Source organism: Clostridium sp., assembly GCF_021372645.1.
Classification (GTDB): domain Bacteria; phylum Bacillota; class Clostridia; order Clostridiales; family Clostridiaceae; genus Clostridium.
This window is the reverse complement of sequence record NZ_JAJFUC010000044.1, coordinates 1-57671: the sequence shown is the minus strand read 5'-3', so window position 1 is coordinate 57671 and position 57671 is coordinate 1. Positions and strand designations below refer to the sequence as shown.

Here is a 57671-nt window from a genome sequence, read left to right as displayed (position 1 = left end):
CTGTAATTATATTTACACTATTGGAATTGACTTCCTTGAGTATTGCATACAAAGTAGTAGATTTACCACTCCCTGTAGGTCCTGTAACTAAAATTATTCCATGAGGATTTGCAACTATCCTATCTAGTTTTTTTATATTATCTTCACTCATTCCAAGCTGATTTTTACTTAATATAGAACCACCAGTATTTAAAATTCTTATTACTATTTTTTCTCCATTAACTATTGGAAGTACTGAAACTCTAAGGTCTATTTCTTTGCCACCAACCTTAACCATTATTCTTCCATCTTGAGGGATTCTTTTTTCTGCTATATTAAGCCCTGCGAGAATTTTTATTCTAGTAACTAAAGGTCCTAAGCTTTCTATTCCAAGTGTATTAACAATTTGAAGTTTTCCGTCTATCCTATATCTTATTCTTATTTCCTTTTCAAAAGGTTCTATATGAATATCAGATGCTTTCATTTCTACTGAATTCTTAAATAGGTAATCAACCATTTTAACAACGGGTGCACTATTTACCTCATTTATATCTTCATCTATTGTCTTATGTTTAATTGCTTTTGTGCTTTCTTTTGCAAGTTGCATTGCTGCATTACTAACTTGTTGGCTACTATAATATATCCCTATGAATTTACTTATATCTTTCTTTCTAGATATAAAAGACTCTATTTCAAATCCTGTAGATATTGCCACATCGTCTATTGCAAAAATATTTAATGGATCTGCAAGTGCAACTTTAATTTTATTCTTATCAAATCCGAATGGAATTAATATATATTTATTACATAAATTTTGAGGTATTAAGGCTATTGCTTTTCTATCAAAACTTATTGTATTTAAATCTACTTTTTTTATTCCTGTTTGCTGCTCTATAGACTCTATTATTTCATCTTCTGTTATGATCTTATTATCAACTAGTATTTCTCCAAGTTTTTTTCCAAGTGTCTTTTGAGACTTTAATGCTTCTTGCAGTTGATATCCCGTAATTTTACCCGCATTTACGAGAATGTTCCCTAATCTTTTTTTTTCAGTTGCCATTCTTTGTCTCACCTCTCTTGTCAATTCTTGACAACTATTATAAAATATATATTTATTTCTATATTAATAGTTTAAATTCCTCTTTTAATTTAATCAAGTATATATGTTTTACTACAATTTATATTAGTAAATTCCAATAAAACTTTAATATCTCAACTCCCCATAACATAGAAATTAAACTTCCAATTGCTATACATGGTCCAAATGCTATTTTTTCTTTTGTTTCTTTTAATTTTAAAGCTAAAATAATTATTCCTATTATCCCACCTATTATTATTGCTAAAAATAAACCTAATAAAATCCCTTTAACGCCTAAGAATAATCCACAAACAGTAGCGATTTCAATATCGCCCTCTCCCATTCCTCTGGTTAAAAATACAATTAATCCTATAATTCCAAAGCCTATTACTGCACCTAATATTAAATCAAGAACTTCATTCTTATACATTGCAGCTTGTACTATTATGAAAACTACACCTACAATACCTCCAAATATCGTTGTAGAAGTATAAACAAATTGAGTATCATAATCTATCAGTCCAATGACAATTAAAATTGATACTAAAATACAGTATTTTAAAGCAATTAGAGTTAATCCAAATTTTAAGTATATAATCAAATATAATATTCCATTAAGACTTTCTATGAATGGATATCTTATAGAAATTTTTTCATTGCAATATTTACATCTTCCTCTAAGAAAAATATAACTAAATACAGGAACTAAATCCACTGAACTTAAATTATGTTGACATTTTGCACAATGTGATGGTGGAAATGCAATTGATTCTTCTTTAGGAATTCTGTAAATACATACATTTAAAAAACTTCCTATAACCAATCCCCAAATCCCTATTAAAGCATAATCCAATTTATCACCTTCTTAAATATATCTTTTAATACTTTTGCCATTTTTCTTCGGTTAATTTGAAATATATTGTAAAGTAAATGTTTACTTAATTTTGCACTTTATGTAACATACTTTCAAGCATCTTCTTAATATATATTTCATAATATTTAAAGCTAACTGAACAAAGTGAGTTTTATTCATTTTTGCATATAAAAAAACGACCTTTATAAACTCTAAAGGTCGGTTGCACTATTAACTTACCATATATAAAGTGCCCAATTAAAATATATGGATCACAGTTTCCTTATAATAAAATACAATATTCTTTTCTATATTATAATAATATCATTAATATGGTACATTTGTCCATATATATAGTTCTTCCGTAAATTAATCCTACATTTCACCATTTATACACAAAAAACTTTATGCTTCTATTTTCAACTTTTTATAATCTTATATAAGAAAAAACATATTCAATAATTATATAAATATTGAATATGTTTTTAACTAAACTTATCTTCTAAATATTTTACAACTTTTATTTTCTTTAAATCTACTATTCATCCCATCCTTCAGGGAATTCAGCATTATGATAAACCTCTTGAACGTCATCATCATCTTCAAGTAAATCTAACATCTTTTGGAACTTCTTAGCCGACTTACCTAGCTTCGCACTACTATTGAGCGATTTTTATTCATAATTATTTTTATGACATACATCATCATCCAACACATGGCAAAAACCATCATCAAAGCTTTGTATATCATAATCACACTGTATACCTTCCCTAATTGTATGTCAATGGAAATACTATCCAATTTTATTTGCAATCTTGTCTACTTTTTCTTCTATAGTATCTACCTTAGAATTGATACTAGATATTAAAGATTGATTAGTCAAAACTAGTTGATTGTTAGTCTCTGTAATTTTATCTAATGTTGAGTTCATTCTTCCCCACATGATATAAATGAAATAAGCCATAGCTATACAACAAGCTACTGGGAATCCAAAGTTTTGTATTACAGTTATCATTTGTTCCATAATGAACACCTCCTTTCTTATAATATTTGGGCATTAAATTTATACTACATTTATAGTTATTGTTTCTATAAGAGTATCACTTTGTAACTTAACAACTGATGTTCCAGCTTTTAATGCCGTAATTTTTACATCATTAGTTGAATAAGTTAATTTACTTCTATCAAATGTTACAACGTCAGAACCACTTACAAACCAATTGTTGATTAAATTTCCCCAATCATTACAATAAACTTTAATAGATTTAACTTGTCCAACGGTCATATTTATAGTAGGATTATGAACCTCTACATTATCAATAAATTCTCTCAAATTAGGAGATGGAGTAGAATATTTATTGAAGAATGATTGTGTAACAGTATAGCCTGTTGAATCCGTAGTAGTTAATTGATATTGATAATCTCCACTACTTGCACAATTAATATTTGTAACATACACTTCATAATGATCTGCATAACCATAATTAATAGATGGTACTGACCAATTATTTGTACCATTTGCACTTGTTAATGTACAAGTTAATGATTTATCGGTATTAGGATATAAGCCACCAGTATCTTTATAAACTTTAAATACTACTTGTTGCCCTTTTGAAAATGATGAAATTGCAGAAGTAGCTTCTAAATGGAAAGGCACTTGTACTACTGGAGCGTTACTAGCTACAACTGTGTTTATAGTTTTAGTAACACCTCTATAAGTAGCCTTAATACTAGTAGAGCCAAGACTAACACCAGTAATTAAACCACTTGCAGATACCGTTGCCACATTTGTATTGGTTGATGAATAAGTCACTAATGGATTAGTCATAACAACACCATTTCTCTTACAAGTAGCCACTATTTGATGTGTAAATGTTTCATCTAAATTTAATGATAATTGAGAACTATCAACATCTAATGTATAAGTTGAAGTGCCATTATCAACATTTATATTCTTACTAGCTATTACGTTTCCTAAGTTATCTTTAGCTTGTAAAGTGAACGTATTTGCAGATAATGTTGAATGACCATAAATTGTACAAGTACCATTACCATCATCAGAAATAATGTTGGCTATATTTTGCGAATCAAAGTCACTTATATAGAAAGTACAAGTTCTTAACGGACTAATAGTAAATACTTCATCATCTAATTGGTGGAATGAATCTACTCCATTAATTGTATAAACCACTTGCAATTCAGATATAGTAACATTTATTGTGTAGTTAGCTTTACCCTCATAATCAATGTTAATAGAAGTTGAACCAACTCCAGTTCCAGTTACAAGTCCATTGTTACAAGTTGCAATCGAAGTATCACCAACGCTATAACTTAATGTTGGATTTTCTATTACCGTACCATTTAATTTAACTGTTGGATTTAATTGAATAGTCTTAGTTCTTTCTATTATTATAGAAGTCACATTAGATTCAATTGTATATATATCTCCTAGCTTAACGTTTAATGCATAAGTTGCACTTACACCCATATAAGTACAAGTTATGACACATGAACCATTCTTAATAGCCGATACTAAACCAGTAGTTGATACTGTTGCAATAGTTTCATCACTTGATAAATAAGTTACTAATGGATTTTCAACTATAACATTGTTTTTCTTACAAACAGGACTTAATTGATAAGTTGTTCCTTCTTGTAAATCTCCACTTGCACTATTCAATGATATTTCATAGCTATCAGTTTTAACTTCTAAAGAATATTCAGTAGATATACCTTCATAAGTACAAGTTACTTTGATATTACCATTTGCAATACAAGTAATTAAACCACTAGCTGATACCGTTGCAACGCTTTCATCACTAGATGAATACATTATCACAGGATTATCAATTACAATATTATTCTTTTTACAAGTTGCAACTAATTGAATTGTATCTCCAATATGATTTTGAGAACTAATAGTTGATAACACTATAGTATAATGGTCTTCACTATAACCATAAGCTGTTTTCTTAGCCGTAACTATTCTTATTCCTTCTTTTGTATTATCTGAACTAGTTACCAAATATGCATAGTTTTTATACAATAAATTAGTAAAACTAGGTGAATATTGATTTAATGGAATAGTTGCATTAATATAAGAGTTTTCTTCAAGGAAATAATCAGTAGCCACTATTGTTGATGTATCTTTGTCAACAAATCCATTAAGGTTATATCTATTAAGATATTGTTCATCAGTAGAAGCCATAAACTTATCACATTTTCTTATAGTTCCTTTGTGATAAACGGTTTGAGCGAATTGTTCCTCAATATCTACAACTAAATAGATATCAGTACCAATAGTTATAAGAGAACCTTGTTTAAATGGTGTCTTAGATATAATTGTCTTCAAGTCATAATGGTTTTCAGAGCCATTACTACAAGGTTTTAATACGAACTTAGTAGATACTCCATCTATTTGACCAGAAACTCCATTCATCTGAATCTCTAAATTCATTGCATATTCTATTGTATTTATCATTTTTCCACCTCCTTATCGTGTAAAAAATATAGGTCTTATATTTGATGATATATATTCATCCTTTTTTTGTTTTAATGTCATAATTCTTTTATTCAAATCATATATTCTATCGGCTATTGATGATTTAGCTTCATCAGTTGATAATAAGTCTTTAGAATCTATCTTTCTCATTAAATCCACATCATTTGATAACGCTTCTAATACAGATATTACTGTTTCTAATAGTTTGATTTCATTATCACTCTTCACATAAGGAGATGTTGCAACCAAACCATTTTCATCTAATAATAAAGTGTAATCCTCGTCTGTGAAATATTCTTTGTTGTTTAATTCAAGTTTTAATCTTTGTAAATTATTAGTCATTTGTGCATCTTCCTTTCTATTTCATTTGTTTTAAAGATTCAAGTTCTTCTTCAAGTTCTTTAATTCTTTTTTTGAGTTCATCGTTTTCTTTGTATATATCTCTTCCTGAACCATATATTATTTCTTGGGCTCTTTGTTTCGCTTCATATTCTTTTCTATAAAGTTCTGTGTAATCTTTCATTTAAACCATTCCTTTCTATTTTTGAGTATCAAAAAAGGACTACCTCAAAATAAGATAATCCCTTTTTAATCTGTTAATTAATTTTTTCTAATAATACTCTTTTCTTTTCATTAAACTCTTCTTCCGTCAAAATACCTTTATCTTTCAAATTCGCTAATTGTTCGATATCTTTATAAACATTGTTACTATTATTATGTGGCTCAATTGGATTCCCATTACCTACAGCTACATTAATATCATTAGTAATAGCTTGTTCATCATAAATGGTTAAGTGTCCATCTAATCTAAGAGTCCCATAATAATCTCTTCCTGCCAATAGTGCCTTTTCTCTTAAATAAGCATTATTAGGGGTTTCCCTTAATTCGCTTAATAAATCATCATAAATTTCTTTCTTTGGCATTGCCTTATCTACTTTACTACTTTGCCATATAACCCATATAGATATGCATATTACTAATATTATTACTCCTGTATAGAGTGCCATCATTGAACTATTGTTCATACCATTTCCCCCTTAAACTTCGTTGTAACTGGATTGTACCATAATATTCCTGTATTCTCAAATTTTTTCGGTGGGTGGTTTTTTACTCTGTAAGCCGACTATTTCTGAAAATGGGGTAATTGCATTATTACACACATCTAACGTATATAATTCACTTTATACCATAAAATACCACAATAATTTCGTTAAATAAAAATTTCCCGAACTGTTTTGCGTAATATTATGATGAATACATCCTTATAAAACGAATACCAATCCTCTTCAATCCTAGTATTAGTGCCACTTCTAACATCAACACCCTTATCTTCTCACATAGTTAGTCTTTTTGCATACTTATACATCAATAAATAGCGTTCATTATAGCCTTAACGGTGCATAATGCAGTATTATGCATCACTAAGAACCTTAAAACCTAAATTTTAATGCCAATTATGACCATTAAATCACCTAAATGTACTCCAAATCACACCAAATATGACACATTATTATGGAAATATAGCCTTTTTCATACAGATACTTATAATCTTGTTGTGTACCAAACTTGGATTATCCATACTTGGTAGTATCTCCACCCCTCAAAATCATTGATAGACTTCAAGAACATGATGAAAAGATGAAGATAATCGCTTTGTTTTTAAAAGGGTCATATTTCAATTATACTTTGTTATAAAAAAATGTGTAGATAACAAGACTATACTATCCACATATCTCCTTCAACAATTACCCTTCTCAATATGCCATTATCTTCTTGTCCTCACTAACCATTCTGTCCTTGTCTTTTCTAACTATTACCTTCCTCCATCATACTCTCTCATACTCCTATTTACTCACTCCCCCACCATCACAAAGAAAATACGACATCGCTGTCGCATCTAACTCACTATTCGTCACCTTTTAAGCTGCATCAGGTTCATCAACCTTCTCGCTCTTCTTTAACCTCTCTAACTCCATACCTACATCGTCTGATACAGGTGACTTCTCAATGATAGATTGTAAGCTAATAGCGTTCATATCAAATTGTTTCTTTAAGTTATCAAGTAACTCACTTGCATTTTGAGGTCTACTATAATTAAATGTAACATTAACATACTCGCTCTTAGTCTCTTGACCTATAAGCTTTCTAATAACATTAAACCTTTCATTGAATCCTCTTCTCATTACTTTCTCATTAATCATTGCATTAACATCTGCAAGAGAATATAACATCTTTAATGATACTTCACTAACATTAGCTATATTACCACTTCCACCTAATATACTAGGCATATAAGAGATAATATTCAATTCATTCTGTAATGTATCAAGATAATATTTAATAGTAGAGTAATCCATAGTAGCCGTTACATACTTCATGTCAGCTCCATTCTCCAGAGCCACATTAAAGCCAACACTATCATTACTAATACTTCCTTCAATTGCCTGTCCTTGAGTTAATAATAATGGATTTAAAGATAATGTATAAATACTATCTCCCATTTTTGAAAGTATATCTTCTATTTCATCAAGAACTGGTATTATATTTTCAAGTAATCCTTCGCCATATCTACTATCCCAATCATTCAAACCTTTATAATGTAATGGTAAGCCACTAACATTCTTATATTCTCCTGTCATAGTAATAGTATCACCATTATCATTCCATTCTTGAACTTTATCCTCATAATAGACATTCCAATAATTCTTGTTTTCTGCGTTAGTCCAATGTTCAATGAATGCAATATATTCAAGCGAATCATTATAAACAGGATAACTGCAACTATTATCTATGACCTTAGATGTAATTCTATCTCCATCTTTATAAATATATTCATATGAATCTCCGTATTTAGTTAGCTTATCCATTAGTTCAAAATCAATATCATTAAATCCACCATAGTTATATATTTCTTGTAGTTCTTTAACTAAAGCTTCTGAACCTGTTAAACTCACACTATTCCCTAATAAATAAGTTGAATGAAAATTTAATATAGTCTTTGCATTATTAAGTATTAACTTCTTAACCTTAAATTCCTTATCCTTATACTTAGTATCTTGTCTACCTAATACTTTATGTGTTCCATGTAGATAATTCTTTAAAGTCCTCACCTTTGCAATTCTAGTTGTGTTATGAGGTTTTTCCACCTCTTTTGTAAACCAAAATATATCGTTTGTATATTCATTTTTAATGTATTCTTCTATTTTTTTCATTAGTAAATCATTCCTTTCTTTTTATCCTTTTGAGTTTTCAAGTCCGACATTGTCGGATTTGATTTTCTATAACCATTTATAATTCTGACCACTCTTCAAACCAGCTAAAGCTAATGCAGTTGCAATAACTAAATCATCATGGAATCCTCCCATTGCACCCATAGAGCCGTTATCTTTAACCTCAAACACCTTCATTTCTTCCAATGTTTCAGCCGAATGTAATAATATTTGATTTGTTTCAAACATTTCTCTAAGGTCGTTGATTATAATACCTTTGGTTTTTGAATTAGTATCAAATCCAACTGTGTATCTGACCTTCATAAATTCATCATAAGATTTGTATTTACTCATGTTCATGTATTTGAATGTGTATCTCAATCTCTCAATAACGCTATGCCCTCCACTAGCTTTTTCCACAACTAAAAGAGCCTTGTTATAATAATGACCTAACTCATTTACAAACTCTGCGAACACATAAGGTTTAATCTTGTTATCCTTGAACATTGCAACCTCTTCACCATCTTTGTTAAGAACAACACACGTACTTGAGTCTTTACCAACACCCTCCGAACTATCCACACCAATGTAATATTTTTCCCCAACTTTAGGTTTTTGGTACATAAAAAAAGACCTACCATAGTATTGTTTTAAAATACTTGGTAAATCCTCAATATCTGTTTTCTTTATAAACTTTTCTTTTTGCAATTGTAATACACTTAATACATTGGTTATCCTTTCATTATCAAACACGCTATTACCACTTGTGATAAATGCCATTGCATCTGTTAATGGAAACTCTTGATTAAATTGGTCAATTGAACTATTTTGAATCTTGAGCCTTCTCCAACATATAATATCTAAAGTCATTCCTTCAATTTTTAATAATTCTCTTTCTTCTTCCGTTAAATCCTTTTCGCCAAATTCATGACCATTAATATTATTAAATATCTTCTTGAACTTCTCATATTCATCTAAGAACATACATGATGTATCAATATAATTGTAAAAGAATCCTTTATATGAGTTTTCATTATTCTTAGATTTGTTATACAAGATATTATAATGGTTTAATCCATTAGCCGTTGATTCTATGATTAAGTGACCATTAGCTTGAATAGCTTGTTCAATAGCCAATAATTGTTTTGTAGCTACATCTGATTGAACAAATGCAAATTCAGATATATGACATAATTTTAAGGTGTTACCTCTTGATTTATCTGTATGCCCCATAGTTGAACATGATATTATAGAACCATTTTGCAATTGCAGTTCGGCTCTGTTATTTTTTACTAATTTAGGTTTAATACCACTTGGCAAACTATTATAAATAGCTTTAAGCTTATTGAATATTGCCCTTGTAGATTCATCATTATGAGATAACATCATGCAAGTTGAATTAGGAATAGTTACTGCATAGTAAATAGCTAGTCCACATATAGCCACGCTCATTCCACCCTGACGAGCCTTTAATATTATATTGTAACTATCTAAATTCTTAATGAAATCTTTTTGCATTGGATTTAAAATAAATGGCACTAGCTTACCATTCTTATCAGTAATCTTTAAAAAGTTTTGTATAAATAATACAGGATTATTCCACACCCTCATAAATTTCTCGTCTCTATTCATCATCTAAGTTCAATCCTCCAATCAAATCATCTAATGCAGATGATTTAGCTTCGAAGAAATCACTTCCACTAAACTTCATAATCCAATCAGCTGCACTCTTATCACCTTCTAATGCAAGCTTTAACATTGCATTATATATCTGAACCAAATTAAAATCCTTGTTTAACTTAGTAATCTCAATCATGGCTCTTTGAACATCTTCTCTTTCAAAATATGTTTTAACAGCCCAATCACTAGTTTGAGATATTCCAATTGAAGTTTGAACACTTTTCCATTCCTCTAGCTTTTGACCATTTATATACCATTTGATAAAATACCAAAGCTTTTTATTTTCTAAAATATCCTGTACATTATCTTGTAAATTAACTACTTTTCTTGACATTCTATCACCTCCATTATTTCTTCATAAGTTCTTTGTCTTTGTTCACTTGATATCTTCATTCTTTCACCCAACTTAGCTGATTCAACCATTATCCTCTCTTGTATTTCCATAAATTCATTGTTGCGTTTTCTATTTTCCTCACTTTGGATAAGCTTATCCTTATAATTAGCTATCCTCATTTCTTCAAGTAAAATTCCACATATTAAAACCATTATTCCTATATTTAACATTCAAATCACTCCTTCTTAATTTCTAATTTATTGCATAAAAAAAGCGAAGGTGCAATTACCAACGCTTCTTTCAACTCCAACGCTTCAACAAGCTTTGCGTGAACTTGTTCATGCAATCAAAGATTATTTTACTTTTACTAAAATAGGTTCTTCTATTAACTGTACCCCCTGAGACCCCTTCAGTTGAGGGGACTAAATTCTCATATCCAACTTTTAGACCCCCTCGGTAAAGGGGACTATCGGAATTAGTCTATTACTCACTTTAAATGTGTATGATACTACAACCCCTTTTTTCTAGTATATGGCTATATTGTTTTACACAAAGTTTGATTTCTTCATTAATATCGTCTACACTCGCTTGTAAATTATTAATAACATATATATTGGAGAAGTCTTTCCATAAGTCCTTATCTTTTTCTTTGAACTTATATTTACTTTTATAAACCGTTATCATATCCAATTCAACTAACATATCTACATATTTACTAGCTTGTTCATCTTTGATGCCTGTCCATTTGTGAATAAAATCAAATGATTGCCAAGTAGCTTCTGCCTTTGCATCAGCTCTTCTATCTAAATAAGTATCTTCACTTGTTAGTTTTCTCTTATATACCCTAGCCTTTAGATATAAGTAGAATTTTAACATTCCCATCTTAGTTCTTAAATCACATTCTAATTCCATTATCTTGTCAATCTCACATTGAGCCAACTCAACGAAATTATCCTTTGTTTCTTCCTTCAATTTACTTACATCAATTTTTAGTAATGTTGTTGATTTGATTGAAGTTTCAGTTCCTTCAAAATTGATATATCCAATTTCTCTTAGTTTTAATAATATATCCTTTACGGCTCTTCTATTATCTTTATCTAACTTATAACCAATATCCTCAAGTAAGCTATCTATAGTTCTATAACATTTGAATCTAAAGTCGCTACCTAAATATAATTCATGCAATATTAGTATTACTTTATTATCTCCTACTACTTCCATTATAGTTCCTTCCTTTATATATTCTATTTCTTCTTCTCTTTCTTCTTCATCGTTTTTCATGTAAAATAATTTGTTTGGTATTCTACTGTAATTATCATTATATTGTTTCCTCATTCGTTTTCACCATTTATCCTATTCTTTAGTTTTAAAGCTATTACTGATTTCTTGTAAAGCCTTGTTTAATTCTCTAGTATTTTTGAACCAAAATATTAATTTGGTACTATCTTGTATATTGGTTTCTATCCCTAAACATATAAACCCCAACTTCATTAATTTGTCTGCATCTATATATGACCTAACTATTCTATTTTCATAAGTAATTTCTTTATTCATTCTAATTTCCCTCGTCTTTCTTCTTTAGTATTTTGTGGAGGGTACATTTCGGAACTTTGTTCTCTTCTATACCCTCCACAATTATTCTTCTTCGTGTGGTGGGTATGAATGTCCATACGCTTGTACAAATGTACCCACCACAAGTTGTATTATTTTTTGTGGTGGGTATGATTATGGACAAATCACCTTTTCGTACCCTCCACACTATTTACACATTTTCTCCAATTCTTCTATCATTATAATCACTTTGTCGATTCTTTCACATAACTCACTCTTTTTCATAAGTCTTTCAAGTCCTTCTTCCATTTCTTCAATCTTAGCTTTTTCTTCTTTGATAGAAGCTTGTTCTTTATCAATAGCCATACGTTTATCGGCAATATCTTGTTCTAGTTGTTTTTGTTCTATTATTCTTCTATATTCTTCCATTATAGCTTCATGTCTTATATCGTCTTCTTCTTTATTTCTACACCCTCTACGGAAATATTTTAGATTAGACATTACGACTTTAGAATTGAATAATTCATCTTTGTAGAACTCTTCCTTATTAGTCCATAACTTGCCTTCTATTCCAGCTTCATATATTTTGTAATTATCCTCTGTGATGAACCCTTCATCGGATAACCAATTTAATCTCTCTTGGATTTTATTTTGTTCTTTCACTTTTCGTCTTTCTACGGCTTTATACAACTCTTCCTTTAGTTCTTCTGGAAACTCAAAATGGAATAGTGTTCCATCTCGTCTTGTATAAATAAGGCAATCTTCTGCATGAAACTGTTTTTGGTCAATACTCTTCAAATATATATCTTTCTTCTTTACCTTCCCATCAACTCTAAATGATTTTCTTTCATAAATATAATACTTCCCATCTCCTCGATGTTTCTTGTTCTCTCTAAACTTAATTATTATCATTCTAATTTCCTCGTCTTTCTTCTTTTGATTTTTTTCTTTTAATCCATGTTATAACTGACAATTCCTTTTGATTTATAAGTCAAAGCGAAATTAATCATTCTATCTTTTACATTTAAAATATCTTTATTGTATTTACTATTCTTACCCTCAAAATTTACATACTTACTTTTGTAGCTTTTTAATTCTCTAAATCGCAGATCTGACAAATTAAATGAAGTTTTAAAGATATCACTAAATATTAATTCTAGTCCTAATAAATCTATATTAGTTTCTAAATATCCTTCTTCATTTACCCATATCTTGCCGTATTTCAAATTCAATTGATTTTCTACATAAATAATGTAACTTAAATTCTCTTCTATGAAATCAGCTAAAAATTCATATTCTAAGATAGCTAAGTTCTTTCTTCCCTTTTCCTTAAAGCTTGGATTAATAAATGGGTGATATACCCCATCAATCGCACATAAAACAGCTAGTTGGTCTTTGTCCCATGTGGTAATATCATAATCATAATAACTCAACATAGTTATAAAACTACTCACTATAAATTTATCTGTGTAATTACTAGATGATATATTAGTAATAGCGTTCAAGTTTGCACTATTAGGATTTACTTTATCTGACTTATCTTTTTTTACAACATGATTATCCCAACATTTTATTTCTCCCTCAAGAGCCATATCCAAACCTATAATATTGTTCCAATCCAAATTATCATTAGTTCCATATAACATTTGTTTACCATAGCTATTCCAATTAGCTTTTTCATAATTTACATCTAAAAAATAGTTTATTTCTCTATTAAATAATTCCTTTTCAATTATTGAACACATAAACGAATCAATATCATCACTTAGTAATAGAGAATACTTTGTATTATTGTCTTCGCACCATTTAGGCATTAGTTCTTTTAATTCATGCATCATAATTAGATAATTAATCTAATATCTTTTTTGTTAATAATAATGTTTTGTTCTTTCTTCACAATAATGTATAAGAAAGATAGCTAAATTAATTAATTCACCTACCTCTCTATTCTTGTTCTTCTTTTCTATTTTTAATTAGGTCTTCTAATACGTCTTCCATTCTTCCTTGTTTATTGGCTTCCCCAATTTTAACAGTAATTTTGTAAATCTCTTCTAATTTTTCATCACTAACTAAGTTTCTATTCTTCTCTATTTGTGTGATGTATTGTTTACTTGTCCCTAACGCTTTAGCTACATCAAGTTGAGTTAAGTTATAAATGGCTCTGGTGTATCTTATTCTTTCCCTCATTGTCATAATTCTCATTCCTTTCCTATTTTATTTCTATTACTTTAGGTAACTTAAAAAAGAGACAGAGCTATTCACCCTGTCCTTTAAAACTAAGCTATTGTTTTTCTTACAATAACAACTCCGTCTTTTTGGATTAGACCTACTGCAAAAATCATATCTGCGTATACGTCTGTTGACTTTGTACTTGCATCTCTATCAAGTTCAATTAATACATTTCTCTTAGGCATAATACCAAGAGAACCAGTCTTGATGATGTAAGTCTTAGTTTCATTTAATGTTGAATCATAAGTATTAGAATCGGCAACTATAACTGGAATACTTCCTCTGAAATAACCAATTACTCCGTTCTCAATCTTACCATTGCCATCTTTAGCGTAAGTCTTTGTAGCGTTTACAAACCCTTCCATTTTATAGAAGCTTGGTACTAGTAAAGAATTTACAACTATTCCTGCGAACTCGTTGTTATCTTGTTCATCACCAAAGTTTTGAAAAGCTAAGTTTAATTCATCTTCTGTAATAGCTTTTGCGTTTGCAACACTTGATTTTAATATTGCATTTGCATCAATATCTTTAACCATTTCATTATCAAGAGCCTTAGCGAATATACGAGATTGTTGAAGACTAGCGTTTTCTACGAAGTTTCCTAATGCAGTTAAATCATCAACATCATAGATTTTCACGCCTTTTCCGTATTGCATAATTTTCTTTCCTGTACTTGTTTGAGAAAGTTCTTCTAAAGTAATCTTATCACCTTTTGCCATTAATTCTGCATCACTTAAAGCCTTAAACATTGGGAAAGTAACAGTATCTCCAACATTGCCTGTTAATTCTCCTAATACTGTTGCCATATTTGCGATTTTTACTTTACCTTTAACTTTTTCAGTTACTAGAGCTGAATAAACGTCAGGTACTATAATTGTATTTGCCATATTAAATTCCTTCTTTCTTCTTTTGTTTTTTTGCATATAAAAAAAGCCTAGGAAAATAATTTCCTAAGCTATATATGAATCGTTTACTATTTACTTAATGCGTTATAAAGTTCAATATCAGCGTTATATAAACTTACCCTTTCGGCATAACTCATTTGATTGAATTGTTCTTTTGTAACTACACCATTAGAGTTTTGATGATTACTTGGTTTATAAGTGTTATTACCATCACCAACTATCATTTTAAATATCTCGTCTAAATTAGTGTCTTCACTAATATTTAGATACTTTGCAAGTTCACCATTAATTCCTTTATCGGATAATTGTTTACTCAAACTATTTAATTGTTCTTGTTTTGCAATAGCTTTTTCCTTATCTTCGAGAACTTTCAATCTTTCCTCTAAAGCTATTTCAGCTTCTGTCTTTTCAACAGGTAATTTTTCTTTTAATTCTTTGATTTCTTTGTTGTATTTAGTTCTCACTTTATCCGTTTCACTTTGAAGTATAGCTTGTACCCCACTTAACTGTTCAGTTGATAAATTTAATTCGCTTAATTCCATATTGTATTCTTCCTTTCATGTTAGTTTATAGTTCTTGTCTGCCCTCGTATGAGTTCATTAAACTATACCCTAGTATATTTTATTCTTGAGAAGTTGCCCCTCTTAGAGAGAAGCAGAGAGTTTAAATTATGAATAATGAATTTCATGTAATAGCTTAACCATTACTATGTAAGTGAGCGTTTATTGTCTACTCAAGACTTAATTGCCACAATGAGGTAAATACTACCTTTGCAATAGTTAGTTTTCATTAATTTTCGAGGACGGTGGATTTTGAACCACATCAACTAACAAATTACCATTAAAATGAGTTTCATTGAAATTAAACAATGAATACCAGTATATATAAAAAGCCTTACGATAATCGTAAAGCTAGTTATCAAAATTATTTAAGTATTGGTCTAGTTTCTTAGCTATCGGCAATGGTAAGTCCCTCTTATCATTTATAAATAGTGATAATGTACATCTATGGATTCCAATATTTCTACCTATAAATGCAAGACTTGTGCCATATTTCTTTTTATGACCTCTCAATCTTTCTCTTAATTCTTCCATAATATTACTTCCTTTTTCATTTGTTTTTATGTTTATTATGTATTTTGTAACGATTTGGTTATAAATTGTAAGAGTCTTCTCTCCTGAAGTACCATTAGAGCGATTTTCTATAACCATTCATATTACTAATAATAAACGGTGTTAAAAAAATATTTTTATCCTAATTTTGACCTATTTTGAGTTTTTCGATTCCTCTCCTGAAGCACAGATAACTTAAACCCTCGAATCCATTGATATCACTACGTTTAGGAGGTATTAGAATTTAAGTTTTAACGATAAAAGGGACGAAAAATGATTTTTTTGAACATCTCTCCTGAAGCACTAATAGCGACAGACTCCAACCCCATTCATATTACTAGATTTAGATGGTGTAAAAAAATTAAAGTCGTAGCCTTTTTGACCTATTTTTTATATTTGGGTTTCTCTCCTGAAGTAGGAATAGTGGTAACTTCTACAATGCCTTATTTTACGCATAATAAAAGGTGTCAAAATAAAATTTGCCGAACTATTTTGCGTATTTTTTGATTTTTTGAATTTCTCTCCTGAAGTATCGAGATTTTAAAACTCGCAAACTCTTACCTCTACTATGTTTTAAGCCATACGATTTTAACTTTTTATCCGATTTTTGTCCTATTTTTGATTTTTTGAACATCTCTCCTGAAGTAGGAAACTAACAAACCCTCAAACCCATTGGTATTACTAGGTTTGAGGGTGGTAATAAAAATTTTTTTATCCGATTTTCGTTATTTTTCGATTTTTTTGAATTTCTCTCCTAAAGTACCATTAGTGCAAACTTCTACAATGCCTTATTTGCCTAGTAATTAATGGTGTAAAAAAATTAAATGCCGAACCATTTTGGACTATTTTGAGAACTCTCACGTATCCTCAAATTCGCCAAAATTTTCACCCCTACGGTACGCTCATTTCATTCCCTCCCCTATCGCAACTCAAAAAGTGGCTTAAATCAACCCTTAAAACCGTACTAACTCCCTAGTCTCTATAGTAATACTATAGTATATACTACCGTCCGTATAAGTGACCCACGCTTAAACGCAAAAAAGGACTAAGTAATTAAACTTAATCCTAATCTTATTCAATATTTTGTCATATATAATTCAAACCTTAGTCACATATTACTCACTATTTTTTAAAGACCTTTTCACGATGATATCTCATGTATTTCTTTTGTTCTTCATTTAAGTCCACTTTTATATCATTACTTATTCCTAATGTTTTCACATCTTCTTCATCTAATTCTTTAGATATCTTAATATCACCTTCATCAGTAAATGTTATTAGTCCTTTGTCAATTAATTTATCATGTCTATTGCATAATAACAATACATTATTAATATCAAAAATCTCCTCTTTTTTTCCTTCTTTTTTACTAATACTTTGTGGTTTTAAATGACTTTGTATTAACAAATCTTCTTTAGTTATTCCACAAAGCTGACAACACTTATATTTTTCTATCAAAAACTTTCTTAACGTACCTAAACTTTTAATCGGTACTACATAATTTTCATATTTTATAGGCTCTCTTTTATACTTGTTTAAATCAATAGTATTATAATCTACATCAATACCATAACTCCATTTTAGATAATCAAGAATCACTAAAATATTATCTGCAATTCCTTCTAGCTTATAACGTTCTTTCAACAATTTTTCAATAACTTTATTTATGTTATTAACATAAATTTGATTCTCTTGCAAATAATTAAATAACCTCTTATCATTCTTTTCTAATGAAAATATTTCCTCTTCCACGTATTGTTTGAAAAGAAAATGATAGAGAAAATACTTGTTTTCAAATAAAGGTCTTAATTGTGTATCCATTGCAAAACTAAAATATTTGTCTTGTGCATTTGAACTTGACATAATATCACCTCATACAGTTATTTTTTTACCAACTTTCCAATTTTACTCAATTATATTATCCATTAGATTTTCATTTTATTCAAGTTCATTAACGGACTTGTTTTAACGCTCATTTCTATAATATTTTCATCTTCCAATCCTTGCAAATACCGTTTAGTTATGGCAATATCCTCATGTCCTAATAACCTAGATAAACTATAAATATCTAATCCATTCCTAAGTTGAGCCTGTGCAAAATAATGACGGCAAGTATGTGGACTACATCTTATTTCTTTTCTTATATTAGCCATTTTGCCACATAATCGCACTACTCTTTCAACGGCTTCTACCGTTAAAGGTTTAAATCTATAAGACAAGAAAAATGGTGTATTTTCGTCCATTATCCTATTTTTAAAGTAACTCTCTTTACATCTAATATATCTAATAATTATTTTTCTTAAATATGGACTTAAAGCCACTCTTCTATCTTTTCTTCCTTTTCCTTGTTTAATGGTCAAACTATTCTCATTTACATCAATATTTCTTATGTTACATAATTCTAAATTTCTAACACCTGTATCTAATAAAAATGCCATTATAGTTTTATTTCTTATATCAATATAATCTCTACCTTTGAAAACATTAATCAATTTTGAAACTTCTTCATCATTGAAAGTATTTATAATAACTTTTCCTTCTCTAATCCAACTAACTCTTGCCATAGGATTTAATGAAACAATTTCTTCATCAACAACATATTTAAAAAAGGCTCTAAAACATTTTATGATTCCATTTATGTAAGTTGTTTTTCTTCCTTGTCTTTCTAAAAACTTGATATAACTTTTTATATGAGGTGTTTTCACCTCTTCAATTTCTATAATTTCATATTCTTTTTCTAAATAAGTGAACATTAACAAATTATTATTTCTATAACTTTTTAACGTTCTTTTGGAATAATTCCTTATCTCCAATTCGAGAATAAATTCCTTTAATAATTCTTTTAATAACAAAAAAAGACACCTCCTATTAATTTCACTCAATAGTAGTTGTCTTTTTCAATATACATCATAGTCGAAGACTAAAAATAGACGTACATCGTAGTCAAATATACTTTTACATATTTTAACTACTCCAAAAAACCTAGTCGTAGTGTAGGTTCGCGAAGCTAAAAACTCCATCCTTCAGGGAATTCAGCATTATGATAAACCTCTTGAACGTCATCATCATCTTCAAGTAAATCTAACATCTTTTGGAACTTCTTAGCATCTGCTTCGTTTATTTCTGTATATGTATCTGGAATCCTTTTAACAGATGCTTCTAAGAATTCAATTCCTGCAGCTTCCAATGCTTCTCTAACTGCTCCAAAGTCTTCTGGAGTTGTAGTTACTACAAATACTTCTTCTTCATCTGCGGAGAAATCTTCTGCACCAGCATCTAAGGCTATCATCATTATTTCATCTTCATCTTTATTATCCTTTTCAATGATGATTTCTCCTTTTTCTTGGAACATGAATCCTACACAGCCAGCTGCTCCCATGTTTCCTCCACCTTTAGTAAATGCACTTCTTACATTTCCTGCAGATCTATTTTTATTATCAGTAAGAGTTTCAACTATTACAGCCACTCCACTAGGACCATAACCTTCATAAACTATATTTTCGTAGTTAACTGTTGACAATTCACCAGATGCCTTTTTAATTGCTTTTATTACAGTATCATTAGGCATATTTTCAGCTTTTGCTTTAGCAATTGCATCTCGAAGTCTTGCATTTGTATCGGGACTAGGTCCACCATTTTTAACAGCTACAACGATTTCTTTACCTATTTTAGTAAATATCTTACCTCTTTTTGCATCTGTCTTACCTTTTTTTCCTTGAATGTTATGCCACTTTGAGTGTCCTGACATGTGTTTTCCTCCTTACTTTAATTTAAAATACGTAGTTTTTAATAATAAATCTACATGCTTATTAATTAAATAATATGTATTTATATTACAGCTTATCTTATAATTAATTTAGTTTATTTTGGAATACAAAATTCAACAAATATTATACCACATTTTGCATAGACTCGCAATGTAATTGTTTTATCTTTAAACTACATTTCAATATTCAATTTAATTTTTTTAAGCGCCATGATGTACTCTAAAAAGTATTAATTGTACGCTGTCAATTGTCCATAAAGTCTATTTCCTTCTTTAAAATAAATATCTTCTTCACTTTTGCGAACTATTACTTTTCCATTTGTAGCTTCTACAATTTCATTTTCTATATCATCTGAAATTATCTTTTCCGATAATATATGGACAATTACCTTATCACTATATTCTGTATCTTCTATATACCAAGAATTCTGCCCACATATATATTGAATTTTTCCGAATAAATCATATTCTATTTCAAAACTTAATTTTAGCCCCTCAACTTTTTCTACAATACCTGCAGCTTTTATGGCAATACTCGCCCCTTTTGTATATGCTCTAGTTAGTCCACCTGTACCAAGAAGTATCCCTCCAAAATATCTGGTAACAACGACTGCACAATCTGTTATTCTACTTTTTTTCATTACTTCAAGAATGGGTATTCCTGCTGTTCCTTGTGGCTCTCCATCATCAGAATATCTTTGAATATTCATATTACTTCCAATAATATAAGCAAAGCAATTATGCCTAGCTTGTTTATGCATATTTTTTATTTCATTCACAAAAGCTTTAGCCTCATCTTCATTTTCCACTCTTTTTGCATATCCAATAAACTCTGATTTTTTTTCTTCAAATCTATCTTCCCCAAAATCTCTTATTGTAATGTAGGACATTCATATCTAACCCCTTTCCAAGTAACAATCCACAATGACAGTACAATTCCATTGGGATTAAATTATTATGTCTAGAAATGCCCTAACATTTCTACTAATTGTTATCAAATCCCCTTTAGCATTTGTCTCTTTATTGTGAATTGTGCATAAAAAATATAATTTCCTCTATATTAAATAATATTGAATTAACCACCTGTTTATTCATTAATTATCTAATTTAGGCATATTGACTTGTTATTTTTTTGATTATGCCTTATGTTGATTCTGAACCTTTGCAGAAATCAGTTCTTCTCTAAGTATTCTCATACCTTTTTCAATTTTATCTTTATCTGTTTGATAAAAAGATATTCTAAAAGAATCTTGTCCATCATTTTGTGATGTAAAAAACATAACGCCTGGAGTAATATATACATTTTTCTGCCTAAGTCGCATAAAAAGATCTTTTGTATTCATTATAACTCCTTCTTTTAAAGTTAAATAGAAATTTAAGCCACCCTTTGGATCTTTATATGTTAATATATCCTTAAAATCTTTGTCTAATATTTCTTTCATAAATTGATATCTCTTTATATATTCATCATTCAATTTTTTTATATTCTTCCTCCATTTATTACCTGAAATATATAATTCTAGTGACCTTTGCATTAAACTAGAGGTTGATATATCTGTATTATGTTTTGAATTTTGAAGTGTTTCCCTAAATATTGTTGGCGCTATTAAATATCCTAGCCTTATTCCTGGAAGAAATATTTTCGAAAAACTTTTTATATAAATAACTCTATCATTTTTATCAAGCCATTTAAATGGTACGTATTCTAAGGAATTTTCGTATATTAACTCAGATAAATAATCATCTTCAATTATGTAAAAATCATAAATTTCTGCAAACTCTAAAATTCTTTTTTTCTTTTCAATGCTATAGCTTATTCCTGTTGGATTTTGAAAATAACTCATTGTATAAAAGCATCTTATTTCATTTTTTTGAAGTATTTTTTCAAATTTCTCTAAGTTTATCCCATCATCTTCAATTGGTACTTCAAATAAATTAACTTTTCTCCATTTAAAAACTGATAACGCTCCTACATAAGTTGGCTTTTCAACTATTATATTATCATTTATATTCAATATTCCCTTTGAAGCTATGTCGATCCCTTGTTGAGCTCCTGATACAATTATTATATCTTCATTATTTAATTTATAATCCCAAAATACCTTGTTTATTGTATATATAAGATTGGTATATCCATTTCTGTTATCTGAAAGCAATGCATTGGCGCCATCTCTTTCCAAAACCTCATTTATAATATGTTTTAAGTCATTTATAGGGAACAATACTTCTTTTGAAGTCTCTCCTGTAAAATCCACTACATCTATTAAATCTTCCATTGATAACTTCTTTAAAGTATTTGAATATTCTCTCCTAAAGTTTGAAGTAACTTCTTTTCTCTTAGCATAACTTCCGCTCCCTACTTTTTGATAAGCATATCCTTCTGCTTTAAGCTTATTATATGCACTAACTATTGTAACATTATTTACTCCTAGCTTCTTTGATAATTCTCTTATGGCTTCCAGCTTATCTCCCTCTTTTATTTTTCTCTTATCAATTAAATTCTTTATAAAATTCGCTACTTGAATATATTTTGGTACTTCATCATCTTTGAATTTAAAATCTTTATAAATATCCATAAAATCACCCCCTTTTAATTAATTATAAACCTTATATGAATATACATTCTCGCTTATCAATTTTTCATTAAAAGGTAAATCTAAACTTTTAGTATCTTTTACTATCAAATTTCTTTTAAATAATTCTTTTAATATATCCTCTACCTTTATGTCAAATTCTTTAAATAATTCACTGTTCTTTATTTCATATGAACTAAAAAAAATGCTTTTTTCATATAGATAATCTAATAACAATTTAGCTGCTTCATTTATGTTCTTATCTAAAAAATCTTCTATATAGTTAACAGTATTTTGTACATTTTCTTTTGTACAGTTATTATTAAACAAATTTTCAACTACTACATTAAACTTATTATTTAAATTTCTAGCCATATTTACAGCATCTTTACTTACAGTATATCCATTTAGATTTAAATATAACTTAGCAAAACTATCCAACGCTCTAATTAACACTTCATAAGATGTAAATACACTATAATTTTGTAGATACTTCTTAGCTACCCTAATATCCTTTATAATGTTACCTAAATAAACCAAATTCCATGTTTCTCTATATTTATCTAAACTATATTTGGCTTTATTAAAAACACTTTCTATTTCATCATCTCTTGAAAATATTATCTTAGAAGATACAAGTAATTTTCTTATAATACCCTTCTTCCCATCACTTTCATATAAATCTAAAAATTTTTCTTTATTTAATACTTTCATATGTACTGGTACATCTAATATTTCTGAATATATATCTCTAACGTCATCAAACACATCTTTATAAACAACAAATAAATCTATGTCAGATTCTTCCCAAAGATCTCCACTAACTATACTTCCAAATGCAAATATAGCTAATACTTTTTTATTGACCTTTAAAACATTAATTAACTTTTCAAATGATTTTTGATAATCCAATATGGATTTTGACATTTTATCTTCACCCTCTTTAGCTATAGCCTAACTTTATAATTAAGAATATTACATTGTATATTATAATTAAATATAGTTTTCAATAAAATCACTTGACATTATAACTGATTTAATTAACTATTCACAGCTAATAGTATATAATTATACCTAAGTTATAATTAAAAGGAAACTCGATTCGCATTCGCTCACTGAGTACTCACAGAGTAAACGACCATCATCAAATCATAGATTTGAGATGTCTGCTTAAGTGATTCACACAAAATCATAGATTTTGGTTCTTTACTTAATAGTAGAAAGATTCTTAAATTTAGTATTATTAATTCTAAATCTAAGAATCTTTATTAAAATCAAATGGTGGACAGTTTTTATCCATATTATTTATTAGATTAATAAAAATTGTTAATCTTCTTCCTACAGCAGTTATAATATCATCAACTTCATCATTCATTTTATAACTTAATTTTAATGAATTCTTAATTTCCTTTCTATCTGCAAATGAATTGTTCTGAAAGGTTGTTGCAGTATATGACATATTATAAGATGCAAAAGAAATAATATTTAAAGCATCTAAAAGAGGCCGTACCTGCCTTGTAAAATAAAGTTCAGTTAAATTATCAACTCTAATAGAATTAACATTATCTCTTATTAATGTTATACCAGCAAGGGCTTCACTTAAATTTTTTAGTTTATCAAAAAGTTCTTGTTGCTTTGCTTTTATTTCCTCACAATAATCATTTATATCAGTAGCAGTAGTTGTAGCTGTAGGAGAAGGAGGCGGCGGAGTTTCTGAGCCAGTATCCGCTGAAGTTTTAGATGTACTTGAAAAAAAAAGATTACTTAAATCATCTGAAAGAGGTCTTTCTTGTCCAGTATGTATATCGCTATCATTTTCTACACTATCTTGTGATGTAGTTTCATAAAGACCTTCATATTTTAGCTGTTCAGGATTTTCTTCTTTATTTTGTGATACGTTAACTTGACTACTATTATCTCTAGACTTCTTTGATTTACTTTTTTTAGAATGCCTCTTAGATTTTCGATTCCCCATAGTTATACATTCCTTAAATTAATCCTCATATCTAATATATTAACTAAAGTATTTAATTATTCTTGTGTAACATAATCCTGAGTCTTGTTATACACCTCATCATCTACTTCAGCAACCATATACGTACCATTATCTTTATACTCTTCTTCAATCACTCTAGCGTTTCTATGTAAAAATGACTGAACATCACCTTTTTCATAAGGTATTAAATATTCCACTTTTCTATAATTATAAGGTAGTATTTCTTCTATTAAGTTTAAAAATTCTTCTAAATTAGTTCCTTCTTTAGCTGAAACTTCTATTGCTTTATTATCATCTATTGCTTCTTTTATTATTGCTATTTGCTCTTCGCTTGCTTTATCTATTTTATTTAAAATTAATATCATTTCTTTATTTATTGCACCAAGCTCAGTTAAAACTTCATTTACAGCCATATATTGTTCCACTGCAGTATCTGAGGATGCATCTATTACATGACATAAAAGATCAGAAAAAATCACTTCCTCTAAGGTTGACTTAAATGCCTCTACTAAATCATGAGGTAACTTTCTTACAAATCCAACTGTATCTGTAAGAGTTATTACACCCTTCTTCTTTAGAGTTATTGCTCTTGTTGTAGTATCTAGAGTTGCAAAGAGCATATTTGCTTCAAATACCTTTTCTTTTGTTTTATTTTCTTTTTTTGCAGCTAAATCACAGAGAGTATTTCTTAAAGTGGATTTTCCTGCATTAGTATATCCAACTAGAGATACTTTCGGAATATTTTCCTTATTTCTTTTTTCTCTTTGAACTTCTCTAGTCTTTCTAATCTTTTTAAGTTCGTCCTTTAAGTCATATATAGTCTCCATTATATGTCTTCTATCTGTTTCAAGCTTCTTTTCTCCAGGACCTCTAGTCCCAATTCCACCACCTGTTCTAGATAGTATTGTACCTAATCCTTGTAATCTACTTAATCTATATTTAAGTTGAGCTAGTTCTACTTGTATTTTAGCCTCTTTTGTTTTAGCTCTAGTTGCGAATATTTCTAATATTAAAGTAGTCCTATCAATTACTTTCGCACCTATCGCTGCTTCTAAATTTCTAACTTGAGAACCTGAAAGTTCATCATCAAATATTATGACATTTGCTCTTTCTATTTGTCTCATAGATGCAATTTCTAAAACCTTACCTCTACCTATAAAAAATGCTGCATCAATTTTATTCCTACTTTGAAATACTGTTTTTAAAACAGGTACATTACATGCTTCTGAAAGTTCCCTCAATTCTTCTAAACTTTCTTTTGTATCAGAACCAACTAATATTGCTTTTTCTTCTGTTGCTTCTATAACATCATTGGTTTTAATTAAATTTTCTATAAATCTTATTTTGTCTATTATATTTATAGATATTATATCTTCTAATGAGAGATTACTTTTTTCTTCAAATTCCAATTTATTATTATATAAAGTAAGCATTCCTAGTGAAAAATCTATTATTTTTCCTTCTATTATTGCTACTGATATAATTGCATCTAATTTTAACTTTAAAAGCGCTGTTAAATCTAAAGCAGAAAGATTACAATAACCATTTGGATGAGTATGAATTATTCTAATTCCTGATAATCTTTTTTCCTCTATATCTATTATTGGCACTTCAACTGATGTTGAATCTCCAATGGCAACAGAAGTAACATTGCCCTTTCTATTTATTCCTACACTAACTTCTCTTTCAATGAAACTAGAAACTCTAGAAATTATATTTAAAATTTCTATATCACATATTTCATCTTTTAAATTTTTAATAGAATAAATACTCTCTAATTCATCTATTGTAGATTTTCTTATTCCTTCAATATTTCCATATATCATATAAACACCTCACATAAGTTATCTTGACAACTTTCATATAATTTTATACTATTAATTCATTAATTACAACTTATGAAATGCACAATTGTAAATTGTCAAAATGCATTGTGAAATAAATTTAAGAGGAGTTTTAGAAATAATGGAAGATAAAAAACGTAACATTCTTTTTTCTAAAGAACAAATTAATTCTAGAATAGAAGAACTCGGTAAAATTATTACTGAAGATTATAAGGATAAAAATCTTTATGTTTTATCTTTACTTCGTGGGAGTTTTGTATATGCTGCTGATTTAGTTAGAGCTGTAGCTTTAAATGCAAAGATAGGATTTATGACTACATCAAGCTATGATAATAGCGAAACATCTTCTGGATCCGTTAAGGTAGTTAGTGATATTTCTGATAATATTGAAGGATGGGATGTTCTTATAGTTGATGATATTGTTGATACTGGTATTACAATGGATTTCGTTTTAAATCATGTAAAAAATTTAAATCCTGCTTCTGTTAAATCTTGCGTTCTTCTTGATAAACCATCTCGAAGAAAAATAGATATAAAGCCAGATTATTGTTGTTTTGAAATTGAAGATTTATTTGTAGTTGGATATGGATTAAATTATGGTGATTTTTATAGAAATGTGCCTTATATATTTAATTGGGAATAAAAAGAAGCCGAAAGGCTTCTTTTTTAATTGGTCTTACTTTCATTATTCGTAGGAAATCCCAAAGTTGTATTTGGTATTTTCCCAACAATAATTGTATCTGAAACTGGTATTTGTGTACTTACCTCAATATCTTGATTTTGCAGTGGTAATTTCAGTCTTATTTTAGCAACAACATTTAGATATATTTTATGTCTAGTTTGATTAATCCCAGCACTTTCAAATTTTGATTCATAATTTGTACTAATATTTCCTATAGGCTGTATCTCAACGGTTATTTTAGGTCCTATATTATAGAAAGCACTTTTATTACTCAGCCATCCAAAAGGAACTTTTATTGTAGCATTATTCATATCACTCAATTCTTTATTACATTCTGTAGCTAATTTAGCTGCTATATAATTTAATTTTATACTATCTGATTGAACTAAAATTATATTTCCATCTTTATCTTTTTCTATTTTTATCATCTGATCATATTTAAATTCTTGTGATAAAATATCTACACTTTTTTTATTTATTATATCTAATGTTTGAGATTTCGCCATCATTGTTGCTGTTTCTATTATTGACGGCATTACCCTGTTATTAAAAAATCCTAATATTATATTAAAAACAACAATTATAAAAATAATAGCCACTAGAAATGATATATATTTATGGGTTCTACGTTTGGTATAATATTGCATTATCAACACCTTTATATTGAGTTATTTATTTAATCATAATATAATTATGCTATAATGGTATAAAATATTATTAAATTTATAAAGTTCTTCTTAAATAGAAATACAATTTAATTCACCTGAAGCTTAGAAGAACTTATGACCGCAGGGGGCACAATGTCCAAGGGCGTGGAGTCGTTATCTCATATAAAAAAAGAGTGTTACGAATGCTAGCTATCGGATAAACCTTATAATTTTAGGAGGATAAAATGGCAGTTAATAATGACGCAAAAAGAACAAATAGTACTCCAAGAAGGAAAAAGCCAACTAAACAAAAAAAAGCAAAAAAAATATTTAAAGGCATAGGTCTTGGTTTGCTATCTTGTTTTCTGGCAATTTTCGTAATAGGTTCTGGCTATGCTTTTGCTATTATAAAAACTATGCCTCCTCTAAATGTTGAAGCTGTATTATTATTAAATCAACCTTCAAGCTTATATGATAGCAATGGAGACTTTATGGATAATCTTCATACAGATGAGGAACGTTATGTTATAGATTCTAAAAAAATACCTACTAATTTAAAAAATGCTTTTGTATCCATAGAAGATGAAAGATTTTATTCACACAAAGGTGTAGATATTCAAAGAATTTTAGGTGCAGCATTTTTAGATGCGAAAAAAATAGTAACAGGGCAAAAAGGCTTCCATGGAGCTTCTACATTAACTCAACAATTACTTAAAAACACAATTTTAACTAATGATGTTTCTTTTGAAAGAAAAATAAAAGAAGCGTATCTAGCCATTAACTTAGAAGAAAAATTAACTAAAGATCAAATTTTAACAGCATATTTAAATACAATTCCATTAGGCGGTCATGCATATGGAATAGAAGCTGCGTCTTTGTTATATTTCAGCAAAAGTGCTTCTGATTTATCTTTAATAGAATGTGCATACATAGCAGGTATAACTCAAGCTCCAAGTTATTATAGTGCTTATAACGAAAATAACGTAAAAGATCCAACACCATATATTGATAGGACTCTTACAGTTTTGGGAATGATGCATAAGCTTCAATATATCAATGATACTGATTATACTAAAGCAGTTAGTGATGTGAAAAATGGTGGATTAGTATTTAAATCAAGTAAAAAAGATTATAGATTAAACTATGAATGGTTTGTATATCCTACTGTATCTCAAGTAAAACAAGATTTAAAAGAAAAATATAAATATACTGATGAAGAAGCATCACAATTAATGGTAAATGGTGGTCTTAAAATTTACACAACAATGAACAGACAACTTCAAAATTTTACTCAATCTACATTAGATAACTATAGGAATCTAGGAATTAGTAATAAAGAAACCTATAATAATGATGGTGTTCCTTTATTACAAGCATCTGCTACTATTATGGATTACAGAACAGGTCATGTTATTGCTATGGTTGGAGGACGTGGAAAACAACAGCCACAATCAATTAATAGAGCTTATAATGATTTAAGACCTATTGGTTCTTCAACAAAGCCATTAACAGTATATGGTCCTGGAATTGACAAAAAGATTATAACAGCTGCTACAAGTATAGATGATGCTCCATTACCTGAAGAAATTGGTAAGAAATATCCTACTAGTGATGGACCTTATAATCCTTTAAATTCTCCTAATGAATACTTAGGACTCATTACTGCAAGGGATGCTCTTACTCATTCTAAAAATGTTGGTGCCGTTATAATTGAAGATAAGATTGGATTAAAAACTGGTATCTCTTATGGAGAAAATTTAGGTCTAAAATATAATTCTGCATCTAAGACATCAATTGCATCTCTTGCTTTAGGTCAATTTAATAATGATCCTAACGATAGAGATGGAGGTAATTCTTATATTTTAGCAGGAGCATATGGTACTTTTGGTAACAACGGTATATATACAAAACCTGTATTATATACAAAAGTTGTTGATGCGACAGGTAAGACTATACTTGATAACACTACACCTAAGCAAACCAAAGTATTTTCACCTCAAGCTGCCTATATACTTTACGATATGTTAAAAGGTCCAGTAAATGAGTATAATGCAACTGGTGCCAAATGGGGGGATATGCCTGCTGCTGGTAAAACTGGCACCACTTCTAATTCAACTGATTTGTGGTTTGCAGGACTTTCACCGTACCTTTCTGGCTCTGTTTGGATTGGATATGATAAACCCACAAAACTTCTTGGAAGTTCCAGTGGTTGTGCTATAGTCTGGGGAAAATTAATGGCCAAAGCACATGAAGGTTTAGAAGTAAAAGATATAGAAGAACCTAGTGACATAGTTAAAGTTAATGTATGCAAGGATTCTGGTTTACTTCCTAGCTTATTCTGCAGCCTAAATTTTAGAGGCAATAGAGTTTATGAAGAATTGTTTATTAAAGGAACAGAACCTACAACAAATTGTCAAATACATTCTACTCCTATTCGGGGTATATTAAATAGTGGACCTTCAACATCTGAAACTAATAATATTACAGGTGATGTTAAAGTTCCTCCTGTAACCAATGATACATTAAATCCACCTCCTGTAAATACACCTACGTCATCTAATAATAATGATAATACTACTAAAAATACTATCAAGAATAAGAAGAATAATAGAAATCATAATCCCTTGAGTCCAGATGATATTAATTCTGAAAGTCCAGAATAAACTTCATCTACAAAGTGATAAAAAGATAGGATGATCTGAACTGATTATCCTATCTTTTTATTATTGCTTCTTTTTCTGCTCCATCTTTTAATATGTTTAGGATGTTTCCATTTTCTGATCCTACAAAAATTTTCCAGTTAATATTTACATTCTTATCATTTTTACCGTCTATATTTACAATATAGCAAACTTGGTATATTTTATTTGCTTCATTATCTATCTTATCATCTGCATAAACTAAATTTGTTTCATTTTCAACGATACCTTCTTTATTATGATTTTGAAAATATTCTAAGGCTATCTTTTTAGCTTCTTCCTCTGAAATGTTTATTACAGGTTCCATGCATTCTCTTTGCATTGTAGAATTCGAATACCCATCCAAAAAACCATTTTCTTTATCAATATTTAATTTTATTTCATCAAAATAAAATGGATATCCATCTTTCTGTTTAGTATATATAAATGAATAATATGGTAAATACTTCAAGTCCTCATTACTATTAATTGTCTTTAGAACTACTTCCCCATCATATATATTTTTTAAATATTTCTCTGCTAAAATTCTAGCATCTTGTAAATTAAGCTTAGTTATATTGGTTGGATTTTCTTTTTTAGCAAAACCTATCACATTATTATTTTTATCTAAATCTATACCAAAACTTTGAGTTGCTATACTTTTATGAACTAGATCAGTTTGACTATTTAATATTTTAATTCTATCATATTTTATAACATCTAAATTTTGTTCAGTGCTTATTGCATTAATTGAATATAGTTTAGCTATGAAGTTTTTAGATGCTTTAATATCTCCTGCACCAGGCCCAATAAAATTATACAGTATTATAACTATGATTATAAGAAGAAATAATAAAGTAATACTTCCTATAATACTAGTCTTTTTAAATTTCATTAATAACCTCCCACTAGATTCATATTTTATTTTTATTATATCATATTTTTTATTTTCATCATATATATGGCAATTAGCAATGTACAGTTTACAATTAATGATAAAAGCTCATAGAGAAACTTCAACTAAGGCATAATCAAATATAAAATATATAAAAAATGCTTGTTCTATAGAATAAAATTATTCTTAAAACAAGCATTTTTAGTACAACATTATATATTTAGATTAACAATTTAATCATTTAAATGTATAATTTCAATTAGAACAAATATAGTTTTATACTTCTGGAAACCATATTTGAATCTCTTCTTTTGCACTTTCTACAGTATCCGATGCATGAACACAGTTTTCTGTTTTGCTTCTGGCATACCTATGTCTTATAGTTCCTTCTTCAGCATCAGTTGGGCTAGTTGCCCCATTAATATTTCTTATTCTTGCTACCGCATCTTCCCCTTGTAAAATTACTGCACATAATGGACTTCTTGTTATATATGTTATAAGTTCTTCATAAAAATCTTTTCCTTTATGTTGACAGTAATGCTTTTCTGCAATTTCTGTTGTAGCTTTCATAAGTTTTAACTCTACTATCTTCAATCCATTGTCTTCATAACAACTTAAAATATTTCCTATTATATTTCTTTCTACTCCATCTGGTTTAATTAATACTACACTTCTTTCAATCATTTTAAGCCCTCCATATCATGTAAATCATTTGATATTATTACCCATTATCAGGATATTATACTAAATATTCTGAAAATTTTCAATACTTATATAAGTTTATTCCATATTTGTTGTATTATGCTATATTTTTTTTTATAAATTAAACTCAAAAATTGTAGTTTTTAAAAAAATTAGGAGAGCAAAAATAATTAGATATTCAAGTCTTGTATTTTACCTTTTTCCTTTAATCTTAATAATAATTGATTTGGATCTTTATTAATTATAAGTTCTTCTGGAAAATCTATGGATTCTAACATATTAACTGCTTGCGTAAATTCTCCTATTAACGTGCAAAAATGCGCATCACTATTTATTATTAGCTTAGCACCATATTTTTTGCATAATGATGCTATTTTAGTGCAGTTACTAAAGCTTCCTACTCTAGATGTTGTAAAAGAACTATTATTAATTTCTATTAAAACATCATTTTCTATAGCACATTTTATTATTTTTTCAAAATCAACTGGAACTCCTGGATTTCCAAGATGCCCTATAATATCAACTTTCCCACCTTTTATTACCTTAATAAAAGCACTTGTATTTTCTTCAATATTACCTACTTTATAAACTTCATCATGTATACTTCCAATTACAATATCTAAGTTATCTAATGTAATATCATCCATATCTAAATTTCCATCATAGTCAATTATATTTGCCTCTGTTCCATAAAGCATAATAACCCCAAACATTTCCCTTGGTAAAACTTTATAATTATTAAAATACCAAATATGTGGAGAATGCGGCATACTAATTCCATGTTCTGTAGTTCCAAGTACTTTTATGCCCTTTTCAGAAGCAGCCTTTGCATTTTCCATTAAAGTTGAATAAGCATGCCCACTAGCTATAGTGTGAGTATGTACATCTAATGCGTATTTCATTAAATCACCCTTTTTTCATTAAAAATTTTTAATTTTAATATTACAATTTTATATTAACTATATAATCATCTAGTACAATTAATAAACTTAAATATATTTTCCTTCATTAACTATATTATCATACTTCACCTATCAATTAAACTGCTTGAAAATCATAAAATCATTTACTTATAAAACTATTTATGTAACTTGTATCCTTACAAATATCACCTAATGATCTCAATAAAGCATCTTTAACTCATACAATAACCTTAATAATTTGAGTGATAATTTGATTCACTTCCTTTAAATAGGTTATAATGATATGGAATTTATTTTTACATTTACTTTATTAAAAATAAATTCATTTATAACCAAATAAAAAAATAAAAAGGAGGAGTTACTATTCATATTAAATATAGTATAAATTTACTATTATTTACTCTTACTTTGAATAGTACAAAAGATATATGATTAAATTAATTGCAACAGATATGGATGGAACTTTATTAGATGAAAATGGACATTTACCAGAAGGTTTTACTGATATCTTAGATCGTTTAAGAGCAAAAAATATCAAATTAGTCGTTGCTAGTGGCAGACCTTATTACACATTACAAACTAACTTTGGTCCTGTAGGAAGATATTTGTCTTACATATGTGAAAATGGAGCTTTAGTTGTTGATAATAATAAAATAATATATCAAAGCACCATTGATACTAATATTGTTACTGATGTAATTAAGTATTCAAAAGAAATAGACGAAAATGTAATAATTTTATGTTCAATAAACCGAGCTTATGTTGAGCAATGTTCTGATGAGCATTTGATTGAAATAAAAAAATATTATACAAATTTAGAAATTGTAGATGATTTAACTAAGATTACTGATGATATAGTTAAAATTACCATTTGTAACTTAGAAAATTCTTCCGAGAATTTGAATACTATATTCAAACCTAAATTCGCAGATAAATTAAACATAGTAGGTTCTGGTGAAATTTGGATTGATATTTCAAATAAATGTGTTAATAAAGGCCTTGCCTTAAAAAATTTAATGGATACTGATAATATTTCAAAAGAAGAAACTATGGTTCTTGGAGACTATTATAATGATATAGAGATGCTTGAACAAGCTGAATACAGTTTTGTAATGGAAAATGCTCCAGAAGATATGAAACAATATGGAAAATACATAGCTGCAAGTAATATAGAGCATGGTGTTTTAAGAGCTATACTTGAATATGCTCTTTAGATAATTGACAATGCACAATTATAGAATAAATTTCTCAATTGTGCATTGTAGTTACATTTCATTTAGCATCCAAATAAAGAAGTTTAAAACTCCAGCATATATGAGCCAAATAAAATATGGAAGCAGTAATAATGCTGCTTTTTTTCCAGCCTTTTTGTAGAATCTTTTTATTGTTAATATCACAAATAAAACTAGCAAGACAAGTTCTAAAAATGCTAATCCATATAGCCTAAACTCAAAGAATATAATTGTCCACAAAAAATTTAACAATAATTGTATAGCGTAGACAAACAGAGCAGAGCTTACATCAATATTATCATATTTTAGTACATATACCTTATAAGAAGCTATTCCCATAAGTATATAAAGGATTGTCCAAGTAATTGGAAACACTATTACTGGAGGAAAAAACATTGCTTTAACTAAACATTCATATATTAAATTCATATTAGGAATAATTAATAATGTAATTCCACCAATAAGAAATGGAATCATTATAGATACAATTAATGGAATAATTCTAACGCTCTTTTTTTTCTTTAATTTACCTTTCATATATTAACACCTCAAATTTTAAGTAATTTTTAATTTCACATCAAGTAATTCTTAGCTTCATATGGATTTTGCTTAATAAGAATGCTTTTCTCAATCTGAAACTTAGAGAAACAATTTCGTCTAACTTATATAAGTTGGAGTTTTACTGATGCTAGCTATCGGATAACTAATTTAATATATGTAAACCTACTTAAAACTATGTATAATTACTAATTAATGCACATAAAAAAATAACAGACTAGTATTTTTATATACTAAATCTGTTATTTTATTTCATGTCCTAACCTAATAACAATAGAATATAAATGGACTTATTATTTATTTTAGCAAGCCTTATATGGAAATTTCAACTTCTAATATTGTAAAATGTGAGCTAAGACATATTAAACACCTTTAGGATTATTATTAAGTAATCCTCTTTGAGATAAAATATCATAAATAGTTTGAGATGTTGTGTCTTCTAATGTGTAGCCAAGTAATTTAACTACTTTTTCCAGTTTTTCTTCAGATGTAGTTTCTATTTCTAAATAAGGAAATGGACAAAAACTCTTATCATTTATATCTATTTCAATTAAACAATCATGCAATCTATAGCTTTCTCTATATTTTTTATTGGATTCTTTAAGTATTAAGCCAAGAGACTTAAATATTCCTTCACCCATTTGTTTATCTTCTATTATTGTTTCATTTTCTTCCATAACTTTAAATCTTTCTTGAGATAACATTTTCTTTGTGGTCATAAAATATACAACTTTATTATTAAGCATGTCATTCACAGTTCTTATGCGGGCATAACCTTTTTTTTCTAGAAGTCTTCCATCTTCAAAGTCATATATATCATTAATTTGATCTTCCATTTTAACTTTCTTAGCACCATTTGATAATAAAATACTTCTTATATTTTGAACATCAATATCTATAATTCTAGTTTCTAATTCTTGCATAAAAATAATCTCCTTTTATTAAGTTTGTAAGTCCGTACATCTGTACACATTTATATAATATAGCAAATTAACACGTTGTACTAGTTAAATTATTTTCTGTTCTTTAATATTTTCACGGTTATTTGATGTTGATTGCGAAAATCAGCTTATAGCATAAAGAGCCTAGAATCCCATAATTCAAAGGATTCTAAGCTCTTTTAACTGGTGCAGGTAACGGGACTTGAATTCCTCTGTTACCACAAAACATAGTAAAGAAAGGAGTTTTAACGCATCTATATTCTTACGGACTCAATAATGGACTCAATCAAATTTAATAGTTTTAAATTAGCTACTAAAAAACAATAGTTTTTCAATGGCCTCTATTCCTATTAAACCTGTTTTTGTGAAATTTGCTACATCTATTCTTTATGCTTTTTCTTCTTTAGAATATGAAAAATATTTTCTTCCCCAATATAATGCTACATTTACTAGTCCAATCATTACTGGAACTTCTATTAATGGCCCAATTACTGCAGCAAATGCTACCTTTGACTCAATTCCAAATACTGCTACTGCAACAGCTATTGCTAATTCAAAATTATTACTTGCGGCTGTAAATGATAAGGTAGTAGTTTGATGATAGTTTATACCTGACTTGTAGCTTATATAGAATGATACAGAAAACATTACTATAAAATATATTACAAGTGGTATTGCTACTTTAATAACATCTAAAGGTAAATCTACAATGTATTTCCCCTTAAACATGAACATTACTACGATTGTAAATAATAAAGCAATTAACGCTAATGGACTGATCTTAGGAACAAATTTTTTTACATACCATTCTGTTCCCTTCATAGGTTCTAATATTAATCTAGTAAGCATTCCTAATAAGAAAGGAATCCCTAGATAAATTGCAACAGACGTTGCTACTTCTCCCATTGAAATATGAACTTCATATCCTGTAAGACCAAATATAGGTGGTAACACTGTAATGAAAATGTATGCAAACACAGAATAAAATACTACTTGGAATATAGAATTAAATGCTACTAATGCTGCTGCATATTCGCTATCTCCATCTGCTAAACTGTTCCAAAGAATTACCATAGCTATACATCTAGCAAGTCCAATCAAAATAAGTCCTGTCATTAATTCTGAATCAGATTTTAAAAACACAAAAGCAAGTATAAGCATTAACACTGGCCCAATAAACCAGTTCTGCACTAATGATAATCCAAGAACTTTGGGATTTTTAAATACTTTTCCAAGTTCCTTATAATTTACTTTAGCAAGTGGTGGATACATCATAATAATAAGACCTATAGCTATTGGTATTGACGTTGTTCCAACAGATAATTTTGCGAGTCCCGCTGATAATGAGGGTATTCCCCAGCCTAAAAATATTCCTAGTGCCATTGCTGCAAATATCCATAACGTCAAATATCTATCCAAAAATGATAATCCAGATGATTTTTTGCTCATTTTAACTCCCCCTATTCAAACTTTAGTTGTATAAATTAATTTCATTATCATTGATTCTTCTAGCCAAACTCTTTATCTTGTCTTCAATGATTTTGGCTGTCTTTATAAATTCCTCATCATTTTTACCTGTTGGGTCATCTAATCCCCAATCCTCTCTATATTTGCAAGGTAAAAATGGACACTCTACATTACACCCCATAGTTATGACAATATTCACACTTGGAATATCTGATAGAAGTTTAGATTTTTGTGTTTCATTCATATCAATATCGTATAAATCTTTTATAATTCTTACTGCGTCTTGATTTATTTGAGGTTTTGTTTCTGTTCCTGCTGAGTAACTTTCAAATACATCAATTCCATATAACTTTCCTAGTGCCTCTGCCATCTGTGACCTACAAGAATTGTGAACACATATAAATGCTACTTTGGGTTTCATACCTTCATCTCTCCTCTAAATTAAGTTATTTAAATTACTTCCGCTTACGTTTTCCTCTTTCCAATCTATTATTGCTAGGTTTCCATTTGAAATTTCATTTACTTTATTTATCCATTGAATTTCATTACTTGCCTTTGCTTTTAGAATAGCATTAGTCGTATTTGTTGCATAAAGACTAGAATTTATTACCCACCATTTACTATGAATCTCTGCTCTTTCTAAATCCTTTTGAAGTCTCATAGCTTCATATACAGGTGTTGTTTCTGCTAAAGTTACTATAATTACTTCTGTTTCTTTTTCATTTTTTAATTTAGGCAATAACTTTATAACTGACTCTGGTATATCTCCTTCTGATCTAGAAATTTCTTTATTGTAACTTTCTGTTGACTCTAAAAGTAATAACGTATGGCCAGTTGGTGCTGTATCTATTACTACAATTTCATTTTCTGACCTTTCAACTATTTCAGCAAAAGCCCTAAATACTGCTATTTCCTGAGTACAAGGTGACCTTAAATCCTCTTCAATATACTCAATATCTTCATCACTCATATTATTTTCTTTTGCTTTAGCCAATACTTCTTGCCTGTACTTTTCAAATTCTTCTTTTTCATCAATATTACTTATTGAAATTCCATAACTCTCATCTAATACAAACTTTAAATGAGCCGCGCTGGATCAGTAGTTGTTAGATGAATTTTCTTGCCTTTTTTAGCTAACCCTAAAGCTATAGCCGCAGCTATAGTTGTTTTACCAACTCCACCTTTACCCATTGTAAATATAACCTTTTTATTACTATTATAAATATCCTCTATGACATTTTTTAACTCTGGTATTGAATTCATGTTTAAAGTATCACTACTAACTTTAATTTGTGCTTCTCTTAATAAAGCTCTTACATTTTCAAGTCCTGTTATATTATATGGTCTTAAAGGAATTTCAAAAGCTTCTACATCCTTGAATTTTTCTGGCATATTTTGAAGTGCTTTTTGTTGCTTTTCATAAATACCCGTTGAAAGTTCATCATCATAATTTTGTAGTACTCCATTTATGACTAATATATGATTTCTAACTCCAATTTCTTGAAGTTCTCTAGAAGCTCTTTCAGCTTCTTTTAACGGAGAATTTTCAGGACGAGATACAAGCACAAGAGTAGTTTTATCCTTATTGGCTAAAGTTTCTACTGCTTTTTTATACATTTCCTTCTTATCTTCAAGTCCAGCAAGTTGACCTAAACATGAGGCACCATGAGTACTTTCACTAATAAAGTTGCTCCATGCTGAAGGCAATTGTAACATTCTTAATGTATGACCTGTTGGCGCTGTATCAAAAATTATATGGTCATATTCATTAAAAGCTTTTTCATCAGTTATCATTCCGGAAAATTCATTAAATGCCGCTATCTCTACAGTACAAGAACCTGATAATTGTTCTTCCATATTTTCTATTACTGATTGAGGCAACTTACCTCTATATGGGGCAATTACACTTTCCCTATATTCAGCTGCTGCTACTTCTGGTTCAAAGTTTGCAACAACTAGGTTTGGCACTTCTTTTATACGAACACCTTTGTTATTTAGTTCTGTATTAAATACGTCTTGGAGATTGGAAGCTGGATCAGTACTTACAAGCATAATCTTTTTTCCTTGATCAGCTAGATTTACTGCTACAGCACAAGCTGTTGAAGTTTTGCCAACTCCACCTTTTCCAGTAAAAAATAAATACTTCGTTAAATTTAATTTCTTTATATCAAATTCTTTAAACATGTTCTTCCTCCTCTTACTAGCAACATCCACCTTTACATCCACAACTTTTAGCAGGCTTCTTAACATTCGCTTTCTTTATAGTAAGTTTTAAAGTATCTGATGGTATTTCTAATAAACTGCAGAACTCTTCATTTGTAGGGTAACTGCCTTCTTTAACGATAACACCATCTACCATAGTTACAGGCAAAGCCTCAACACCTTTAGTATTTAAAATTTTATTTATTACAGCATTAGTTACAAATATTTGAGGATTGTTTGTTAAATTATATCTTTCTACTACTATCCCCTTATTCTTTAAGGTATTTAAAACAGTTGCAACTCTTAATAACTCCTTATCAACAGATGGTCCACAAACTCCTGTTGAACAACACATTACAGGATCAAATATTATCATTTTCTTCATTTTCATTAACTCCTTTACAACATAATTTTTATTTAAATTCCTATTTACAAGTACATTTAGCTTTATCTTTGCAAATACAATTTTCTGTTTCTGTCACAAGATTCATCATAAATAATGTAAGCTTATTACAATTATTTATATTTAATTTATAGTAATTCCAAAGGCCTTCTTTCCTTACTTCCACAAGTTCGCAATCACTTAATACTTTCATATGATGTGAAAGTGTTGGTTGAGTAAAATCAAAATACTCTAGAATTTCACATGCACATTTTTCACCACACGATAATATGTCAATTATTTTTAATCTGCTCGGGTCACACATTGCTTTAAATATTTTGGCATTTTCTTCATAATTCATATTCATTCCCGCCTTCTTTATATAGATACTTCTTTATATACAATATAAACGTTCATCTATATAGTGTCAATATCTATTCTGATTTAGCCTTATTAATCACTCTCACTAGATAAACAATAATCTATATAATCACTTTATGCAGTAACTATATAATTGTTACAAAATAGTATTATGAGCATTTTCTATTATAATGTTTTTCTGTGCCTGTTCTCAAATTCTTAATTGTGCAATGTTCAAATATAAATTGTTCAAAACCTTTATCAAAAGTTTTATGGTAGTTTCTGATAAATTTGTAGATTTACAATAATATATAAACTCATCATATCCCCTGTCTAATGTTTTATCCATTGTTGTTAATGTAATTTTATTTCCCAGTACAATCACCTCCAAAACGTAAGAAAAGCAAACACGTTATGCATTTTTTCTATATACATAACGTGTTTGCTTTTTAATTATATTTTTACTATTAGAAACGTCCACAAATGGCACTATTACTGACTCTTTTGGTGCAGGTAACGGGACTTGAACCCGTACGTTATAAACACACGCCCCTCAAACGTGCCTGTCTGCCATTCCAGCACACCTGCAAAATATAAATTAACTATTTTAATGATAATTCATTTTCATCAGAAATTCAAGTAAGTTTTATTAAATCTTTAAGCTAATTATTAGTCTTACAATTAATAATTAGCTTAAAAAATGTACATTCAAAAAACTTTTAATCAATTTTACTATTTTATCTACGTCAAAATAACTTTCTTTTCCACTATAAAGATATTCATATACATGATAATAAGTATTTACTTTGTCCACATATTTCTTTGTTTCTCCAAAAGGTATATAATCTATACTTTTACCATCCGAAGAATATTTCTCATTTTCAAGCCACTTCTGTACATTAGTTGGTCCTGCATTATAAGCAGCAATTGTTAAGTATAAATCACCATCAAAGGTATCATTTAACCTTCTAAGATACCAGCATCCCATTCTAATATTATATTCCTCGTTATACAAATCGTCTTTAGAAAATGCACTAAATCCCATTTCCTTGGCTGCCCATTCACCTGTTTCAACAGTTATTTGCATAAGTCCTACAGCATTTTTATGTGAATGTGCATCATCATCAAATTTACTTTCAGTTTTTATCACTGCTAATACAAATAATGGGTCTAAGTTATACTTTCTACTATAAGTATCTACATATTCTTTATACTTATAAGGAAAAAATTTCTCTTTTATAACATATTTAGAACCTACTCCAATTGCTATTATAACAACTGCTAAGACTACTAGTTTAGAAAAGATTTTTTTTATAAATTTCATTATTTTCTCCTTAATCTAGTATATTAATTTCATAAAATCAATTAAATCATAAACTTGTTTTTGTGTATCAATTAAATCAGTATTGTTATCAATAATAATATTGGCATACTCTTTCTTTTCTTCCATGGACATTTGAGAATTTATTCTGCTAACTGCTTCAGCTTTAGTTAATTTGTCTCTGCTCATAACCCTTTGAATTTGAGCTGAATTATCAGCATATACAAGTATCACATAATCCATTTCAACATGTAGATTATTTTCAATCAAAGTTGGAGCATCTATTATTATTATTTTTTCTCCTTTTTTTTCATATGCTTTTATATTTTCTTCTATGCTTTGTTTAATATAAGGCATAATAATACTTTCATATTTTATTCTTTGTTTGGGAAATCTAAAGATATGATTTCCAAATTCTTTTCTTCTAAATTCCCCTTTCCAATCAAAGAAACCAGATCCAAATTGTGTACGAACCATTTCTAATATTTGTGGATTCTTTTCTAGTACTTCTTTAGCTATGTTATCTGCATCTATAATTTTCAACTGTTCGCTTCTTAGAATATTAGATACAGTACTTTTACCAGTACCAATTCCCCCTGTTAAACCAACCTTAATCATTTTTATATAAACCACCTTTTTTTATTTGGCTTCATACCATGTATTACCAAAATTAACATCTACATCAAGTGCAACTTTTAGTTTAATAGCATTTTCCATTTCATGTTCAACTAAATTTTTAACTTCTTCAAATTCTTCCTTCTTGACATTTAATATAAGTTCATCATGAACTTGAAGAATCAATTCACTTTTTAATTTCTTTTCATTTAATTTATTATAAACATTAACCATAGCAATCTTTATTATATCAGCTGCACTTCCTTGAATTGGAGCATTCATAGCTAATCTATCACCTAAAGCTTTTACTATTTTATTAGAAGATTTTATTTCTGGTATAAATCTTTTTCTATTTAAAATTGTTAATACATATCCTGTATCCTGTGCATCTTTAACTATATTTTCTAAGTATTTTTTTATCTTAGGATATCTTTCAAAATAAATAGACATATATTCTTCTGCTTCTTTTTTTGTAATCTTTAAATCTTGAGCTAATCTAAATGCGCCTATTCCATATACAATTCCAAAGTTTACTGCCTTAGCTCTACTTCTCATAAGAGAAGTCACTTCATCGATTGGAACGTTAAAAACTTCTGAAGCTGTTTTGGTATGAATATCACTATGATCCTCAAATGCGTCTATCATATTTTCATCATTTGCAATATGAGCTAAAACTCTTAATTCTATTTGAGAATAATCACAGGAAACAAGCATATCAGTTTTTTCCATAGGAATAAATACTTTTCTTATTTCTCTTCCTAATTCATGTTTAATTGGGATGTTTTGCAAATTGGGTTCTGTACTTGATAATCTTCCTGTTGTAGTAACAGTTTGATTAAAATTTGAATGAATACGTCCATCCTTATCAATTACGTTTTTTAATCCTTCTATATATGTAGAATTAATCTTTGTAATTTGCCTATAATACATTATTTTAGGGATTATCTCATGCTTATCCATTAATTTTTCTAAAACTTCTTGATTAGTTGAATAACCTGTTTTTGTCTTCTTCGTGGCTGGTAAATCTAATTTTTCAAATAATATCTTACCTAATTGCTTGGGTGAACTTATATTAAATTCTTCTTCTGATAACTTATATATTGCTTCTTGAGTTTCTTCAATTTCTTTTTTGAATTTTATTTTAAGTTCATCTAACATACCTTCATTTATGTTAAATCCAATACTCTCCATAGATGAAAGTACATATATTAATGGATGTTCAACTTCATAATAAAGTTTATCCATGTTTTCTTTATGAAGTTTTTCTTTTAACTTCTCATAAATTACAGGCAAGTAGCTTGAAAGAATTACTTTAAGATTATGTCCCTCTTCACTTGGATTTTCTCCGACATAATGATTGACAAGCTCTAAAATTTCATATTTGCTCTTTGAAGAATCAATTAAATAAGCTGCAATTGCAGCATCAAAATCAAATCCCTTAATTTCAATTTTATATTTATTTAAAAAAGTAACAAAGTTCTTTCCATTGTGAATTACCTTCTTAATATTTTCATCTTCCATTAATGTTTTTAAACTTTCTATAGCTTCGTTTTTATTTTTAGCGCTTATATCTTTAAAGTTTATGCAATCCCCAGTATTTTCTTCACCCAAAATTAAATATTCAAGTTCTAATTTAGAATATATAGATGCATCTGTTAAAGTATAATCTATATAAATTCTATTCTTTTTCTTTGAAAACAATTCTTTCATATCTTCAATTGTATCTATATTTTTGACTTCTACCTTAGACTCTTCGCAAACTGTATCATCTTTAAACTTAGATAGTATTGACTTCATTTCAAGTTTAATAAGCATTTTTTTAATTTCTAATATATTTTCTTTATCACTAGAATTAATATCTTCTAATGTTAATTCAATGGGAACTTCTCTCATAATAGTAGCAAGCTTTTTAGAGAATATTGCTTGTTCCACATTGTTTTCCAAATTTTCCTTGAGCTTTTTTCCTGGAATATTATCTATATTCTTTAATACTTCTTCAATAGAGCCATATTCTTTTATAAGCTTAAATGCAGTTTTTTCTCCAACGCCAGGAACTCCTGGAATATTATCAGATTTATCTCCCATAAGCCCTTTAACATCTATAAATTGATTTGGTGTTACTTTAAATTCATCTATAAAAGTTTTTCTATCATAAATTGCAGTTTCACTAACACCCTTTTTAGTAATTACAATTTTAGTGCTATCAGATGCCAATTGAAGCGCATCTTTATCTCCTGTAACTACAAATACCTCTGTGCCATTATTTTCAGCAAATTTAGAGACTGTACCAATTAAGTCATCAGCCTCAAAACCTTCTATTTCAAAATTTTTTATTCCCATAAACTTTAATAATTCTTTAATAATCGGAAACTGTTCTGCAAATTCTGGGGGCATTTTATTTCTTCCCGCCTTATATTCTGCATATTCCTTATGTCTAAAAGTTGGTGCTTTTAAGTCAAAGGTAGCAATTATACTATCTGGGTTAATTTCATCCTTCATCTTAAATAACATATTCATGAAGCCATAAATGGCATTAGTATTTATTCCGTCACTATTTGTCATAGGAGGCAATGCATAAAAAGCCCTATTCATAAGTGAATTTGAGTCCAAAATTAATAATTTTTTCATTAAAACCTCCTAAATTTACCACAAGAATTTATTTGCACATACAGCATGGTCAAAACACTAAGCCTTAAGTGCGCTAGTTTATTATACTATATTATATCCCTTAAAGTATAGGTTTATAAACTTTTTACTTTGATAATTACTGAAATTAGTGTAATAATAAAAGAATAAAAATTATTAATTATGAGGTGATATAGTTGTTTAATGATTTATTATTGAAATATGCAAAACTTGCCGTTATTAAGGGCATAAATATACAAAAAGAAGGTTTATTAGTTATAAATAGTCCTATAGAGTGTAGCGATTTTGCAAAAATGATTGCAGAAGAAGCCTATAAAATTGGTGCTTCTGATGTCGTTATAAATTATAGCGATGAGAAATTTAATAAAATTAGATTTAATAATTCTGGCAAAGAAATTTTATCTTTTATTCCAGATTTCGAGCGTGATAAATATGATTATTATGTAGAAAAGAATGCTGCTTTTTTAAGCATCTCTGCATCTGATCCTGATATTTTCAAAGATGTAGATTCTGATAAAATATCAGCTTATCAAAAAAATAAACGTATTGCTCTGAAAAAGTATCATGATGCTTGTACTTCTAACAAAAATTCTTGGTGTATAATTTCAGTTCCAACAGAAAATTGGGCTAAGAAAGTATTTAGTGAAGTTGAATCCAAGGAAGCTGTAGAAACTTTATGGGATACCATTTTCACTGTTATGAGACTTAAAGAGGAGGATCCTATAGAAGCTTGGAATATCCATGTTAATCTTCTTCATAAAAAAGTCTTAGAATTAAATGCTCATGAATTTGAATATTTACATTTTACCAATTCTCTCGGAACTAATTTAAAAGTTGGATTAGTTAAAAATCATATTTGGTGTGGTGGAGAAGATACTACTCAAGATGGCCTTAAATTTATTGCAAATATGCCTACTGAAGAAGTTTATACTACGCCAAAATTAGATGAAGTAAATGGAACTGTCTTTAGTTCAAAACCTCTAAGCTACTGTGGAAATTTAATAAATAATTTCTCATTAACCTTTAAAGATGGTAAAGTTATAGATTTCACTGCTGAAACTGGCTTAGATATTTTAAGAGAATTAATAAATACTGATGAAGGTTCAAATCGTTTAGGCGAAGTTGCTTTAGTGCCTTATAATTCACCAATTTCAAATTCAAATATAATTTTTTATAATACATTATATGATGAAAATGCTTCCTGCCATTTAGCGCTTGGTTCTTCATATCCATGTTGTATAAAAGATGGAGAAAAAATGAATAAAGATGAATCAAAAATTGCATCTGCAAATGTTTCATTAACACATGTTGATTTTATGATAGGAACAAAAGATACAAATATAATTGGTGTTAAAGCTAGTGGAGAAAAAATTCAAATATTTAAGGATGGTAATTGGGCATAAAAAAGATGAATTGTTTCAAAATAAGCTATTTTGAAACAATTCATCTTTAATATTAGATTTATTCCTCTATTTTCCGGTAAAATACTCTATGCCCATTGCGGCACGGACTTCCTTTAAAGTATTTGCTGCTACTGCTCTAGCTTTATCGCTACCATCTTTCAACATAGCATATACATAATCAATATTCTTTTCAAATTCTATTCTTTTGTTTCTTATTGGTTCAAGTTCAGCTTGCATTACTTCATTTAAGTATTTTTTAACCTTCATGTCACCAAGTCCACCACGTTTATAGTGTTCTTTCATTTCTTCTACGACATCTTTATCCGTTGCAAAAATATCTAAATAAGTAAATACAGTATTTCCTTCTATTTGCCCTGGATCTTCCACTCTTATATGATTAGGATCTGTATACATAGACATAACTTTCTTTTTAATTGAGTCTGAATCATCAGATAAATATATACAATTTCCTATTGATTTGCTCATCTTAGCTTTTCCATCAGTACCAGGTAATCTTCCAGCATTTGAGCTTGGAAGTATAGCTTCTGGCTCAACTAAAACATCTCCATATATAGAATTAAAGCTTCTAACAATTTCTCTAGTTTGTTCAATCATAGGTAATTGATCTTCTCCAACTGGAACTGTAGTTGCTTTAAATGCTGTTATGTCAGCAGCTTGACTTACAGGATATATAAGGAATCCAGCTGGAATGCTATTTTCAAAATTCTTCTGCTTTATTTCTTGTTTAACTGTTGGATTTCTCTCTAATCTTGATAATGTAACAAGATTTAAATAATGCATTGTAAGTTCGCTTAATTCTGGTATTTGTGATTGTATAAATATATTTGATTTACTTGGATCAATTCCAACTGCTAGATAATCCAATGCAACTTCTTTTAAGCTATTTCTTATCATTTCAGGATTTCTTGCATTATCAGTTAAAGCTTGTTGGTCTGCAATCATTATAAAACTTTCATATAACCCAGACTCTTGAAGATGTACTCTATTTTTTAAAGAACCTATATAATGTCCTATATGTAACTTTCCAGTTGGTCTATCTCCTGTTAATATTATTTTCTTATCCATTAAAATTCACTCCTAAACTATAAAAGTAACTAAACCTATGGTTTTATTTTACTTTCAACTACATTATTGATAATTTCCACCCTTTTATCACCTAAAACATTCGCAATCTTTACAGACATGCTCTTTTCTTTATAAATAGATTCTTTATTTGCATCAACAATTTTCATGATTCTGTTTTCCATCTTTTCATATGAAATTAAATCATCAGTATATGTATCTACAATATCCTTTAAGCATGTTGCTAATTCTTTTGGGTTTCTATAAACTGCTCTCATCTCTTTCTCCTTAACACTTAAAAATTAAATTTTTTTAAATTTCTTATAATTATATTATTACCTATTAACTGCAATTTAGTAAATAAGTTTCGCTTTATTATATCATTATATATAGGAAAATTCCATATTCAAACATAAGGCACATTCTTTTATAATTTCATCTCCTGGGTGTTCAAAAGTAAAAAACGTCTCGACATTATAATAATACCAACTGAATCTTTGAGAAATATCTCTTTTACAAACTCTAAATAACTAAAGGAGACATACTATCTTATCTTTAACACTTTAAGATAGTATATCCCCTTTTTAGTTTGTATCCTTATTCAATAATTTCTCCATTAGTTGAAATAGTTACTATTTGCCAAGGAATCATCTTTTCACTTACTTTTAATGCATTCTTAACTGCATTTACTATTCCTCCACAACAAGGTACTTCCATTCTTACTACTGTAAGACTTTTTATATCATTCATTTTTAAAATTGCTGTAAGCTTTTCTGAATAATCTCCTTCATCAAGCTTTGGACAACCTATAAGTGTAATTTTGTTTCTCATAAATTTATTATGAAAATCTCCATATGCATAAGCTGTACAATCTGCTGCTATAAGTAGATTAGCATTGTTTAAATACTCAGCATTTGTTGGTACAAGCTTAATTTGCACAGGCCATTGATTTAATTGAGATCGTACTTCACTAGTACTAGATGCACTTTTAACTTCTATTTTATTATGGTTTATTACTCTTGATTGTGAGCCTGGACACCCAAATGATATTTTTTCATTTTTATTTACTTCTATATTTTTTTGTTCCATTTTTCTTTTTTCCATATGAATTTGTACAGCTTCTTCATCATATTCAGCTGCTTCTCTTTCTTCAAATGTAATTGCACCAACTGCACATGAAGGAAGACAATCTCCAAGTCCATCACAATAATCATCACGTAACAACTTTGCTTTTCCATTTACCATACCAATTGCGCCTTCATGGCAAGCACTTGCACAAAGTCCACATCCATTACACTTTTCTTCATCTATTTTAATAACTCTTCTTATCATAAAACCCACCATCCTATATAATTTTTTATGCTCATTTAAATTTGTTTATATTAAAACATCTACTCTTGTGCTATTTACATTAAATTATTTAGTTTATGATGTTATTATATTAGAATAATAGCAACTTTTCTGTTTCATTTGAAACAAATAAAAAATATTTTGAAAATAATAAAAAACACCAATTCTAGTATAATATAATTGTTATATCAAACTCACTAGAAAAGGTGCTTTATTTATGTACAATAATTATTGCTATATTATTTTAGTTTTTCTAGATTTTCAACTAATTCACCTATAGCAACTACATATTTATTCACTATCCAAGTTGCTATTTCATCCGCTAATTTTTCATTATAAATAAACATATTATTTATATCTCTCAACAACATTAAATCCATTATCTTTTATTTCTTGTTCTATTATATGCTTATCAAGATGCATACAATAAACCTTATTTCTAAATTCCAGTGGAACTATACGACAAAGTTTTCTTAATGATAAGTGATTATTTCCTTCATATTCTAATCCACATGTATCTTGATAAATTCTATAAATTTCTCCACTTTTCATCTTATCAATTACTTTGTTACTTAAATTGTTTGCATCACCACTATAGTAAAACGATTTTTTATTTAATTTCATTATAAATCCATACGACGGTATTGTATCGACATGAGAAACTGGTACAAATTCTATATTGAGCTCTCCAAGTTGCATATCATTCACCTCTACCATTTCAAAACTATTAAGGTGATACATTTCAGAACTTACACCTATGCTAGTTAGAAAACCTTCTATTAGTTCCTTTTGTGGAAAGAAAATAGTTGGTCTATGCTTCAAAATGTAATATGAATAAAATACTACTTCTCCAAGACTTCCAACATGGTCCGGATGTGTGTGAGTAATTATAATATATAAATTTTCTAACTCATCAAACATATTTAGCTCTTTTAATCTATGGAAAACAGTTCCTCCACAATCTATCAAAAGTAAGCTCTTTCCCTTCTTTACAAAGGCACTTGTATTACCAAGTTCGGTGTTAAAGGCACTTCCCATTCCTATGAACCTTAATTCCTTCATCAAAAAACCTCTTTCCCTCAATAGTATTTCGAATAACTTAATACAATAATACTATTTCATTATACACAATTTTATACTTTATCTGGGTATTAGAAGCTTTTAACCTTTAAATATAAAAAAAACAAAAGCTAACAAATATAATTTCACACCATTAGCTTTTGTTATTAATCTTCTATTTAACACTTTAAGTCATTATTTCAAATTCATCTTTAACCCGCATTATTACTATAAATAGTTAAATATTTTTATATTTGATCATATCCTAAATATAAGCACATTATTCAGCAAATTTTAAATTAAAGTTAAATTTTTCATACTCAAATCTAATATTTTTGCGGAGTGAGTTAATGCGCCAACAGATATATAATCTACTCCTATTTGTGCTATTTCTTTAATATTACTTAATTCCACGTTTCCTGAGAATTCTATTAAAGCTCTTTTATTTATGAGCTTTACTGCTTCTTTAGCTAAATCTAAATTCATATTATCAAGCATTATTATATCTGCCTTTGCGTCTAATGCTTCCTTTACCATTTCTAAATTTTCAGTTTCAACTTCTATTTTTCTAACAAATGATGAATTCTTTCTTGCAAGTTCTATAGCATTTTTTATTCCACCAGCTGCACTTATATGATTATCCTTAAGCATAACTCCATCTGATAAATTAAACCTATGATTACATCCACCACCAATTTTCACTGAATACTTTTCTAATATTCTAAGGTTTGGTGTTGTTTTTCTTGTATCTAATAACTTTGCATTTGTATGATTTATTTCTTTTACAAATTTATTAGTTAGGGTAGCTATTCCACTCATTCTTTGTAATAAGTTCAATGCTATCCTTTCCCCAAGTAATAAGTTTCTAGTGCTTCCTTTTAAAAATCCAACTTTATCTTTAGGATATACTTTGTCTCCATCACATTTATATAATTCAACTTCAACATTGCCTAATATATCAAATACTCTTTTGAAGATTTCAAGACCTGCAATTATTCCTTCTTCTTTGCATAATAACTCTACTGTAGAAATACTTTTTTCATCTATAATTGAATTCGTTGTTATATCTTCACTTGGAATATCTTCTATAAGTGCATCCTTTATTATTTTATCGACAACTAAGTAATTGATCATCTAGCTTCCCACCTTTTTCTTTTATAACTTTCATAGCTAATTCTTTATTTTCAATTACTATTTCTTCTATAGATTTATTCAATTTATCCACAGTCGAAACTTTAATTTCCAAATTATCCACAGTATTGTTAATTAGAAGTGCAGCCCTTCTTGAAAATACAAGTCCTTCAAGTAAAGAATTACTTGCAAGTCTATTAGCTCCATGTATTCCTGTACAACTTGTTTCCCCAACTGCATATAAATTTTTCATAGATGTTCTAGAATTTAAATCTACTTTTATTCCTCCCATAAAAAAGTGCTGAGCTGGAGAAACTTTAATATATTCTTTTGTTATATCTGTGCCTCTCTTTAAACACTCTTCATAAATAGTTGAAAACCTGTTTATTATATATTCTTGTCCCAAAAATCTTATATCTAAATTTACATAAGGTGTTTCAGTTTCTCTTATTTGCTTATAAACTGCTTCTGAAACCACATCCCTGGGTAAAAGTTCATTTATAAACCTTTCTCCATTTACATTTGTAAGGATTCCACCTTCTCCTCTTAATGATTCAGATATTAAAAATCTCCTCTGATTATTTTCTTCTTCATAAAATGCTGTTGGATGAGTTTGAATATAGTTCATATCTTTTAGCTTTATATTATGCTTTGTTGCAACTGCTATTCCATCTCCAATTAATATTCTTTGATTTGTTGAATTATTGAATAATCCACCAATTCCACCAGTTGCAAGCACCACAGCTTTTGCATAAACATTTATTTGCTCATCTTCTTTTACTAATATGGCTCCAATGCATTCTCTTTCTTTTTCTATAATATCTACAAAATACGTATCTTCATAAACATTTATATTATCTTGTAACTTAACTTTTTCAATAAGAATCTTAGCTGTACTTTCTCCTGTATTATCCTTTGTGTGCACTATTCTATTTATAGTATGAGCACCTTCTTTAGTAAAATTTAAACTTCCAGCTTCATTTCGATCAAATTTCAATCCCATTTCTATTAAACTTTTTATATTGTCCATAGATTCAGAAGTTAAAACTTTAACAGCTTCTAAATCATTTTTATACTTTCCAGCTTTTAAAGTATCTTTTATATATAAAGGAATATCATCTTCACCTCTTGCAACAGATATTCCACCTTGTGCTAAATAAGTATTACTACAATCCATCTTATCTTTGCATACAACTAAAATGCTTAAATCTTTTCTTAAATTTAATGCACAATAAAGCCCTGATACCCCTGAACCAATTATTAATACATCAACAAATTTATTCATATCTAGTTGCCTGACTTATTTGCTGATCCTAATATATGCATGTTCTCTAAAGACCTTAGGGCTTTTTTCCTAATATCTTCATCTAAAGTTATTTCATTTTTCATATTTAATAGGGCATCATATAAATTTTCAAGGGTTGTCTTCTTCATATCTTGACAACATATTTTATCCCCAGGAATGAGAAAACTTTTATTAGGATTTTTCTTTTTTAATTCATGTAAAATCCCTTCTTCTGTTCCTATAATAAATTCATTTCCCTCATCTTTAGTTGCATAATCTATTATTCCACTTGTACTTCCTATATAATCTGCTATGTCTCTAATTTCTTTTGTACATTCTGGATGTACCAATACTTTAGCATCTTTATGTTTTTCTTTTACTTTTAATATATCTTCTCTACTTATTTTATTATGGCATCTGCAAAATCCATCCCATAATATAAATTCTTTTTCTGGAAAGAATTCCGAAATATACCCACCTAAATTTCTATCTGGCAAAAACATTATTTGCTTATTAGGTACATTTTTTAATATCTTTAATGCACTTGAAGATGTTACAGCTACATCACAGTGAGCTTTTACATTGTATGTTGAATTTATATAACAAACCACATAAGCATCTGGATATTTTTCCTTTAATTCTACTAAAGCCTTACCACTAGCCATATCTGCCATAGAACAACCTGCACTAGCACATGGCATCAAAACTGTTTTATGTGGTGATAAAATTTTTGCACTTTCAGCCATAAACCTAACCCCACAAAACATTATAACTTCTTCTTTGCAATCTCTAGCTATTTCACTTAAATAATAAGAATCTCCTACAAAATCCGCTAACTCTTGTATACCTCCTGGTTGATAATAATGAGCAAGGATAATTGCATTTTTTTCTTTTTTTAATCTTAATATTTCTTGTACTAAATCTATCCCCATATTTACACCTCTTCTTAAATAATTTTATAGGTGTATATACACCGTTAAAGATAATTATATCACCACATATTTTTATCTTCAACATATTTAGTCATATTAATTCCAGCATATTTTACTACTCTTATCTCAATATGACAATTGCTTATTTATTAGCACTTATATAATTCTTACTTTTTATTTCAGAATCTGTTTTAAAACAAAAAAGCTATCTCAAATTATTTTGAGATAGTTATAAATATGTTAATAAAAATATCTATTTTAAATTTTCCATCATGTTACTTAATTGTTCCACAATATATACTGAATCTTGAATATTTTCACTAACCCCTTCCATAGCTGCTGATTGTTCTTTAGTTGTTTCAAGAATTATTTTAGAATTTTTTATAGTTCCAGTAACTGATTCTTGTATTTTAGTTGTTAACTCTGAAATACTCTTGGCTGTTTCCTTAGAATTTTCAGCTAAATTTTTTATTTCTTTTGCAACAACTGAAAATCCTTTCCCTACTTCTCCTGCACGTGCAGCTTCAATAGAAGCATTAAGTCCTAACATTTTAGTTTGAGCTGCTATACTTTTTATAGCTTCAAGTATACTATTAATTTGTTCTGTAATCGCACCGACTTGAGTTATTTCAGTATTTAATTCTTCTTGTTGAGCTGAAATATTAGTTGCTGAAGCTGAAAGTTCCTCTACATTCGCAGACACCTGTATAAAATTGTTTGCTAATCTTTTCGATACTATATCTAATTCAATTTGATTATATCCATTTTTAGCAAGAGAATTTACAACAATAAATAATACATCTGCTGCCTTTTCTATATGTTTTAAATTTACAATATTAACTTCATTCGCTGCTTCTACAAATGAATCTGGCTTTACATCTATTTCTTTTGCAATTTGTATAAAATCTTTTTCTTTAGGGGAATCTGTTAACATTTGTCCACCTAAAACTGTCCCAATTAATTTTCCTTCTACGATAATAGGTGCTGCAAAATCCACAAGTCCAGCATGACATGCTCCTACAAAAGGTTTGCCTGTTCTTGCTGCTTCTTCTCCCATCCTTTTATGAGAAGCTGCACATCTATCATCACCTTTTTTAGTTGAATGAACAAAATTATTACAGAACCTTGTATAACTGCTTGGATTTGTTACTGGATTTCCATTCTTATCTACAGTTACACTTGCACAATTCATTGCAAAAGCAAAATCATCTTGAAATTTTTGTAATAACTTAATATCAATTATATCTTTTATCTCCAAAGCATTCATATCTAGTTTATTATTCTCCAATATTTTTATCATAAAAATCTCCCTTTCTTTCTACTAGATCGTATAAATTTAATTTTAATATTTTAAATAACATGTACTAAGTTGCCAAATCAAGTTACTTTTTAAATATTAATTCTATACTTCTAAACTTTACTGATTAATTATCGATTTTTTTTTATTTTTCTTAAATGATTTTGTATTAAATTGTTACTTTATTATAAGCTTTAATTTTTATTAAAAAAATAAATTTAAATATGTTATTGACAAATAATAACTATATCCGTATTATTGTATTAACAACTTAATACAGTCACACAAAGGTAGAATTTACAAAGGAGTGAGATTATGTCATGGAATTTTAATGACGATAGACCAATATATTTACAGCTAATGGAACAAATACAACTTAGGATTATTTCAGGTGTATATAAAGTTGGTAATAAATTACCATCAGTTAGGGATATGGCTAGTGATGCATCAGTTAATCCAAACACAATGCAAAAAGCACTTACAGAATTAGAACGAACAGGTTTAGTCTTTAGCCAAAGAACAAGTGGTAGATTTATTACGGAGGATAGTAATATGATTAAAGATATTAGAAATGGTTTAGCAAAAGAACAAATTGAAAAATTTCTTTATAATATGGAAAAAATCGGATACACAAAACAAGAAACAATTGAACTTGTAGAAATTATATTAAAGGAGATGAAATAATGAATAATGATGAAAATAATTTGCTTTACGATTCTGCTGAAAATGATTCAACATCTAATTTTACAAATAGCAATGTGGATAGTAACCCTATTTTAGAATGTAAGAACTTAGTTAAAGCATATACTAATTCTGAAGCTTTAAAAGGTATCGATTTAACAATTAAGCGTGGCAGAATTGTTGGTTTATTAGGTCCTAATGGCAGTGGTAAAAGTACACTTATAAAACTTGCAAATGGGCTTTTAACTCCATCAAGCGGAGAAATATTAATAAATGGCCTTAAACCGGGGATTGAAACAAAAAAAATCGTTTCATATTTACCTGAGAGAACTTACTTAAATGATTGGATGAAAGTTTCTGACATTATTAATTTCTTTAAAGATTTTTATGATAATTTTAATCCTGAAAAGGCCCATGAAATGCTTCAAAAATTGAATATTAATCCTAATGATAAATTAAAAACTATGTCTAAGGGGACAAAAGAAAAGGTTCAACTTATTTTAGTTATGAGTAGAGAAGCAGATCTTTATTTATTAGATGAACCAATAGCTGGTGTTGATCCCGCGGCTAGAGATTATATTTTAAATACAATAATCACTAATTATAATGAAAATGCGACTATTATTATTTCAACTCATCTTATTTCAGATATCGAAAGAGTATTAGATGATGTAGTATTTATATCATATGGGAGAATATTCTTAACTAAGAGTGTTGATGAAATTAGAGAAGATGAAGGAAAGAGTGTTGATGCTCTATTTAGGGAGGTATTTAAATGTTAGGAAAATTAATGAAATATGAAATAAAAGCAACTGCTAGAATTCTTATCCCACTTTATATAGCATTATTAGCTTTTGCTGTTATTAATAAATTTTTCATTGGAACAGGTCTTGCTGATAAGCTTCAAGGCTTTGGTTCTATTCCCTTTATACTTAGTATCTTTGGATACGGATGCACTATGGCTGCCGTTTTTATAGTGACATTCTTTGTAATAATACAAAGATTTTATAAAAATTTACTTGGAGATGAAGGCTATTTAATGAATACTCTTCCTGTAACTACTACAATAAATCTTACAAGTAAAATTTCCATTGCTACTCTTTGGAATATTGTAAGTGGATTTGTAGCTATACTTTCAATAATTATTATGGCATTTAAACCTGATGATTTTATCAATTTTTTTCATGAGTTATTTAGAGCACTTTCAGATGGGTATTCTGAATTGGGAGTTCATATTTATATAGTAATTATAGAAGTAATTATTGCCATTTTAGTATACTTAATAAAATATGTTACTATGATTTATGCATCTATATCACTTGGTCATTTATTTAGCAAACATAGAATACTTTCATCTTTTGGTGCATTTATAGTTTTAAACTTAATTACGGGTGCAATTTCGTCTGCTATAGGTGTAGCGTTTTCATATTCAAATATTTCATCTATGTTTTATAATATTAATTCACCTTTACCAATTCATTTATTTGTTGGATTTATAATTTTATTTAATTTAGTTTTCTTTATAGCTTACTTTATAATAACTAACTATATATTAAAGAATAAGTTGAATTTAGAATAATTCTTTTAGAATTTAAATATTAAATATTTAAAAAAAGAGCAAACTTAGTTTATATTAAGCTTGCTCTTTTTCACGTATGCTCATAACTGCTAAGTGTTTCCCATACCATTTCAGTACTAAAGCAGTATTTGTATTGGTCTCACCTGTCTCTTTTAATTGATTCTGGAAGAAATGATGCTCCGATTGTAGCTAATTGTCTAACATCTTTATTCCTATGTTTTCATAATCTATCAAACATTTTATATTGACTTATCTCTAATTTTGTTACATAATAACTTATAAAATGACAAGTAAATAACTTAGATAGAGGTGCGAAACTTAAGAGTAATATTATGGAGGTAAGCTCAATGAAGTAATATGAAAGGAACTTTCGCCGAAGTAAATAGCTACTTGCTTTGATGCTATTTATTGGGATTATGTAAAATATACATAAGACTGTCACAAACTATTTTGTGGAGAGCTATTTTCAATGAAAATATACGGTATTTCTTATATTTATTTAAATATGCAATTTTCGTATTTATGTCATGAATATACTTTCATGGCATTTTTTTATTGTTCAAATCTTTATTCCATAGAGTGTCACTTATCACTAGCCTCTTTAGACTGGTGATAAGTGCCATCAGGTTCGTGGATAAGTTTAGCTAAGATTCAGATGTGGCTCACTCCCACTGAATCAAGTTTCACTTTATATTATCTTAGTTAGTTACTTATGGAATTTTAAAACCATTAGGAGGATAAACAAAATGAGTGAACAAAAAAATGAGTTAAAAAGAGGTTTAAAAGCAAGGCACTTAAACATGATAGCTTTAGGTGGTTCCATTGGTACAGGCATATTTCTTGCAATGGGAGATACCTTAAATCAAGCTGGACCTGGAGGTGCATTAGTTGCTTATGGATTAGTAGGTATTATGGTGTACTTTTTAATAACTAGTTTGGGGGAAATGGCAACTTTTATGCCAATTTCTGGTTCCTTCAGTACCTATGCTAATAAATTTATTGATCCAGC

55 protein-coding genes, 1 tRNA gene, 3 pseudogenes and 2 riboswitches (1 of these 61 running past the window's edge) are annotated in these 57671 nt (G+C 28.6%); of the genes and pseudogenes, 8 read left to right on the top strand and 51 right to left on the bottom strand.

Annotation, left to right across the window (positions count from 1 at the left end; all coding sequences use genetic code 11):
• From LLF98_RS07285 to hflX, 28 genes and pseudogenes are all read right to left on the bottom strand, one after another.
• Positions 1-1039, bottom strand: the 5' portion of a protein-coding gene (locus LLF98_RS07285; RefSeq protein WP_291702309.1) for a type II/IV secretion system protein. Its footprint begins 653 nt before the window's first position; the window shows 1039 of its 1692 coding nt (coding positions 1-1039); its start codon is at positions 1037-1039; the stop codon falls past the left edge of the window.
• A gap of 118 nt (positions 1040-1157) precedes the next feature.
• Positions 1158-1910, bottom strand: a complete 753-nt coding sequence (locus LLF98_RS07280; protein ID WP_291702307.1) for an A24 family peptidase — start codon at positions 1908-1910, stop codon at positions 1158-1160.
• A 209-nt stretch (positions 1911-2119) separates the two neighbouring features.
• Positions 2120-2202: riboswitch (cyclic di-GMP riboswitch) on the bottom strand.
• A 246-nt stretch (positions 2203-2448) separates the two neighbouring features.
• A pseudogene (locus LLF98_RS07275) lies at positions 2449-2547 on the bottom strand (YebC/PmpR family DNA-binding transcriptional regulator); the annotation flags it as partial.
• A gap of 156 nt (positions 2548-2703) precedes the next feature.
• The gene (locus tag LLF98_RS07270; RefSeq protein ID WP_291702305.1) at positions 2704-2934 is read right to left on the bottom strand and encodes an iduronate sulfatase; all 231 of its coding nucleotides are present in this window, start codon (positions 2932-2934) and stop codon (positions 2704-2706) included.
• Between the two features lie 39 nt (positions 2935-2973).
• Positions 2974-5391 carry an Ig-like domain-containing protein gene (locus LLF98_RS07265; RefSeq protein ID WP_291702303.1) on the bottom strand — a complete coding sequence of 806 codons (2418 nt, stop codon included), beginning with the start codon at positions 5389-5391 and terminating at the stop codon, positions 2974-2976.
• Between the two features lie 12 nt (positions 5392-5403).
• Complete coding sequence (locus tag LLF98_RS07260) at positions 5404-5754, bottom strand: hypothetical protein (protein WP_291702301.1); 351 nt, start codon at positions 5752-5754, stop codon at positions 5404-5406.
• Positions 5755-5770: 16 nt separating this feature from the next.
• Positions 5771-5935, bottom strand: coding sequence for a hypothetical protein (locus LLF98_RS07255; protein WP_291702299.1), 165 nt, complete (start codon positions 5933-5935; stop codon positions 5771-5773).
• Positions 5936-6008: 73 nt separating this feature from the next.
• Positions 6009-6437 (bottom strand): SHOCT domain-containing protein, encoded by a 429-nt coding sequence (locus LLF98_RS07250; protein WP_291702297.1) that lies wholly within the window; start codon positions 6435-6437, stop codon positions 6009-6011.
• Positions 6438-7331: 894 nt separating this feature from the next.
• Positions 7332-8624: a phage portal protein gene (locus tag LLF98_RS07245; RefSeq protein WP_291702295.1), complete on the bottom strand. Its 1293-nt coding sequence runs from the start codon at positions 8622-8624 to the stop codon at positions 7332-7334.
• Positions 8625-8690: 66 nt separating this feature from the next.
• Positions 8691-10256 carry a hypothetical protein gene (locus LLF98_RS07240; protein ID WP_366512080.1) on the bottom strand — a complete coding sequence of 522 codons (1566 nt, stop codon included), beginning with the start codon at positions 10254-10256 and terminating at the stop codon, positions 8691-8693.
• Complete coding sequence (locus LLF98_RS07235) at positions 10246-10635, bottom strand: hypothetical protein (protein ID WP_291702293.1); 390 nt, start codon at positions 10633-10635, stop codon at positions 10246-10248. The genes LLF98_RS07240 and LLF98_RS07235 overlap by 11 nt, the downstream gene beginning before the upstream one ends.
• Positions 10620-10865: a hypothetical protein gene (locus LLF98_RS07230; protein WP_291702290.1), complete on the bottom strand. Its 246-nt coding sequence runs from the start codon at positions 10863-10865 to the stop codon at positions 10620-10622. Before LLF98_RS07230 ends, LLF98_RS07235 begins: the two co-directional genes overlap by 16 nt.
• Before the next feature lie 262 nt (positions 10866-11127).
• Positions 11128-11970, bottom strand: a complete 843-nt coding sequence (locus tag LLF98_RS07225; protein WP_291702289.1) for a hypothetical protein — start codon at positions 11968-11970, stop codon at positions 11128-11130.
• A gap of 18 nt (positions 11971-11988) precedes the next feature.
• Positions 11989-12189: a hypothetical protein gene (locus LLF98_RS07220; protein WP_291702287.1), complete on the bottom strand. Its 201-nt coding sequence runs from the start codon at positions 12187-12189 to the stop codon at positions 11989-11991.
• A 204-nt stretch (positions 12190-12393) separates the two neighbouring features.
• Positions 12394-13098, bottom strand: coding sequence for a hypothetical protein (locus tag LLF98_RS07215; protein WP_291702285.1), 705 nt, complete (start codon positions 13096-13098; stop codon positions 12394-12396).
• A gap of 38 nt (positions 13099-13136) precedes the next feature.
• On the bottom strand, positions 13137-14024 hold the full coding sequence (locus tag LLF98_RS07210; RefSeq protein WP_291702283.1) for a hypothetical protein: 888 nt from the start codon (positions 14022-14024) through the stop codon (positions 13137-13139).
• Positions 14025-14130: 106 nt separating this feature from the next.
• On the bottom strand, positions 14131-14373 hold the full coding sequence (locus tag LLF98_RS07205; protein WP_291702281.1) for a helix-turn-helix transcriptional regulator: 243 nt from the start codon (positions 14371-14373) through the stop codon (positions 14131-14133).
• 89 nt (positions 14374-14462) lie between these two features.
• Complete coding sequence (locus LLF98_RS07200) at positions 14463-15302, bottom strand: hypothetical protein (protein WP_291702279.1); 840 nt, start codon at positions 15300-15302, stop codon at positions 14463-14465.
• Positions 15303-15388: 86 nt separating this feature from the next.
• Positions 15389-15862 (bottom strand): DUF4355 domain-containing protein, encoded by a 474-nt coding sequence (locus LLF98_RS07195; RefSeq protein ID WP_291702277.1) that lies wholly within the window; start codon positions 15860-15862, stop codon positions 15389-15391.
• A gap of 369 nt (positions 15863-16231) precedes the next feature.
• Entirely contained in the window at positions 16232-16414 is a 183-nt protein-coding gene (locus LLF98_RS07190) for a helix-turn-helix transcriptional regulator (protein WP_291702274.1), read from the bottom strand.
• Between the two features lie 1140 nt (positions 16415-17554).
• On the bottom strand, positions 17555-18295 hold the full coding sequence (locus LLF98_RS07185) for an HNH endonuclease signature motif containing protein (RefSeq protein WP_291702273.1): 741 nt from the start codon (positions 18293-18295) through the stop codon (positions 17555-17557).
• A 62-nt stretch (positions 18296-18357) separates the two neighbouring features.
• Positions 18358-19284, bottom strand: a complete 927-nt coding sequence (locus LLF98_RS07180) for a tyrosine-type recombinase/integrase (RefSeq protein WP_291702271.1) — start codon at positions 19282-19284, stop codon at positions 18358-18360.
• A gap of 155 nt (positions 19285-19439) precedes the next feature.
• Complete coding sequence (locus LLF98_RS07175) at positions 19440-20180, bottom strand: YebC/PmpR family DNA-binding transcriptional regulator (protein ID WP_291702269.1); 741 nt, start codon at positions 20178-20180, stop codon at positions 19440-19442.
• Between the two features lie 248 nt (positions 20181-20428).
• Positions 20429-21088 carry a YigZ family protein gene (locus LLF98_RS07170; RefSeq protein ID WP_291702267.1) on the bottom strand — a complete coding sequence of 220 codons (660 nt, stop codon included), beginning with the start codon at positions 21086-21088 and terminating at the stop codon, positions 20429-20431.
• Between the two features lie 246 nt (positions 21089-21334).
• A complete protein-coding gene (locus LLF98_RS07165; RefSeq protein ID WP_291702265.1) occupies positions 21335-22774 on the bottom strand; it encodes a PLP-dependent aminotransferase family protein in 1440 nt (479 codons plus the stop codon).
• Between the two features lie 18 nt (positions 22775-22792).
• A complete protein-coding gene (locus tag LLF98_RS07160; RefSeq protein WP_291702263.1) occupies positions 22793-23698 on the bottom strand; it encodes a nucleotidyltransferase domain-containing protein in 906 nt (301 codons plus the stop codon).
• A 328-nt stretch (positions 23699-24026) separates the two neighbouring features.
• Entirely contained in the window at positions 24027-24746 is a 720-nt protein-coding gene (locus tag LLF98_RS07155; RefSeq protein WP_291702261.1) for a hypothetical protein, read from the bottom strand.
• Between the two features lie 56 nt (positions 24747-24802).
• Complete coding sequence (gene hflX / locus LLF98_RS07150) at positions 24803-26593, bottom strand: GTPase HflX (RefSeq protein WP_291702259.1); 1791 nt, start codon at positions 26591-26593, stop codon at positions 24803-24805.
• Positions 26594-26732: 139 nt separating this feature from the next.
• Here hflX and hpt point away from each other — a divergent pair, with 139 nt between their 5' ends.
• Positions 26733-27254: a hypoxanthine phosphoribosyltransferase gene (gene hpt, locus LLF98_RS07145; protein WP_291702257.1), complete on the top strand. Its 522-nt coding sequence runs from the start codon at positions 26733-26735 to the stop codon at positions 27252-27254.
• A 23-nt stretch (positions 27255-27277) separates the two neighbouring features.
• Here hpt and yunB read toward each other — a convergent pair whose 3' ends face one another.
• Positions 27278-27940 carry a sporulation protein YunB gene (yunB, locus tag LLF98_RS07140; protein WP_291702255.1) on the bottom strand — a complete coding sequence of 221 codons (663 nt, stop codon included), beginning with the start codon at positions 27938-27940 and terminating at the stop codon, positions 27278-27280.
• Between the two features lie 245 nt (positions 27941-28185).
• Here yunB and LLF98_RS07135 point away from each other — a divergent pair, with 245 nt between their 5' ends.
• Positions 28186-30603: a transglycosylase domain-containing protein gene (locus tag LLF98_RS07135; protein ID WP_291702253.1), complete on the top strand. Its 2418-nt coding sequence runs from the start codon at positions 28186-28188 to the stop codon at positions 30601-30603.
• Between the two features lie 49 nt (positions 30604-30652).
• On the opposite strand, the gene LLF98_RS07130 is transcribed toward LLF98_RS07135, so the two are convergent.
• The 3 genes from LLF98_RS07130 to LLF98_RS07120 all read right to left on the bottom strand — a co-directional run bounded on the left by LLF98_RS07130 (position 30653) and on the right by LLF98_RS07120 (position 33117).
• Positions 30653-31513 carry a YcdB/YcdC domain-containing protein gene (locus LLF98_RS07130; RefSeq protein ID WP_291702251.1) on the bottom strand — a complete coding sequence of 287 codons (861 nt, stop codon included), beginning with the start codon at positions 31511-31513 and terminating at the stop codon, positions 30653-30655.
• Between the two features lie 276 nt (positions 31514-31789).
• Complete coding sequence (gene ndk / locus LLF98_RS07125; RefSeq protein WP_291702249.1) at positions 31790-32197, bottom strand: nucleoside-diphosphate kinase; 408 nt, start codon at positions 32195-32197, stop codon at positions 31790-31792.
• Positions 32198-32385: 188 nt separating this feature from the next.
• A complete protein-coding gene (locus tag LLF98_RS07120; RefSeq protein ID WP_291702247.1) occupies positions 32386-33117 on the bottom strand; it encodes a phosphatase in 732 nt (243 codons plus the stop codon).
• 449 nt (positions 33118-33566) lie between these two features.
• On the opposite strand from LLF98_RS07120, the gene LLF98_RS07115 reads away from it, so the two are divergent.
• Entirely contained in the window at positions 33567-34352 is a 786-nt protein-coding gene (locus LLF98_RS07115; protein ID WP_291702245.1) for an HAD family hydrolase, read from the top strand.
• A gap of 51 nt (positions 34353-34403) precedes the next feature.
• Here LLF98_RS07115 and LLF98_RS07110 read toward each other — a convergent pair whose 3' ends face one another.
• The 11 genes and pseudogenes from LLF98_RS07110 to polA all read right to left on the bottom strand — a co-directional run bounded on the left by LLF98_RS07110 (position 34404) and on the right by polA (position 44844).
• Positions 34404-34907: a TspO/MBR family protein gene (locus tag LLF98_RS07110; protein ID WP_291702243.1), complete on the bottom strand. Its 504-nt coding sequence runs from the start codon at positions 34905-34907 to the stop codon at positions 34404-34406.
• A 383-nt stretch (positions 34908-35290) separates the two neighbouring features.
• Complete coding sequence (locus LLF98_RS07105) at positions 35291-35851, bottom strand: CYTH domain-containing protein (protein ID WP_291702241.1); 561 nt, start codon at positions 35849-35851, stop codon at positions 35291-35293.
• Positions 35852-36256: 405 nt separating this feature from the next.
• Positions 36257-37318: an ACR3 family arsenite efflux transporter gene (gene arsB, locus LLF98_RS07100; RefSeq protein ID WP_291702239.1), complete on the bottom strand. Its 1062-nt coding sequence runs from the start codon at positions 37316-37318 to the stop codon at positions 36257-36259.
• A 22-nt stretch (positions 37319-37340) separates the two neighbouring features.
• Entirely contained in the window at positions 37341-37757 is a 417-nt protein-coding gene (locus LLF98_RS07095; protein WP_291702237.1) for an arsenate reductase ArsC, read from the bottom strand.
• Positions 37758-37772: 15 nt separating this feature from the next.
• A pseudogene (arsA, locus tag LLF98_RS07090) lies at positions 37773-39520 on the bottom strand (arsenical pump-driving ATPase).
• Between the two features lie 16 nt (positions 39521-39536).
• The gene (gene arsD, locus LLF98_RS07085; RefSeq protein WP_291702235.1) at positions 39537-39923 is read right to left on the bottom strand and encodes an arsenite efflux transporter metallochaperone ArsD; all 387 of its coding nucleotides are present in this window, start codon (positions 39921-39923) and stop codon (positions 39537-39539) included.
• A 40-nt stretch (positions 39924-39963) separates the two neighbouring features.
• Positions 39964-40287 (bottom strand): metalloregulator ArsR/SmtB family transcription factor, encoded by a 324-nt coding sequence (locus tag LLF98_RS07080; RefSeq protein ID WP_291702233.1) that lies wholly within the window; start codon positions 40285-40287, stop codon positions 39964-39966.
• A 498-nt stretch (positions 40288-40785) separates the two neighbouring features.
• A tRNA-Leu gene (locus LLF98_RS07075) sits at positions 40786-40868 on the bottom strand.
• Between the two features lie 100 nt (positions 40869-40968).
• Positions 40969-41604 (bottom strand): lytic transglycosylase domain-containing protein, encoded by a 636-nt coding sequence (locus tag LLF98_RS07070; RefSeq protein ID WP_291702231.1) that lies wholly within the window; start codon positions 41602-41604, stop codon positions 40969-40971.
• A 15-nt stretch (positions 41605-41619) separates the two neighbouring features.
• Positions 41620-42219, bottom strand: a complete 600-nt coding sequence (gene coaE, locus LLF98_RS07065) for a dephospho-CoA kinase (RefSeq protein ID WP_291702229.1) — start codon at positions 42217-42219, stop codon at positions 41620-41622.
• 21 nt (positions 42220-42240) lie between these two features.
• Entirely contained in the window at positions 42241-44844 is a 2604-nt protein-coding gene (gene polA / locus LLF98_RS07060) for a DNA polymerase I (protein WP_291702227.1), read from the bottom strand.
• 194 nt (positions 44845-45038) lie between these two features.
• Between polA and LLF98_RS07055 the strand changes: the two genes are divergently transcribed.
• Entirely contained in the window at positions 45039-46265 is a 1227-nt protein-coding gene (locus tag LLF98_RS07055; protein WP_291702225.1) for an aminopeptidase, read from the top strand.
• A 66-nt stretch (positions 46266-46331) separates the two neighbouring features.
• Here LLF98_RS07055 and trpS read toward each other — a convergent pair whose 3' ends face one another.
• From trpS to LLF98_RS07015, 8 genes are all read right to left on the bottom strand, one after another.
• Positions 46332-47351 carry a tryptophan--tRNA ligase gene (trpS, locus tag LLF98_RS07050; protein ID WP_291702223.1) on the bottom strand — a complete coding sequence of 340 codons (1020 nt, stop codon included), beginning with the start codon at positions 47349-47351 and terminating at the stop codon, positions 46332-46334.
• 35 nt (positions 47352-47386) lie between these two features.
• Entirely contained in the window at positions 47387-47626 is a 240-nt protein-coding gene (locus LLF98_RS07045; RefSeq protein WP_291702221.1) for a TIGR04540 family protein, read from the bottom strand.
• A 319-nt stretch (positions 47627-47945) separates the two neighbouring features.
• Positions 47946-48680, bottom strand: a complete 735-nt coding sequence (locus LLF98_RS07040; RefSeq protein WP_291702219.1) for a 4Fe-4S binding protein — start codon at positions 48678-48680, stop codon at positions 47946-47948.
• 366 nt (positions 48681-49046) lie between these two features.
• A complete protein-coding gene (locus LLF98_RS07035; protein WP_291702215.1) occupies positions 49047-49760 on the bottom strand; it encodes an MBL fold metallo-hydrolase in 714 nt (237 codons plus the stop codon).
• A gap of 291 nt (positions 49761-50051) precedes the next feature.
• On the bottom strand, positions 50052-50891 hold the full coding sequence (gene nadC, locus LLF98_RS07030) for a carboxylating nicotinate-nucleotide diphosphorylase (RefSeq protein WP_291702213.1): 840 nt from the start codon (positions 50889-50891) through the stop codon (positions 50052-50054).
• Complete coding sequence (locus tag LLF98_RS07025) at positions 50866-52173, bottom strand: L-aspartate oxidase (protein WP_291702211.1); 1308 nt, start codon at positions 52171-52173, stop codon at positions 50866-50868. Before LLF98_RS07025 ends, nadC begins: the two co-directional genes overlap by 26 nt.
• Before the next feature lie 2 nt (positions 52174-52175).
• Positions 52176-53105: a quinolinate synthase NadA gene (nadA, locus tag LLF98_RS07020; protein WP_291702209.1), complete on the bottom strand. Its 930-nt coding sequence runs from the start codon at positions 53103-53105 to the stop codon at positions 52176-52178.
• 253 nt (positions 53106-53358) lie between these two features.
• Positions 53359-54405 (bottom strand): PocR ligand-binding domain-containing protein, encoded by a 1047-nt coding sequence (locus LLF98_RS07015; RefSeq protein WP_291702207.1) that lies wholly within the window; start codon positions 54403-54405, stop codon positions 53359-53361.
• A gap of 312 nt (positions 54406-54717) precedes the next feature.
• On the opposite strand from LLF98_RS07015, the gene LLF98_RS07010 reads away from it, so the two are divergent.
• The 4 genes and pseudogenes from LLF98_RS07010 to LLF98_RS06995 form a co-directional block, all read left to right on the top strand.
• Complete coding sequence (locus LLF98_RS07010; RefSeq protein ID WP_291702205.1) at positions 54718-55086, top strand: GntR family transcriptional regulator; 369 nt, start codon at positions 54718-54720, stop codon at positions 55084-55086.
• Positions 55087-55160: 74 nt separating this feature from the next.
• Positions 55161-55865 carry an ABC transporter ATP-binding protein gene (locus tag LLF98_RS07005; RefSeq protein WP_291702345.1) on the top strand — a complete coding sequence of 235 codons (705 nt, stop codon included), beginning with the start codon at positions 55161-55163 and terminating at the stop codon, positions 55863-55865.
• Entirely contained in the window at positions 55859-56662 is an 804-nt protein-coding gene (locus LLF98_RS07000; protein ID WP_291702203.1) for an ABC transporter permease, read from the top strand. The genes LLF98_RS07005 and LLF98_RS07000 overlap by 7 nt, the downstream gene beginning before the upstream one ends.
• Before the next feature lie 296 nt (positions 56663-56958).
• A riboswitch (Lysine riboswitch) is annotated at positions 56959-57133 on the top strand.
• 275 nt (positions 57134-57408) lie between these two features.
• A pseudogene (locus tag LLF98_RS06995) lies at positions 57409-57671 on the top strand (gamma-aminobutyrate permease); the annotation flags it as partial.

What these genes read in the sequence shown, in the direction of transcription:
- LLF98_RS07270 (WP_291702305.1), bottom strand. Translation starts at nt 2,934, where the DNA reads ATGGAACAAATGATAACTGTAATACAAAACTTTGGATTCCCAGTAGCT.
- LLF98_RS07265 (WP_291702303.1), bottom strand. Translation starts at nt 5,391, where the DNA reads ATGATAAATACAATAGAATATGCAATGAATTTAGAGATTCAGATGAAT.
- LLF98_RS07260 (WP_291702301.1), bottom strand. Translation starts at nt 5,754, where the DNA reads ATGACTAATAATTTACAAAGATTAAAACTTGAATTAAACAACAAAGAA.
- LLF98_RS07255 (WP_291702299.1), bottom strand. Translation starts at nt 5,935, where the DNA reads ATGAAAGATTACACAGAACTTTATAGAAAAGAATATGAAGCGAAACAA.
- LLF98_RS07250 (WP_291702297.1), bottom strand. Translation starts at nt 6,437, where the DNA reads ATGAACAATAGTTCAATGATGGCACTCTATACAGGAGTAATAATATTA.
- LLF98_RS07245 (WP_291702295.1), bottom strand. Translation starts at nt 8,624, where the DNA reads ATGAAAAAAATAGAAGAATACATTAAAAATGAATATACAAACGATATA.
- LLF98_RS07240 (WP_366512080.1), bottom strand. Translation starts at nt 10,256, where the DNA reads ATGATGAATAGAGACGAGAAATTTATGAGGGTGTGGAATAATCCTGTA.
- LLF98_RS07235 (WP_291702293.1), bottom strand. Translation starts at nt 10,635, where the DNA reads ATGTCAAGAAAAGTAGTTAATTTACAAGATAATGTACAGGATATTTTA.
- LLF98_RS07230 (WP_291702290.1), bottom strand. Translation starts at nt 10,865, where the DNA reads ATGTTAAATATAGGAATAATGGTTTTAATATGTGGAATTTTACTTGAA.
- LLF98_RS07225 (WP_291702289.1), bottom strand. Translation starts at nt 11,970, where the DNA reads ATGAGGAAACAATATAATGATAATTACAGTAGAATACCAAACAAATTA.
- LLF98_RS07220 (WP_291702287.1), bottom strand. Translation starts at nt 12,189, where the DNA reads ATGAATAAAGAAATTACTTATGAAAATAGAATAGTTAGGTCATATATA.
- LLF98_RS07215 (WP_291702285.1), bottom strand. Translation starts at nt 13,098, where the DNA reads ATGATAATAATTAAGTTTAGAGAGAACAAGAAACATCGAGGAGATGGG.
- LLF98_RS07210 (WP_291702283.1), bottom strand. Translation starts at nt 14,024, where the DNA reads ATGATGCATGAATTAAAAGAACTAATGCCTAAATGGTGCGAAGACAAT.
- LLF98_RS07205 (WP_291702281.1), bottom strand. Translation starts at nt 14,373, where the DNA reads ATGAGGGAAAGAATAAGATACACCAGAGCCATTTATAACTTAACTCAA.
- LLF98_RS07200 (WP_291702279.1), bottom strand. Translation starts at nt 15,302, where the DNA reads ATGGCAAATACAATTATAGTACCTGACGTTTATTCAGCTCTAGTAACT.
- LLF98_RS07195 (WP_291702277.1), bottom strand. Translation starts at nt 15,862, where the DNA reads ATGGAATTAAGCGAATTAAATTTATCAACTGAACAGTTAAGTGGGGTA.
- LLF98_RS07190 (WP_291702274.1), bottom strand. Translation starts at nt 16,414, where the DNA reads ATGGAAGAATTAAGAGAAAGATTGAGAGGTCATAAAAAGAAATATGGC.
- LLF98_RS07185 (WP_291702273.1), bottom strand. Translation starts at nt 18,295, where the DNA reads ATGTCAAGTTCAAATGCACAAGACAAATATTTTAGTTTTGCAATGGAT.
- LLF98_RS07175 (WP_291702269.1), bottom strand. Translation starts at nt 20,180, where the DNA reads ATGTCAGGACACTCAAAGTGGCATAACATTCAAGGAAAAAAAGGTAAG.
- LLF98_RS07170 (WP_291702267.1), bottom strand. Translation starts at nt 21,088, where the DNA reads ATGTCCTACATTACAATAAGAGATTTTGGGGAAGATAGATTTGAAGAA.
- LLF98_RS07165 (WP_291702265.1), bottom strand. Translation starts at nt 22,774, where the DNA reads ATGGATATTTATAAAGATTTTAAATTCAAAGATGATGAAGTACCAAAA.
- LLF98_RS07160 (WP_291702263.1), bottom strand. Translation starts at nt 23,698, where the DNA reads ATGTCAAAATCCATATTGGATTATCAAAAATCATTTGAAAAGTTAATT.
- LLF98_RS07155 (WP_291702261.1), bottom strand. Translation starts at nt 24,746, where the DNA reads ATGGGGAATCGAAAATCTAAGAGGCATTCTAAAAAAAGTAAATCAAAG.
- hflX (WP_291702259.1), bottom strand. Translation starts at nt 26,593, where the DNA reads ATGATATATGGAAATATTGAAGGAATAAGAAAATCTACAATAGATGAA.
- hpt (WP_291702257.1), top strand. Translation starts at nt 26,733, where the DNA reads ATGGAAGATAAAAAACGTAACATTCTTTTTTCTAAAGAACAAATTAAT.
- yunB (WP_291702255.1), bottom strand. Translation starts at nt 27,940, where the DNA reads ATGCAATATTATACCAAACGTAGAACCCATAAATATATATCATTTCTA.
- LLF98_RS07135 (WP_291702253.1), top strand. Translation starts at nt 28,186, where the DNA reads ATGGCAGTTAATAATGACGCAAAAAGAACAAATAGTACTCCAAGAAGG.
- LLF98_RS07130 (WP_291702251.1), bottom strand. Translation starts at nt 31,513, where the DNA reads ATGAAATTTAAAAAGACTAGTATTATAGGAAGTATTACTTTATTATTT.
- ndk (WP_291702249.1), bottom strand. Translation starts at nt 32,197, where the DNA reads ATGATTGAAAGAAGTGTAGTATTAATTAAACCAGATGGAGTAGAAAGA.
- LLF98_RS07120 (WP_291702247.1), bottom strand. Translation starts at nt 33,117, where the DNA reads ATGAAATACGCATTAGATGTACATACTCACACTATAGCTAGTGGGCAT.
- LLF98_RS07115 (WP_291702245.1), top strand. Translation starts at nt 33,567, where the DNA reads ATGATTAAATTAATTGCAACAGATATGGATGGAACTTTATTAGATGAA.
- LLF98_RS07110 (WP_291702243.1), bottom strand. Translation starts at nt 34,907, where the DNA reads ATGAAAGGTAAATTAAAGAAAAAAAAGAGCGTTAGAATTATTCCATTA.
- LLF98_RS07105 (WP_291702241.1), bottom strand. Translation starts at nt 35,851, where the DNA reads ATGCAAGAATTAGAAACTAGAATTATAGATATTGATGTTCAAAATATA.
- arsB (WP_291702239.1), bottom strand. Translation starts at nt 37,318, where the DNA reads ATGAGCAAAAAATCATCTGGATTATCATTTTTGGATAGATATTTGACG.
- LLF98_RS07095 (WP_291702237.1), bottom strand. Translation starts at nt 37,757, where the DNA reads ATGAAACCCAAAGTAGCATTTATATGTGTTCACAATTCTTGTAGGTCA.
- arsD (WP_291702235.1), bottom strand. Translation starts at nt 39,923, where the DNA reads ATGAAGAAAATGATAATATTTGATCCTGTAATGTGTTGTTCAACAGGA.
- LLF98_RS07080 (WP_291702233.1), bottom strand. Translation starts at nt 40,287, where the DNA reads ATGAATATGAATTATGAAGAAAATGCCAAAATATTTAAAGCAATGTGT.
- LLF98_RS07070 (WP_291702231.1), bottom strand. Translation starts at nt 41,604, where the DNA reads ATGAAATTTATAAAAAAAATCTTTTCTAAACTAGTAGTCTTAGCAGTT.
- coaE (WP_291702229.1), bottom strand. Translation starts at nt 42,219, where the DNA reads ATGATTAAGGTTGGTTTAACAGGGGGAATTGGTACTGGTAAAAGTACT.
- polA (WP_291702227.1), bottom strand. Translation starts at nt 44,844, where the DNA reads ATGAAAAAATTATTAATTTTGGACTCAAATTCACTTATGAATAGGGCT.
- trpS (WP_291702223.1), bottom strand. Translation starts at nt 47,351, where the DNA reads ATGGATAAGAAAATAATATTAACAGGAGATAGACCAACTGGAAAGTTA.
- LLF98_RS07045 (WP_291702221.1), bottom strand. Translation starts at nt 47,626, where the DNA reads ATGAGAGCAGTTTATAGAAACCCAAAAGAATTAGCAACATGCTTAAAG.
- LLF98_RS07040 (WP_291702219.1), bottom strand. Translation starts at nt 48,680, where the DNA reads ATGATAAGAAGAGTTATTAAAATAGATGAAGAAAAGTGTAATGGATGT.
- LLF98_RS07035 (WP_291702215.1), bottom strand. Translation starts at nt 49,760, where the DNA reads ATGAAGGAATTAAGGTTCATAGGAATGGGAAGTGCCTTTAACACCGAA.
- nadC (WP_291702213.1), bottom strand. Translation starts at nt 50,891, where the DNA reads ATGATCAATTACTTAGTTGTCGATAAAATAATAAAGGATGCACTTATA.
- LLF98_RS07025 (WP_291702211.1), bottom strand. Translation starts at nt 52,173, where the DNA reads ATGAATAAATTTGTTGATGTATTAATAATTGGTTCAGGGGTATCAGGG.
- nadA (WP_291702209.1), bottom strand. Translation starts at nt 53,105, where the DNA reads ATGGGGATAGATTTAGTACAAGAAATATTAAGATTAAAAAAAGAAAAA.
- LLF98_RS07015 (WP_291702207.1), bottom strand. Translation starts at nt 54,405, where the DNA reads ATGATAAAAATATTGGAGAATAATAAACTAGATATGAATGCTTTGGAG.
- LLF98_RS07010 (WP_291702205.1), top strand. Translation starts at nt 54,718, where the DNA reads ATGTCATGGAATTTTAATGACGATAGACCAATATATTTACAGCTAATG.
- LLF98_RS07000 (WP_291702203.1), top strand. Translation starts at nt 55,859, where the DNA reads ATGTTAGGAAAATTAATGAAATATGAAATAAAAGCAACTGCTAGAATT.